This is a genomic window from Salmonella sp. 741265050_HSA, assembly GCF_046569445.1.
In the GTDB taxonomy this organism is placed as follows: Bacteria; Pseudomonadota; Gammaproteobacteria; order Enterobacterales; family Enterobacteriaceae; genus Salmonella; species Salmonella enterica.
Genome location: NZ_JBKFSV010000006.1, coordinates 1 through 57,671 on the forward strand (window position 1 = coordinate 1; position 57,671 = coordinate 57,671).

General features: G+C 50.2%; 50 protein-coding genes (1 of these 50 running past the window's edge). 16 read left to right on the forward strand and 34 right to left on the reverse strand.

What is annotated here, in order from left to right; genetic code table 11:
• The 4 genes from ACLD4F_RS12860 to ACLD4F_RS12875 all read left to right on the forward strand — a co-directional run.
• Window positions 1–1,131, forward strand: a 1,131-nt coding sequence (locus ACLD4F_RS12860; protein WP_411010872.1) for a biotin/lipoyl-containing protein, incomplete at its 5' end; no start/stop codon positions are given.
• A gap of 15 nt (window positions 1,132–1,146) precedes the next feature.
• The gene (locus tag ACLD4F_RS12865; protein ID WP_000444885.1) at window positions 1,147–2,448 is read left to right on the forward strand and encodes an oxalacetate decarboxylase subunit beta; all 1,302 of its coding nucleotides are present in this window, start codon (window positions 1,147–1,149) and stop codon (window positions 2,446–2,448) included.
• 134 nt (window positions 2,449–2,582) lie between these two features.
• Window positions 2,583–4,202: a sensor histidine kinase gene (locus tag ACLD4F_RS12870; protein WP_080108443.1), complete on the forward strand. Its 1,620-nt coding sequence runs from the start codon at window positions 2,583–2,585 to the stop codon at window positions 4,200–4,202.
• 1 nt (window position 4,203) lies between these two features.
• The gene (locus ACLD4F_RS12875) at window positions 4,204–4,890 is read left to right on the forward strand and encodes a response regulator (protein ID WP_134945045.1); all 687 of its coding nucleotides are present in this window, start codon (window positions 4,204–4,206) and stop codon (window positions 4,888–4,890) included.
• A 21-nt stretch (window positions 4,891–4,911) separates the two neighbouring features.
• On the opposite strand, the gene rihC is transcribed toward ACLD4F_RS12875, so the two are convergent.
• From rihC to ACLD4F_RS12915, 8 genes are all read right to left on the reverse strand, one after another.
• Window positions 4,912–5,832, reverse strand: a complete 921-nt coding sequence (rihC, locus tag ACLD4F_RS12880; protein ID WP_411010873.1) for a ribonucleoside hydrolase RihC — start codon at window positions 5,830–5,832, stop codon at window positions 4,912–4,914.
• 15 nt (window positions 5,833–5,847) lie between these two features.
• Window positions 5,848–7,050, reverse strand: a complete 1,203-nt coding sequence (locus ACLD4F_RS12885; RefSeq protein ID WP_000516315.1) for an XAC2610-related protein — start codon at window positions 7,048–7,050, stop codon at window positions 5,848–5,850.
• 199 nt (window positions 7,051–7,249) lie between these two features.
• Window positions 7,250–8,200, reverse strand: a complete 951-nt coding sequence (gene ispH, locus ACLD4F_RS12890; RefSeq protein WP_001166428.1) for a 4-hydroxy-3-methylbut-2-enyl diphosphate reductase — start codon at window positions 8,198–8,200, stop codon at window positions 7,250–7,252.
• Window positions 8,201–8,202: 2 nt separating this feature from the next.
• A complete protein-coding gene (gene fkpB, locus ACLD4F_RS12895) occupies window positions 8,203–8,652 on the reverse strand; it encodes an FKBP-type peptidyl-prolyl cis-trans isomerase (RefSeq protein ID WP_000047269.1) in 450 nt (149 codons plus the stop codon).
• 154 nt (window positions 8,653–8,806) lie between these two features.
• Window positions 8,807–9,307 (reverse strand): signal peptidase II, encoded by a 501-nt coding sequence (gene lspA, locus ACLD4F_RS12900; RefSeq protein ID WP_000042736.1) that lies wholly within the window; start codon window positions 9,305–9,307, stop codon window positions 8,807–8,809.
• The gene (gene ileS / locus ACLD4F_RS12905) at window positions 9,307–12,141 is read right to left on the reverse strand and encodes an isoleucine--tRNA ligase (RefSeq protein ID WP_001674865.1); all 2,835 of its coding nucleotides are present in this window, start codon (window positions 12,139–12,141) and stop codon (window positions 9,307–9,309) included. The genes lspA and ileS overlap by 1 nt, the downstream gene beginning before the upstream one ends.
• Before the next feature lie 44 nt (window positions 12,142–12,185).
• The gene (gene ribF, locus ACLD4F_RS12910; RefSeq protein ID WP_000767311.1) at window positions 12,186–13,124 is read right to left on the reverse strand and encodes a bifunctional riboflavin kinase/FAD synthetase; all 939 of its coding nucleotides are present in this window, start codon (window positions 13,122–13,124) and stop codon (window positions 12,186–12,188) included.
• 7 nt (window positions 13,125–13,131) lie between these two features.
• Complete coding sequence (locus ACLD4F_RS12915) at window positions 13,132–13,347, reverse strand: DUF2575 family protein (protein WP_001726890.1); 216 nt, start codon at window positions 13,345–13,347, stop codon at window positions 13,132–13,134.
• A gap of 105 nt (window positions 13,348–13,452) precedes the next feature.
• Here ACLD4F_RS12915 and rpsT point away from each other — a divergent pair, with 105 nt between their 5' ends.
• From rpsT to ACLD4F_RS12930, 3 genes are all read left to right on the forward strand, one after another.
• A complete protein-coding gene (gene rpsT, locus ACLD4F_RS12920) occupies window positions 13,453–13,716 on the forward strand; it encodes a 30S ribosomal protein S20 (protein ID WP_001518655.1) in 264 nt (87 codons plus the stop codon).
• 455 nt (window positions 13,717–14,171) lie between these two features.
• Window positions 14,172–15,545 (forward strand): MFS transporter, encoded by a 1,374-nt coding sequence (locus ACLD4F_RS12925; RefSeq protein WP_079944437.1) that lies wholly within the window; start codon window positions 14,172–14,174, stop codon window positions 15,543–15,545.
• Between the two features lie 39 nt (window positions 15,546–15,584).
• Entirely contained in the window at window positions 15,585–17,624 is a 2,040-nt protein-coding gene (locus ACLD4F_RS12930) for a TIM-barrel domain-containing protein (RefSeq protein ID WP_023202431.1), read from the forward strand.
• Between the two features lie 54 nt (window positions 17,625–17,678).
• On the opposite strand, the gene nhaR is transcribed toward ACLD4F_RS12930, so the two are convergent.
• The 6 genes from nhaR to ACLD4F_RS12960 form a co-directional block, all read right to left on the reverse strand.
• On the reverse strand, window positions 17,679–18,578 hold the full coding sequence (gene nhaR / locus ACLD4F_RS12935; protein ID WP_000062872.1) for a transcriptional activator NhaR: 900 nt from the start codon (window positions 18,576–18,578) through the stop codon (window positions 17,679–17,681).
• 62 nt (window positions 18,579–18,640) lie between these two features.
• On the reverse strand, window positions 18,641–19,807 hold the full coding sequence (nhaA, locus tag ACLD4F_RS12940; RefSeq protein WP_000681340.1) for a Na+/H+ antiporter NhaA: 1,167 nt from the start codon (window positions 19,805–19,807) through the stop codon (window positions 18,641–18,643).
• A 162-nt stretch (window positions 19,808–19,969) separates the two neighbouring features.
• Window positions 19,970–21,685 (reverse strand): aryl-sulfate sulfotransferase, encoded by a 1,716-nt coding sequence (locus ACLD4F_RS12945; protein ID WP_079944436.1) that lies wholly within the window; start codon window positions 21,683–21,685, stop codon window positions 19,970–19,972.
• 126 nt (window positions 21,686–21,811) lie between these two features.
• On the reverse strand, window positions 21,812–23,065 hold the full coding sequence (locus tag ACLD4F_RS12950) for a cytoplasmic protein (RefSeq protein WP_078057643.1): 1,254 nt from the start codon (window positions 23,063–23,065) through the stop codon (window positions 21,812–21,814).
• 18 nt (window positions 23,066–23,083) lie between these two features.
• A complete protein-coding gene (locus ACLD4F_RS12955) occupies window positions 23,084–24,274 on the reverse strand; it encodes an anaerobic sulfatase maturase (RefSeq protein WP_024797417.1) in 1,191 nt (396 codons plus the stop codon).
• Window positions 24,275–24,372: 98 nt separating this feature from the next.
• Window positions 24,373–25,866 carry a sulfatase gene (locus ACLD4F_RS12960; RefSeq protein ID WP_000831886.1) on the reverse strand — a complete coding sequence of 498 codons (1,494 nt, stop codon included), beginning with the start codon at window positions 25,864–25,866 and terminating at the stop codon, window positions 24,373–24,375.
• Between the two features lie 594 nt (window positions 25,867–26,460).
• Here ACLD4F_RS12960 and ACLD4F_RS12965 point away from each other — a divergent pair.
• Both ACLD4F_RS12965 and ACLD4F_RS12970 read left to right on the forward strand, forming a co-directional pair.
• Window positions 26,461–27,222, forward strand: coding sequence for an outer membrane protein OmpK (locus tag ACLD4F_RS12965; protein WP_024797415.1), 762 nt, complete (start codon window positions 26,461–26,463; stop codon window positions 27,220–27,222).
• 98 nt (window positions 27,223–27,320) lie between these two features.
• Window positions 27,321–28,892 (forward strand): bifunctional metallophosphatase/5'-nucleotidase, encoded by a 1,572-nt coding sequence (locus tag ACLD4F_RS12970; protein ID WP_000262866.1) that lies wholly within the window; start codon window positions 27,321–27,323, stop codon window positions 28,890–28,892.
• A 45-nt stretch (window positions 28,893–28,937) separates the two neighbouring features.
• Here the strand turns inward: ACLD4F_RS12970 and ACLD4F_RS12975 are convergent, their stop codons facing one another.
• Window positions 28,938–30,656, reverse strand: coding sequence for an aryl-sulfate sulfotransferase (locus tag ACLD4F_RS12975; RefSeq protein ID WP_001036509.1), 1,719 nt, complete (start codon window positions 30,654–30,656; stop codon window positions 28,938–28,940).
• A 522-nt stretch (window positions 30,657–31,178) separates the two neighbouring features.
• Here ACLD4F_RS12975 and ACLD4F_RS12980 point away from each other — a divergent pair.
• Window positions 31,179–31,616: a transcriptional regulator gene (locus ACLD4F_RS12980; protein ID WP_000158341.1), complete on the forward strand. Its 438-nt coding sequence runs from the start codon at window positions 31,179–31,181 to the stop codon at window positions 31,614–31,616.
• Window positions 31,617–31,623: 7 nt separating this feature from the next.
• On the opposite strand, the gene ACLD4F_RS12985 is transcribed toward ACLD4F_RS12980, so the two are convergent.
• Window positions 31,624–32,628 (reverse strand): LysR family transcriptional regulator, encoded by a 1,005-nt coding sequence (locus ACLD4F_RS12985; RefSeq protein ID WP_079944435.1) that lies wholly within the window; start codon window positions 32,626–32,628, stop codon window positions 31,624–31,626.
• 369 nt (window positions 32,629–32,997) lie between these two features.
• On the opposite strand from ACLD4F_RS12985, the gene ACLD4F_RS12990 reads away from it, so the two are divergent.
• Window positions 32,998–33,447 carry a transcriptional regulator gene (locus tag ACLD4F_RS12990; protein ID WP_001250363.1) on the forward strand — a complete coding sequence of 150 codons (450 nt, stop codon included), beginning with the start codon at window positions 32,998–33,000 and terminating at the stop codon, window positions 33,445–33,447.
• Window positions 33,448–33,546: 99 nt separating this feature from the next.
• Here the strand turns inward: ACLD4F_RS12990 and ACLD4F_RS12995 are convergent, their stop codons facing one another.
• From ACLD4F_RS12995 to ACLD4F_RS13050, 12 genes are all read right to left on the reverse strand, one after another.
• Window positions 33,547–33,834, reverse strand: a complete 288-nt coding sequence (locus ACLD4F_RS12995; protein ID WP_079944434.1) for a hypothetical protein — start codon at window positions 33,832–33,834, stop codon at window positions 33,547–33,549.
• Window positions 33,835–33,872: 38 nt separating this feature from the next.
• Window positions 33,873–34,718: a DsbA family protein gene (locus ACLD4F_RS13000; protein ID WP_000291393.1), complete on the reverse strand. Its 846-nt coding sequence runs from the start codon at window positions 34,716–34,718 to the stop codon at window positions 33,873–33,875.
• A 64-nt stretch (window positions 34,719–34,782) separates the two neighbouring features.
• Entirely contained in the window at window positions 34,783–35,514 is a 732-nt protein-coding gene (gene bcfG, locus ACLD4F_RS13005) for a fimbrial chaperone BcfG (protein WP_001135045.1), read from the reverse strand.
• Complete coding sequence (locus ACLD4F_RS13010; protein ID WP_001243232.1) at window positions 35,480–35,998, reverse strand: fimbrial protein BcfF; 519 nt, start codon at window positions 35,996–35,998, stop codon at window positions 35,480–35,482. Before ACLD4F_RS13010 ends, bcfG begins: the two co-directional genes overlap by 35 nt.
• Before the next feature lie 15 nt (window positions 35,999–36,013).
• A complete protein-coding gene (locus tag ACLD4F_RS13015; protein WP_001082038.1) occupies window positions 36,014–36,559 on the reverse strand; it encodes a fimbrial protein BcfE in 546 nt (181 codons plus the stop codon).
• Entirely contained in the window at window positions 36,560–37,567 is a 1,008-nt protein-coding gene (locus tag ACLD4F_RS13020) for a fimbrial protein BcfD (RefSeq protein WP_000701247.1), read from the reverse strand.
• On the reverse strand, window positions 37,568–40,189 hold the full coding sequence (bcfC, locus tag ACLD4F_RS13025) for a fimbrial usher BcfC (RefSeq protein WP_108638908.1): 2,622 nt from the start codon (window positions 40,187–40,189) through the stop codon (window positions 37,568–37,570).
• Window positions 40,190–40,193: 4 nt separating this feature from the next.
• Window positions 40,194–40,880, reverse strand: coding sequence for a fimbrial biogenesis chaperone BcfB (gene bcfB, locus ACLD4F_RS13030; protein ID WP_000742551.1), 687 nt, complete (start codon window positions 40,878–40,880; stop codon window positions 40,194–40,196).
• Between the two features lie 100 nt (window positions 40,881–40,980).
• Entirely contained in the window at window positions 40,981–41,523 is a 543-nt protein-coding gene (locus tag ACLD4F_RS13035; protein WP_000743357.1) for a fimbrial protein BcfA, read from the reverse strand.
• Between the two features lie 429 nt (window positions 41,524–41,952).
• Window positions 41,953–42,657 (reverse strand): winged helix-turn-helix transcriptional regulator, encoded by a 705-nt coding sequence (locus tag ACLD4F_RS13040; RefSeq protein WP_076725957.1) that lies wholly within the window; start codon window positions 42,655–42,657, stop codon window positions 41,953–41,955.
• 280 nt (window positions 42,658–42,937) lie between these two features.
• A complete protein-coding gene (locus ACLD4F_RS13045) occupies window positions 42,938–45,934 on the reverse strand; it encodes a chitinase (RefSeq protein WP_411010874.1) in 2,997 nt (998 codons plus the stop codon).
• A 92-nt stretch (window positions 45,935–46,026) separates the two neighbouring features.
• Window positions 46,027–48,126 carry a glycosyl hydrolase family 18 protein gene (locus ACLD4F_RS13050; RefSeq protein ID WP_079981608.1) on the reverse strand — a complete coding sequence of 700 codons (2,100 nt, stop codon included), beginning with the start codon at window positions 48,124–48,126 and terminating at the stop codon, window positions 46,027–46,029.
• A 380-nt stretch (window positions 48,127–48,506) separates the two neighbouring features.
• Between ACLD4F_RS13050 and ACLD4F_RS13055 the strand changes: the two genes are divergently transcribed.
• Window positions 48,507–48,950, forward strand: a complete 444-nt coding sequence (locus ACLD4F_RS13055; protein ID WP_000860681.1) for a transcriptional regulator — start codon at window positions 48,507–48,509, stop codon at window positions 48,948–48,950.
• 16 nt (window positions 48,951–48,966) lie between these two features.
• On the forward strand, window positions 48,967–49,500 hold the full coding sequence (locus tag ACLD4F_RS13060; RefSeq protein ID WP_001068132.1) for a glycoside hydrolase family 108 protein: 534 nt from the start codon (window positions 48,967–48,969) through the stop codon (window positions 49,498–49,500).
• Between the two features lie 60 nt (window positions 49,501–49,560).
• Here the strand turns inward: ACLD4F_RS13060 and ACLD4F_RS13065 are convergent, their stop codons facing one another.
• From ACLD4F_RS13065 to dnaK, 4 genes are all read right to left on the reverse strand, one after another.
• A complete protein-coding gene (locus tag ACLD4F_RS13065) occupies window positions 49,561–49,905 on the reverse strand; it encodes a phage holin family protein (protein WP_000026889.1) in 345 nt (114 codons plus the stop codon).
• A gap of 126 nt (window positions 49,906–50,031) precedes the next feature.
• Window positions 50,032–50,979: a LysR family transcriptional regulator gene (locus ACLD4F_RS13070; RefSeq protein ID WP_000534911.1), complete on the reverse strand. Its 948-nt coding sequence runs from the start codon at window positions 50,977–50,979 to the stop codon at window positions 50,032–50,034.
• 280 nt (window positions 50,980–51,259) lie between these two features.
• Entirely contained in the window at window positions 51,260–52,399 is a 1,140-nt protein-coding gene (dnaJ, locus tag ACLD4F_RS13075) for a molecular chaperone DnaJ (protein ID WP_001119009.1), read from the reverse strand.
• Between the two features lie 85 nt (window positions 52,400–52,484).
• The gene (dnaK, locus tag ACLD4F_RS13080) at window positions 52,485–54,401 is read right to left on the reverse strand and encodes a molecular chaperone DnaK (RefSeq protein ID WP_079802848.1); all 1,917 of its coding nucleotides are present in this window, start codon (window positions 54,399–54,401) and stop codon (window positions 52,485–52,487) included.
• Between the two features lie 348 nt (window positions 54,402–54,749).
• Here dnaK and ACLD4F_RS13085 point away from each other — a divergent pair, with 348 nt between their 5' ends.
• The 3 genes from ACLD4F_RS13085 to satP all read left to right on the forward strand — a co-directional run bounded on the left by ACLD4F_RS13085 (window position 54,750) and on the right by satP (window position 56,619).
• Window positions 54,750–55,154: a DUF2541 family protein gene (locus ACLD4F_RS13085; protein ID WP_001258086.1), complete on the forward strand. Its 405-nt coding sequence runs from the start codon at window positions 54,750–54,752 to the stop codon at window positions 55,152–55,154.
• Between the two features lie 35 nt (window positions 55,155–55,189).
• Window positions 55,190–55,903, forward strand: coding sequence for an acidic protein MsyB (msyB, locus tag ACLD4F_RS13090; RefSeq protein WP_001103477.1), 714 nt, complete (start codon window positions 55,190–55,192; stop codon window positions 55,901–55,903).
• 149 nt (window positions 55,904–56,052) lie between these two features.
• On the forward strand, window positions 56,053–56,619 hold the full coding sequence (satP, locus tag ACLD4F_RS13095; protein ID WP_000528525.1) for an acetate uptake transporter: 567 nt from the start codon (window positions 56,053–56,055) through the stop codon (window positions 56,617–56,619).
• A gap of 56 nt (window positions 56,620–56,675) precedes the next feature.
• Here the strand turns inward: satP and mog are convergent, their stop codons facing one another.
• A complete protein-coding gene (mog, locus tag ACLD4F_RS13100) occupies window positions 56,676–57,266 on the reverse strand; it encodes a molybdopterin adenylyltransferase (protein WP_000380373.1) in 591 nt (196 codons plus the stop codon).
• A 110-nt stretch (window positions 57,267–57,376) separates the two neighbouring features.
• Window positions 57,377–57,671: the final stretch of a transaldolase gene (gene tal, locus ACLD4F_RS13105; protein ID WP_000130175.1), read on the reverse strand. 659 nt of this gene lie beyond the right edge of the window; only the last 295 of its 954 coding nucleotides appear in the window; its start codon lies off the right edge, out of view; its stop codon occupies window positions 57,377–57,379.

Sequence of the window (57,671 nt, forward strand, 5' to 3'; positions counted from 1 at the left end):
CTGCTGAAGGCTATCGAGGCGGGTGTTGACGGCGTGGACACGGCGATTTCCTCCATGAGCGCCACCTACGGCCACCCGGCCACCGAAGCGCTGGTGGCGACGTTGGCAGGTACTGAGCATGACACCGGTCTGGATATCCTGAAGCTGGAGAGCATCGCCGCGTACTTCCGCGAGGTGCGCAAAAAGTACCACGCCTTTGAAGGCCAACTGAAGGGCTACGACAGCCGCATCCTCGTGGCCCAGGTGCCGGGCGGAATGCTCACCAACCTGGAAGGCCAGCTGAAGCAGCAGAACGCGGCGGACAAACTCGACCAGGTGCTGGCGGAAATCCCCCGCGTGCGCGAGGACCTCGGCTTTATCCCGCTGGTGACCCCGACCTCGCAGATTGTCGGCACCCAGGCGGTGCTCAACGTCCTGACCGGCGAACGCTACAAAACCATCGCCAAAGAGACCGCCGGCATTCTGAAAGGCGAATACGGCCACACGCCGGTGCCGGTCAACGCCGCGCTACAGATCCGCGTGCTGGAAGGGGGCGCTCCGGTGACCTGCCGTCCGGCGGATTTACTCAAACCGGAACTGGCTGAACTGGAAGCGGACGTCAGGCGCCAGGCGCAGGAGAAGGGGATTACTCTGGCGGGAAACGCCATCGACGACGTGCTCACCGTGGCGCTGTTCCCGCAGATTGGCCTCAAATTCCTCGAAAACCGCCACAACCCGGCGGCGTTTGAGCCGGTACCGCAGGCGGAAGCCGCGCAGCCGGTGGCAAAAGCAGAGAAGCCTGCAGCTTCCGGTATCTACACCGTGGAAGTGGAAGGCAAAGCCTTTGTGGTGAAGGTCAGCGACGGCGGCGATATCAGCCAGCTCACTGCTGCCACCCCGTCTTCCGCACCGGTTCAGGCTGCCGCCCCGGCAGGCGCCGGCACCCCGGTCACCGCCCCGCTGGCGGGCAATATCTGGAAGGTGATTGCCACCGAGGGCCAGAGCGTGGCCGAAGGCGATGTGCTGCTGATTCTGGAAGCCATGAAGATGGAAACCGAAATCCGCGCCGCGCAGGCCGGGACGGTACACGGTATCGCGGTGAAGTCCGGGGACGCGGTTTCCGTCGGCGACACCCTGATGACGCTGGCGTAAGGACGAGGAGCGGAAATGGAAAGTCTGAACGCCCTGCTTCAGGGCATGGGGCTGATGCACCTTGGCGCAGGCCAGGCCATCATGCTGCTGGTGAGCCTGCTGCTGCTGTGGCTGGCGATAGCGAAGAAGTTCGAGCCGTTACTGCTGCTGCCAATTGGCTTCGGCGGCCTGCTCTCCAATATCCCGGAAGCGGGCATGGCGCTGACCGCGCTGGAGAGCCTGCTGGCCCATCACGACGCCGGGCAGCTGGCGGTGATTGCCGCGAAGCTGAACTGCGCGCCGGACGTGCACGCGATTAAAGAGGCATTAGCGCTGGCGCTGCCCTCCGTCCAGAGCCAGATGGAGAACCTGGCGGTGGACATGGGCTACACGCCGGGGGTGCTGGCGCTGTTCTATAAAGTGGCGATTGGCTCCGGTGTCGCACCGCTGGTCATCTTCATGGGCGTCGGCGCGATGACCGACTTCGGCCCGCTGCTGGCCAACCCGCGCACCCTGCTGCTGGGGGCGGCGGCGCAGTTCGGCATCTTCGCCACCGTGCTGGGGGCGCTGACGCTGAACTACTTCGGCCTGATTTCCTTCACCCTGCCGCAGGCGGCGGCGATAGGCATCATCGGCGGCGCGGACGGTCCGACGGCCATTTACCTGTCGGGCAAGCTGGCGCCGGAGCTGCTGGGGGCCATTGCGGTGGCGGCGTACTCGTATATGGCGCTGGTGCCGTTAATCCAGCCGCCGATTATGCGCGCGCTGACCAGCGAGAAAGAGCGCAAAATCCGCATGGTGCAGCTGCGTACGGTGAGTAAGCGGGAAAAAATCCTCTTTCCGGTGGTGCTGTTACTGCTGGTGGCGCTGCTGCTGCCGGACGCCGCGCCGCTGCTGGGGATGTTCTGCTTTGGCAATCTGATGCGTGAAAGCGGCGTGGTGGAGCGTCTGAGCGACACGGTACAGAACGGGCTGATTAATATCGTCACCATCTTCCTGGGGCTTTCCGTTGGCGCGAAGCTGGTGGCGGACAAGTTCCTGCAGCCGCAGACGCTGGGCATTCTGCTGCTGGGTGTGATTGCGTTCGGTATCGGGACGGCGGCCGGGGTGCTGATGGCGAAGCTGCTGAACCTGTGCAGTAAGAACAAAATCAACCCGCTTATCGGTTCGGCGGGGGTGTCGGCGGTGCCGATGGCGGCCCGCGTATCGAACAAGGTGGGCCTGGAATCAGACGCGCAGAACTTCCTGCTGATGCACGCGATGGGCCCGAACGTGGCGGGGGTTATCGGTTCGGCCATTGCGGCGGGCGTGATGCTGAAGTACGTGCTGGCGATGTAATAGTGGATGGGATACGCATGTCGTATCCCATTTTCATCCAAATTTTTTCTGAAAGAAAAGTAAGTATGAACTGGTTCAGGTTCCGGTGATGCCGAATGCAAGAAAATACCGTAATTAAATATCTAAATACCAATATGTTTATACGGGAAATTACACACTGGTTTGCCAGACACTCGTTTCAAAACCGGATATTTCTACTGATCCTGTTTACATCCACCATCGTGATGCTGGCAATCACCTGGTATCTGACCGATATCACGAAAGAGCGCCTGCATTATCAGGTGGGTCAACGTGCGCTTATTCAGGCAATGCAAATATCCGCTATGCCAGAATTAGTTGAAGCCGTAGAGGCGCATGATTTGCCACGCATCAAAGCGCTGATTGACCCAATGCGCTCGTTTTCGGATGCGACTTACATTACCGTTGGCAACGAAAAAGGTCAGCGACTGTATCACGTTAACCCGGATGAGATCGGCAAATATATGGAGGGCGGCGATAGCGACGATGCGCTGTATAATGCTAAAAGCTACGTATCGGTGCGCAAAGGTTCATTAGGCTCTTCCTTGCGTGGTAAATCCCCGATTCAGGACAGTACCGGTAAAGTCATCGGTATTGTTTCCGTCGGCTATACTCTGGAACAGTTGGAGAGCTGGCTTAACTTACAAATCAGCTCGTTGCTGTTCCCGATGGCGTTACTGCTGCTGGTACTGTTGTACTGCGCCCGCCGCTTCTCGCTGCATATTAAAAAGCAGATGCTTAACATGGAGCCGCAGCAGCTTTCACAACTATTAATTCAGCAAAGCGTGTTGTTTGAGTCGGTATTTGAAGGGTTGATCGCCATTGACTCCCATCACCGTATTACCGCTATTAACCAAACGGCTCGCCGCTTACTGAATCTGAGCCAACCGGAGTCTGAACTCATTGGCTATGCAATCCACCATGTCGTGTTGCCGGAGGCCTTCTTTTACGATGCGCCGCAAAAAAACAAAAAAGATGAGATCGTCACCTTTAACCAAATGAAAGTCATCGCCAGTCGCATGGCGGTCATTATTGACAACCAGCCTCAGGGCTGGGTTATTAGCTTTCGCAACAAAGACGATATCAATACACTCAGCCTGCAGTTAAGTCAGGTGCGGCAATACGCCGATAACCTGCGCGCCGTGCAGCATGAGCATCGCAACCTTATTTCCACCATTGCCGGACTGCTGTTCCTGAAGCGCTACGATAATGCGCTGGCGCTGATTCAGCAGCAGTCGGAAAGCCACCAGAAAGTACTCGATTTTATTTCCCATAATTTCCGCGACCACCACCTTGCGGGGCTATTAATCGGTAAATATTATCGGGCAAAAGAGCTGGGGCTGGAGCTGATTTTCGATCCTTCAAGCTTTGTTGAACACCTGCCGTCATCGCTCTCGCATAATGAATGGATTTCGATTGTTGGCAATTTATTGGACAACGCCTATAACGCCACCCTGCTCAATAGCGAAGGCTCGCGACAGATTGAGTGCCTGATCAATAGCGAAGGTAATGAAGTCATTATTGAAGTTGCCGATCAGGGATGTGGTATTGACGAAAATATCCGCCAGCATATTTTCGAGCGTGGAGTGACCACCCACAACAACGGCGATCACGGAATTGGATTATGGTTGGTGCACAGCTACGTCAAGCAGGCCAATGGTGACATTATCGTCGATAACAATAATCCTTTTGGCACCATTTTTACCCTCTATATCCCTTTTACCAGAGAAGAATAACATGGATAGCATTACGACACTCATCGTTGAAGACGAACCGATGCTAGCGGAAATCCTGGTGGACACCATCAAGCTTTTTCCCCAGTTTTCAATCGTCGGCATCGCAGACAAACTGGAAAGTGCAAAGAAGCAAATACGCCTCTATCAACCACAGTTAATTCTATTGGATAATTTTTTACCCGATGGCAAAGGGATCGATTTAATTCGTCATACCATCAGCACCAACTACACGGGGCGAATTATTTTCATTACCGCCGACAATCATATGGATACCATCAGCGATGCCTTACGCATGGGCGTATTCGATTATCTGATTAAGCCGGTACATTATCAGCGCCTGCAACATACCCTAGAGCGGTTTACCCGTTACCGCAGTTCATTACGTTCCAGTGAGCAGGCAAACCAGACGCACGTTGATGCCTTATTTAATATCCAGGCCAAAGAACAAACCGCAGAACCGAATAGCGGACTGCGGGGAATTGATGAAAACACCTTCAACCGGGTACGACAAATATTCGCCGACCCGCAGGCAGTACATACAACAGACACTCTGGCGCAAATTCTGGGCAGCAGTAAAACCACTGCCCGACGCTATCTGGAACAAGGCGTGAAAAATAACTTTCTCGAAGCGGAGATCAGCTACGGGAAAGTGGGCAGGCCGGAGAGACTCTATCGCGGCAAAGTATGAGATTATGGTGCCAACATGTAATTACGGCGCATAGGCAAACACCTCAGTCACCCACTGACGAAAACCGTCCACATCCAGCGCCAGCGCCACCTGCGCGTTGGCGGGCTGCCCCAGACGCCCTTCAATATCCACCACCGTGGTACCGGCGGTATATTGCCCCTGCGTTTCTACGGCCACAAAACAGGATTGCAGGGTAAAAAGCTCCGGACGCACCAGCCAGGCGATCGCGCAGAGATCGTGCATCCGGACGCCAGTGCGCATACTACCGCTGCGATAATGGTTGAACAGGCTGTGCAACATCTTACCGGTGCGATTCAGCGCGGGCAGTTTACTTAGAAAATCTGGCGAGAGCATTGCCTGATTCGTGACGTCCAGCCCACACATCACAATCTCCAGACCGCTGCGGAACACCAGCGCCGCGGCCTCCGGATCGACAGCAATGTTAAATTCAGCATTAGGCGTAAAATTGCCGCGCCCTGCGGAACCGCCCATCAACACCAGACGGCGAATGTTACACGCACACTCCGGATAGTGCATTAGTAGCAACGCAATATTGGTCAATGGCCCAATCGCCACTAATGTCATGGGCTCCGGGGCGTTCATCAACACATCCCGGATAGCGATAAACGCAGGCTTCGCCAACGGTTGGCGCTGATGGTCGACAAAATCATAGCCTTCCATACCGGATTCGCCGTGGACGTATGCCGCATCGCGTAACGGACGCAGCAGCGGCGTCGCGGCCCCTTGTGCAAGTGGCACATCGGCGTCCCAGAAATGCAGAAGCTGCAACGCATTACGGGTGGTTTTTTCGACCGAAACGTTGCCGGCAACGGTGGTTATTAGTTGCAGATCCAGCTCAGGGGCGAACAGCGCAGCGGCAATCGCAGCCGCGTCATCAATGCCCGGATCGGTATCAAGAATAATGTGTAGGGATGCTGTCATTAACGCTCTCCTGACCTATTGTTTTATATCTTCATACTCAGCGCGACTGATGCAGGTATCAGGCACATCGTCATCCGTCACCAGACGCGGACTTAGCTTATTACCTTCGACAAACGGAACTAATGGGCAAAAACGCCCTGGCGATGCTTTGTTTTCCTGCCACTGAATCTCAAGCGATTCGGGCTCAGCGCCGGGTTTTTCTGCCTGAATCACGGTACGAACATTACCGGTTAGCCAAAAAGGTTGACACGTCTCATCAAGGCTAAAAGGCGGCGTCAAATGACCATTTTTACGTACTAGCGGATAAATAATACGCCCATCAGCGTAGGAAGGTATCATGTAGCAGTTATACATTTTGCCTTTACTGATCACAGGCTGAAAGTAGCTTTCACCGCGATCGATCAGTTCAATCGTTTTTCCTTTCCAGCGATACACATTGACGCCATGGCTGCAGCAACCGCCGCGCCAATAGCTGACAATCTGTTTATGTTCAGCATCGATCTCTGGTGAAGTGATTTCCTGATAAGACGCTGGCGCATCAACATAACGCTGTTTGGCGGGGTCATAGAGCCATGTTTGTACTGGAGCATCCGGCCCTGCAAGTAGCTCTGTTACAATCGACAGATCCGGGTAGCCATCAAAATTGACATCCCCCCATTGAGGCATAAACGGGCTACAAGTGCCCACCGAGGCGGTATCTAAGGTCTGTATGAGTTTACCATCACGGTATAATTTTATCGCCGAAATGGCAGGCGTATTGCCGCAATCAATCTCTTTGGAAGGGTCGTAACCCCCTGCATCATTCGTGTTCGTGACCAGCACAATATCAGGGGAGTTTTTAGGTTTGAGGTAGATAAGGGCAACAGGAAAATGTCGTTTTTTATCTGCGGACGTCCATTCGCCTTTAATCTCACTACTGGAGATTTCCGCATTCCAGTAACCCGAAAGCGCCTTCACGCGTTCTTCAAGATGCACCTCTTTATCCTGGAGTGAGCCGCGTAGAACAATCACTGCCTTGTGCTGATTGCAAGGTTCATAGCAGTAATATCCATTAAGAGAGTTACCAAATCGCGTGATATTAACGTTTACCGGTTTCCCCGCGATAGTCCCGGTATAGTTTCGCTCCCAGGCGGGTAGCTCCAGCACCGTGGCGCTTGCCGCGTCCATCCAAAAGCCGATGGCGAGTAACGTTGGCAATCCATATTTTATTTTGCCCATTTCCCTTATCCCTGTAGGTATTACAACCCAAAAACCAGCAACGATTGTGCTGGTTTTTCAGATGAATAGCAAAAAGGTGGGGCATTAGCACCGGATGACGACTACGCCTTATTTTTCCTGTCGCACATTGAATATCAAAAGAAATCCTTAAGATCTGGTCAGCGTAGCGTCATCGGGCAGATTTCTGAATTGTGAAATCTTATTCGACTTCACGAACATCCACACGCAGCTCTTTCGGCACTTCGAAAACAATATTTTCTTCGCGCCCCTCAAGCGTGACGGCTTCGCCGCCGCCAAACTCGCGCAGACGCGCAATAACATTCTGCACCAGAATATCCGGCGCGGAAGCGCCAGCGGTGACGCCGACGCAGGCGGCTTCTTTCACCCACGCCTCCTGGATATCCGCCGCATCGTCGATAAGAAACGCGGTTCTTCCCATCCGTTGGGCCAGTTCCGCCAGCCGGTTAGAGTTAGAAGAGTTTTTCGAGCCGACCACCAGCACCACGTCAGCCTGCTCGGCCAGCGCCCGCACCGCTTCCTGACGATTAGTAGTGGCATAGCAAATATCGTCTTTGCGCGGGCCGACGATTTTCGGAAAGCGTTTACGCAGCGCATCAATCACATCGGACGTATCGTCCACGGAAAGCGTGGTTTGCGTCATGAAGGAGAGCTTGCCTTCATTTTTGACATTCAGCGTCCAGACGTCCTCTGGCGACTCAACCAGGTACATCCCCCCTTCCGGGTTGCTGTACTGACCCATGGTGCCTTCCACTTCCGGGTGCCCGGCGTGGCCGATGAGAATAGATTCCTCACCGCGACGGCTGGCGCGCGCCACTTCCATATGGACTTTCGTCACCAGCGGGCAGGTGGCGTCAAAAACGGTAAGATCGCGGCTTTTCGCCTCGTTACGCACCGCCTGGGAAACCCCATGAGCGGAGAAAATCAGAATGGCGCCATCCGGCACTTCGCTAATTTGCTCTATAAAGATCGCCCCGCGCTGGCGCAGGCTGTCCACTACATAGCGGTTATGCACGACTTCGTGCCGAACGTAAATTGGCGCGCCGTAAATAGCGAGCGCATTTTCAACAATGCTGATAGCGCGGTCTACCCCGGCGCAAAAACCGCGTGGGTTGGCCAACAGGATCTGCATGTTTATGCCTCCAGCGCCGGATCGATTTCCAGCACTTCAATATCAAAGTGAACGGTATGCCCGGCCAGCGGATGGTTAAAATCAACGGTAATCGAGTCGCCGTTGATTTCGCGAATCACGCCAGGCATTTCGCTGCCATCCATTGCGGTAAAAAGCATAATCGCCCCGACTTCCGGTTCGCCCGCCGCCATAAACTCACGGCGCGAGAAATACTGGATTAAGTCCGGACTGGGGACGCCAAACGCGGCGTCAGGCTCCAGCGAAAACGCTTTCTTTTCCCCTTCTTTCAACCCCAGAAGCTGCTGCTCCAGACCTTCGGAAAGCGAGGTATCGCCAAGACGGAACAGGGCTGGCTTGCCGTTATTGCGGGTAGATTCCGCCGTTGAGCCATCATCCAGTTTCAGGGTGAAGTGAACGAGGATCGCGCTGTTGCTCTGTACGGATTTAGACATGCAAATTGCTCACGTGTTTTGCCCGGAGGCACAAAGAACGATAAAACCGTAGGCCGGATAAGGCGTTTTCACCGCCATCCGGCACCACGTTTGCCTGATGGCGCTGCGCTTATCAGGCCGACAAAACCGGATAAGCGCCACCCGGTATTTACGCTTATGCCTGTTCTTTCGCTGTCGGCTTCGGCAAAAAGCCTTCCAGTACTATCAGCGCCGCGCCGATACAGATCGCGCTATCGGCAAGGTTGAACGTCGCGAAATGCCAGTCGCCGACGTAAAAATCGATCATATCGACAACGAAGCCGTGCCACAGACGATCGAACAAATTCCCCAGCGCGCCACCGATGATTAACGCATAAGCGATGTTATTCAGCTTCTGCGTCGCTTTCGAGCGATACATCATCACCAAAAGAATTACGCAGATCCCTATCGCAATCCCGGCAAAGAACCAGCGCTGCCAGCCGCCGCTATCCGCCAGGAAGCTAAAAGCCGCGCCGTAGTTACGTGCATAATGCAGATTAAGCGACGGGAACAGCCCTACCGTATCCCCCAGAGCGAAATTCTGGAGGATCAGGTATTTGCTGCCCAAATCGATAATCAGCACGACTACTACCAGCCATAACCAGCGTAGTCCTGTTGAACAGAGTGGTTTACTCATCAGGCAAATTTACGTTGTTCGCCATTACCGGCGATGTTGCTGACACAGCGTCCGCAGATATCTGCATGTTCCGCCACCTTGCCGACATCAGTAGTGTAGTGCCAGCAGCGCGGACACTTATCACCCTCGGCACGCGTTACCACTGCCTGAACTGTCGTATTACCAGCATTGTACTGAATATTTTCATCATCAATACCCCCCGCTTGCTCAGAAATCACGAACTGGGAAGTAATGAAGATAAATCTGACCTCTTCACCCAACAGTTTCAGCTTCTTGATCGTACCGTTAGCATCGTCAGCATATTTCAGCGTCACTTTTGCTTCCAGGTTCGATTTGATGCCATTGGCTTTCTGATTTTCCAGCTCTTTGTTGACCTGGTCCTTGATATAGCGGACATCGTCCCAGAATGCGTCATTAAATTCTTCATTCTCTTCCAGGCCAAACAACCCGTCGTACCATTCGCCGGTGAAGACATATTTTTCACGCTCGCCCGGCAGGTAGCCCCAGATTTCATCAGCCGTGAAGGACATGATCGGCGCCATCCAGCGAACCAGCGCCTCTGCGATATGATACAGCGCAGTCTGGCAGCTACGACGCGCGACGCTATCGGCCTTCGCGGTGTACTGGCGGTCTTTGATGATGTCGAGGTAGAACGAGCCCATTTCAACGGAGCAGAAGCGCATCAGGCGCTGTACCACCTCATGGAAGTCGTAAGCTTCGTATGCCTTCAGAATCTCTTGCTGCGCCGTTTTCGCGCAGCCCACCGCCCACCTGTCCAGCACCACCATCTCTTCCGGTTTGACCATATCGGTGGCCGGATTGAAGCCATTGAGGTTCGCCAGCAGGAAGCGCGCGGTATTACGGATACGACGATAGCTGTCTGCGGCGCGTTTGAGGATCTCGTCAGAGACCGCCATTTCGCCGGTATAGTCAGTAGACGCCACCCACAGACGCAGGATATCCGCGCCCAGTTTATTCATCACATCCTGCGGCGACACGGTGTTACCGATGGACTTGGACATTTTGCGCCCCTGACCATCGACGGTGAAGCCGTGAGTCAGTACCTGGCGGTATGGCGCTTTGCCTTTCATCGCCACGCTAATCATCAGGGAGGACATAAACCAGCCGCGATGCTGGTCAGACCCTTCCAGATACATATCGGCAGCGTGACCGGCGAATTCCGGACGTGCGTCAACCACGGAGTAACTGGTGGAACCGGAATCAAACCAAACGTCCAACGTATCCGGAACTTTCTCGTATTGATCAGCATCTTCGCCGAGGATCTCTTTCGGATCGAGATCCCACCACGCCTGGATACCGTCAACTTCGACGCGTTTCGCCACCTCTTCCATCGCTGCCAGAGTACGCTCAATCGGCAGTAGCTCCTGCGTTTCTTTATGCACGAACAGCGACATCGGTACGCCCCAGGTACGCTGACGTGAGATACACCAGTCAGGACGGTTAGCGACCATTGATTCAATACGCGCCTGACCCCAGTCCGGGATCCACTGAACGCCTTTGATCTCTTTCAGCGACTGTTGACGAAGCCCTTCTTTATCCATGCTGACGAACCACTGCGGGGTCGCGCGGAAAATGATCGGCGTTTTGTGACGCCAACAGCACGGATAGCTGTGCTGCATTTTTTCGACATGCAGTAGCGCGCCTTTTTCTTTCAGCAGTTCAATAACGATATCGTTCGCCTTGAAGACGTTAACACCGTCAAGCGTTGGATATGTGCCTGGCAGGTAAGCGCCGTCCGGGCCAACCGGGTTAGCGGTTTCCAGGCCATACTTTTGACCGATCACGTAGTCATCCGGGCCGTGACCAGGGGCGGTATGTACCGCGCCGGTACCTGCGTCCAGGGTGACGTGATCGCCGAGGATCGCCGGCACGTCAAAGCCCATAAACGGATGGGTAAAGCGCAGCAGTTCCAGCTCCGCGCCTTTTACGGTACCGAGAATGGTGTATTCAGCCGCGCCAATACGCTGCATAACGCTTTCAACCAGATCTTTCGCCAGAATCACCGCCTGGCCGTCAATCTGCACCAGCGCATAATCAAAGTCCGGCGCCAGGGAGATGGCGCGGTTAGCCGGCAGAGTCCACGGCGTGGTGGTCCAGATAACCAGCGACACAGGGCCGCTCACGCCCGGCAGACCAAACTTCGCTTTCACCGCATCCTGATCGACGGCGCGGAACGCCACGTCGATAGACGGTGACGTTTTGTCGTAATATTCAACTTCCGCTTCCGCCAGCGCGGAACGGCAGTCAACGCACCAGTGCACCGGCTTAGCGCCTTTGTGCAGATGACCGTTTTTGATAATTCTGCCCAGCGCGCGGATGATGTTGGCTTCGGTTTTGAAGTCCATGGTCAGGTACGGATGCGACCAGTCGCCCAACACGCCCAGACGAATGAAGTCTTTACGCTGGCCGTCAACCTGCGTAGCGGCATATTCGCGGCACTTAGCGCGGAATTCAGCGGCGGTGAATTTCTCGCCCGGCTTACCGAACTCCTGCTCGACTTTCAGCTCGATAGGCAGACCGTGACAGTCCCAGCCCGGCACGTAAGGCGAGTCAAATCCCGACAGTCCTTTGGACTTCACGATAATGTCTTTCAGAATCTTGTTAACTGAGTGACCAATATGAATGCTGCCATTCGCATATGGAGGGCCATCATGCAGAATGAAGGTTTTTTTGCCTTTTTTGGCCGCACGAATGATGCCGTACAGATCATCATCGGTCCAACGCGCCAGCATTCCCGGTTCACGCTTGGCGAGGTCGCCGCGCATCGGGAACCCTGTTTCCGGCAAATTCAGGGTCGATTTATAGTCACTCATCAGATTCTCGGTTCCGTATTTCGGTTTGATAAACACTGTCAGGGTTACACCTGCCCGGCTAGCCCAAAAAACTTGCGGGCCGTTAACTCATCGCGTGCGATTTGCGCTTTTAGCTCATCAAGCGACGCAAATCGCTGCTCATTACGTATCTTTTTACGCAGTATTACATCTATATGGCGACCGTAGAGGTCCATTACAACGTCCAGCAGATGCACTTCCAGTTGTTGACGCACGCCAGCCACCGTTGGACGAGTGCCAATGTTCGCTACGCCGGGTAACGGCTTATCGCCAAGCCCGGTGACTTCCACCGCATAGACCCCTTTGACCGGGGAGACCTGACGGCGCAGCGGTAAGTTCGCCGTCGGGAAGCCAATGGTACGTCCCAGCTCGTCGCCATGAACGACACGCCCGGAAATAGTAAAGGGATGTCCCAGCAGGCTTTCGGCAAGCGCCAGGTTATCCTCCGCCAGCGCCTGTCTCACTGCGGTACTACTGATACGCACGCCGCCTTCACAAAAGGTTTGGGTGCTGGAAACCGCAAAACCATACTCCGCCCCCGCCTTCTGTAATAACAAGAAATCGCCCGCGCGGCTAGCACCAAAGCGGAAATCATCGCCGACGGCAAGAAATTGCACGCCAAGTCGCTCCACCAGCAGTTCGCTGATAAACGTTTGCGCCGTCAAAGCGGCAAAGCGGCGATCGAATTTCACGCACAGCACATAGTCCACGCCGCACTGCGCAAGGTAATGCAGTTTTTCACGCAGGCGCGTCAGGCGAGCGGGCGCTTTATCCGTCGCGAACAGCTCCAGCGGCTGCGGTTCGAAAATCATGACCACCACCGGCAGACCGCGTCTGCGTCCTTCTTCCTGCAAACCCTGCAGTAGAGCGCGATGCCCCCGATGTACGCCGTCGAAATTACCAATGGTCAGCACACACCCATGCGGGGCCTGACTGAGATTATGTATGCCGCGTATCAGCTTCATGTCTGACTCAAAACAGTGAAAATCGCAAGAGTATACCTTGTACAGCGGTCAAGGTTAACCGACTATTGCCCTGATGAAACATAAAGAAGATGCTTTTCATCGCCATGCGGCAAACTCCGCCCCAAAACCCGCCGCTTAATGCAATTTTTCTCATGGAAAGGCTGTATTCACAGCACGCAAGCTGGTAGAATCCTGCGCCATCACTACGCAACGAGTGCTGCAATTTAAACGGCGCTTATTTGCACAAATCCATTGACAAAAGAAGGCTAAAAGGGCATATTCCTCGGCCTTTGAATTGTCCATATAGAACACATTTGGGAGTTGGACCTTGGCTAATATCAAATCAGCTAAGAAGCGCGCCGTTCAGTCTGAAAAGGCTCGTAAGCACAACGCAAGCCGTCGCTCTATGATGCGTACTTTCATCAAGAAAGTATACGCAGCTATCGAAGCTGGCGACAAAGCTGCTGCACTGAAAGCATTTAACGAAATGCAACCGATCGTGGACCGTCAGGCTGCTAAAGGTCTGATCCACAAAAACAAAGCTGCACGTCATAAAGCTAACCTGACTGCACAGATCAACAAACTGGCTTAATCGCCTGCTTGTTATCAGCTTTGTAGAAAAACCCGCGTAAAGCGGGTTTTTTTATGCCTGCTATCTGCCGTTTTGCTCGTCAACCGCTGGCGCTGACCTCACTCGTTCACGCTCTTACTAATCAGCCTATTTTTTCAGCTATCCCTCCCTTAGTCACATAATACTTGAAAGTTATTTTCTTTCACTGTTTTCCTTTTTTTATTTCATTACTGAAAAAATTGTGACCATCTTAGCAAATAAAAACATCGCTCATTCAAAAACTAATAAACGCAATCCTGATGTAAGATTTGATAATTGATTGATGCCGTCGGGTTAACTACTTTTCATGTACACCTTACTCACTCATTTTAATCTGAGGTTAAATTCAGAAACGACATAAAAATAATATTTAAAACTTGCTTAGAAAGTAGAGGTTGTTTTTCTGGGCGTATCGTACCAATATCGGAGTTATCATTATGAGTTCTGTCATTGAGGATACCCAGCCTTCCGGGTCAGCATCATTGTCTTTACTACAGCGTATTAGCTACGGCTCTTTGGATGTGGCGGGTAATCTGCTGTACTGCTTCGGTTCAACGTACATTTTATATTTCTACACAGACGTTGCGGGCATTAGCCTTGCCGTAGCAGGCGTTATCCTGCTGCTGGCGCGTATTATCGATGGCATAGATGCCCCCATATGGGGGATCATCATCGATAAAACGCGTTCACGCTACGGTAAATGTCGTCCCTGGTTTTTATGGTTACCGCTGCCTTTTGCGGTATTCAGTGCGCTGTCATTTTGGTCTCCTGATATCAGTATGACAGGAAAAGCCATCTATGCAGCAATATCTTATATGATTGCCAGCATTCTATTTACCGGACTTAATACACCACTCAGTGCAATATTACCCCTGATGACCTTATCTCCCAAGGAAAGACTGGTTTTAAATTCCTGGCGAATGACCGGTGGGCAAATTGGGGTTTTATTAATGAACGCGACCGCCTTGCCGTTAGTCGCTTTTTTAGGTAACGGTGATGATCACGCTGGTTTTATTTATACGGCAATTACGTTTGCCATTATATCCTGCGCGCTAACGCTCTTTGCGTTTAAAAACATTCGTGAAATGGATACGGATAAAATACAGCATGAACCTAAGTTGCCGATGAAAAAAAGTTTCGCGGCGATGAAAGGTAACTGGCCGTGGATCCTGATGGTGCTGGCTAATCTGATCTTCTGGATTGCCCTACAGCAGCGCAACACGACCATTGTCTATTATCTGACCTACAACCTCGACCGTAAAGATCTGGTACCGCTGATTAACAGCCTGGCGACGATTCAGATCCTGTTTATCATCGCTATCCCCTTCTTTAGCAAATACCTGGCTAAAACCTGGATATGGATAGGCGGTCTGCTGGTCGCCACGTTTGGCGGCGTCATGATGTGGCTGGCAGCGGACAACATTACTTTCCTCATCGCCGCCTGGATACTCGGCAATATCGGCAGCGGTATCGCCTGCTCAATGCCGTTTGCCATGCTGGGCTTCGCCGTTGATTTCGGCGCCTGGAAGACCGGTATTAAGGCTACCGGCATTCTTATCGCCTTCGGCAGTACCTTCTGCATCAAGATGGGTAGTGGCCTCGGCACCGCTTTCGCCGCCTGGATCATGAACAGTTTTGGCTATGTCCCCAACCATGCTCAGAGTGCTGCGGGTCTGGAGGGAATTATCTGGGCCTTTATCTGGGCACCCGCCCTGCTCTTCGCGCTCGCAGCGATCCCACTACTTTTCTTTCGCAAATACGAAGCGATGGAAGAGAAGATTCGCCACGATCTGGAAACCGTCAACTCATAACGTTCTTTACCTTCACCCTCGAATATGGGAGGCACCACCATGCCATTTATGCAACAAGACCCGCGTCGTCTGGTCTGGCAGCAAAACGATCGCTATTTATGGATTGAACCCTGGGGCGAGAACAGCCTGCGCGTACGCAGCGGCCGTCATCTGCCGGTAATGAGAAATGAAGACTGGGCATTGACTGAGCCAGTCGCAAAAAGCCAGTGCCACATTGATTATGAGCACCACCAGGCAACGCTGACCAACGGCAAAATTATCGCTATCGTCAATCAAAAAGGACAGGTTACCTTTTACCGCCATCCACACAAACCCCTGTTGCAGGAGTTCTGGCGCCTGCGGGGCGAAATTGGCGAGGATGAATCATCTCACGGCCAGTACGTCAGCGCACTCAACCTTGAGGGACGCGAGTTCCGCCCTATTCAGGGTGGGAAATATTCACTGAAAGCCCGCTTCGAAGCCACCGAAGGGGAAAAAATTTATGGTATGGGGCAGTATCAACAGGCCAACCTGGATCTCAAAGGATGCGTGCTTGAGCTGGCGCAACGTAACTCCCAGGCCTCAGTACCGTTTATGCTCTCCAGTCTGGGCTACGGATTTTTATGGAACAACCCGGCAGTCGGACGCGTAACCTTTGCCCAAAACGTTACCGAATGGGAAGCGCAGGTCAGCGAACAGTTAGACTACTGGATCACGGCTGGCGATACCCCGGCAGAAATTAGCCGGGCTTACGCGCTGGCTACCGGCACGCCGCCGATGATGCCGGACTACGCCATGGGCTTCTGGCAGTGCAAACTCCGTTATCGTACGCAGGAAGAGCTGCTGGAGGTCGCCCGCGAATATAAGCGCCGCAATCTGCCTATCTCAGTGATCGTAATCGACTTCTTTCACTGGCCGAATCAGGGTGACTGGATGTTCGATGCGCGCGACTGGCCCGATCCTGATGCCATGATTGCCGAGCTGAAATCGCTGGGAATTGAGCTGATGGTCTCCGTCTGGCCGACGGTGGATAACCGTACCGAAAGCTATCGGGAGATGCGCGAAAACGGCTGGCTGGTACAAACGGAACGTGGCTTGCCGATCAATATGGATTTCCTCGGCAATACCACTTACTTTGATGCGACTCATCCGGGCGCGCGCGACTACGTCTGGGGCAAAGCCAAACGCAACTATTACGATAAAGGCGTGAAGTTATTCTGGTTAGATGAAGCCGAACCTGAGTTCAGCGTTTACGACTACGACAACTATCGCTACCATGCCGGGCCGGTACTGGAAGTGGGCAATATCTACCCACGTATGTACGCTAAAACCTTTTTTGACGGCATGAAAGCCGATGGCGAAGACCAGGTTATCAACCTGCTACGCTGCGCCTGGGCCGGCAGTCAGAAGTTCGGCGCACTGGTCTGGTCAGGTGATATTCACTCCTCGTTTAGATCGCTACGCAACCAGTTTGCCGCCGGACTCAATATGGGAATCGCGGGGATACCGTGGTGGACGACGGATATCGGCGGTTTCCATGGCGGTAATATTCACGACCCGAAATTCCATGAATTGCTGATTCGCTGGTTCCAGTGGGGCGTCTTTAGCCCGGTGATGCGTCTGCACGGCAACCGCGATCCGCAGATTTTACCCGCACAACCATACCGGGATGGTATCGCCCAGTGCCCTACAGGTGCGCCGAACGAGGTCTGGAGCTACGGTGAGGAAGTATGCGAGGTACTGACAGGTTGCCTGGCGTTGCGAGAAAAACTCAAGCCCTATATCAAAGCGCTGATGGAGGAAACCCATAAGCACAATACGCCAGTGATGCGCCCCCTGTTCTTTGAATTCCCCGAACAGGAAACAAGTTGGGCAATCACCGACCAGTATTGTTTTGGTCCTGACCTGCTGATCGCCCCCGTCATGCATGAAGGTATGCGCGAACGTGATATCTGGCTACCAGAAGGGGAAACATGGACGGATCTTGCGACCGGTGAAAGCTATTCAGGAGGGCAGACGCTGCATTACGCTACGCCACTGAACAGAATTCCGGTGTTTATCCGCGAAGGTGGGCAGTACCGTAGCCTGCTGAACTTGTAGAATGATTCCGGCTGCGGGCTAGTTCCGCAGCCGGAAGTATTACGGTAGGTACGTCTACTGTAGCTTAAACAATGCCGAGTAGTCCGCATTGCAAATACGCTGCACCGCCGGATGCTGGATCATTCTCTCGGCAAAAATCGCATGATATTCTTCCATGACATTCTCCACGCGCCCAATCTCTATTACCGACTCATCGGCATAAAAATCCAGCGAATAAAGGCTCGGCGCCACAAAAATCGCATCGTGCGTCGCGCCAAACGCCTTCATTAAGGCCGCGTCATCAAATTCACCGAGGATCTCAACCTGCAACCCCTGCGAATTAAACCAGTTCAACAATTTACGCCCCAGCATCGAGCGCCGTCCCGGCACCAGCAAACGTCGCTCTTCCAGGCAGGCAGGGAACGCTTTTTCAGGAAGCGGATTCGTACACCAGAAACTGACGCTGCATTCGCCGATTTTGACTGAGAATAGCCCCTCCTGCTGCGTGGAATCTATCGGGCAGTCGGAGATAATCATATCCAGCTTGTGCTGGCTGAGCTGTTCGAGCAACATTTCGTGCGTGGACTCGAAGCAACGCAGATGTATGGGTTCGTCCACCACCACCGCCGCATCCAGAACGCTGCTGACCAGACGCTTGGATAAAGCATCGGCGACGCCGACGTCAAACAACAGGTTTGATTCTTTGCGGTAATTGACGATATCCAGCATCTCCTGGCTTAGCGTAAACATTTTATCCGCATAGCGAAAAACCAGCTCGCCCAGTTCGCTGGGCTCAAGACCGCGTCCCTTACGTTTAAATAGCTTCCCCTGTAAACGCTCTTCCAGGGCTTTAATTTGACCAGTAATGGTTTGCGGCGTCAGAAAAAGCGCCTCTGCGGCACCCACGACAGAACCTTCTTTATAGACATGCCAGAAGTAATAAAGATGGTTGTAGTTAATATGAGACATGCTCATTCCTCTCCCTGTTCAATGTCGCAAGGGAGCGATACATCGCTCCCCCCTTTCCTTCGTACTGGTTATGCCGGCGCGTTCAAACGCGCGCGCAACCAGCTATACCCGACCACTGCGGAGAGCAATGAACCAATCAAAATGCCCAATTTCGCCCAGTTAATAAGTTCCGGATCGACATTGCCAAATGCCAGGCTGGCGATAAAGATGGACATCGTAAAGCCAATGCCACACAAAATGCCGACCGCCATGATTTGCTGATAAGTGGTCCCCTGCGGCAGATGCGCCAGCTTGAAACGCAGCGCCAGCCAGCAAAACAGGCTAATCCCCAGCGGCTTACCAATCAGCAGACCGGCAATAATTCCCAGCGGCAGCATGGAGGTCAGACCGTCAATCGTGACGCCCTGAAGAGAAACGCCGGCATTCGCAAAAGCGAAGAGCGGCAGGATCAGGTACGCAACCCACGGGTGCAGAACATGCTCCAGACGCTTCGCCGGCGAGCGACCGTGTTTTTCTTTCAGCGGAATAAAGAAGCCGACAATGACGCCTGCCAGCGTCGCGTGAACGCCGGACTTCAGTACCGCCGTCCACAGCACTGCCCCGACCAGAATATATACCCCCGTCCGTCTGACGCCGCACAGGTTCAGCAGCGCCAGCACGGCAATCGCGAACGCCGCCACGCCCAGCGAGACGATAGAAAGATCGCTGGTATAAAACAGTGCGATAATAACGATGGCGCCGAGATCATCGATGATCGCCAGCGCCATCAGGAAAATTTTCAGCGCCAGCGGAACCCGGCTGCCCAACAGCGCCAACACGCCCAGCGCAAAGGCGATATCCGTCGCGGCAGGAATAGCCCAGCCCTCGCGAGTGACCGGATCGGAGTAGTTAAAGGCCAGATAGAGCAATGCCGGTACAATCATCCCGCCGATGGCGGCAATCACCGGAAAAGCAGCCTGGCGCAGACTGGCTAACGAGCCTTGCATCAGTTCGCGCTTAACTTCCAGGCCAATCAACAGGAAAAACACGGCCATCAGCGCATCGTTGATCCACAGCAGCATGTTTTTGTTGATTTCAAGCGCCCCAACCCGTAGCTGAACCGGCGTCTCCAGAAAATCATGATACCATCCACTGGTCGCGCCCATATTGGCCATCAGCATAGCCAGCGCAGCGGCGATGATGAGAATGATGCCCCCAGAGGCATCGCTGCTAAAAAATCGGTGCAGATGTTTCACTTTTTATTCTCTCAATCAGGTGAATTCTTCGAATCTACTATCTTACCTCGCCTGACTCATCGTTAAAATTAGATTATATATGATGAATAGCTCGTTTTTTACGAAATGAAGTCCGACTTACGCCGGACTTTTTTAGTGCAGTCAGTCATTGATGATAGACCGCTACGCGTACAGATCCATTTTATACACCCGGAAACTGGTAATATCGTAGCGATAGCCTTCCCCGTTCGTTTCCGCGTTTTTGTAGTAACCTGACGTCATGGTCGCTTCAAAAAGCACGGTTTTCTCCGTAGGCGCAATCTCCTGTAAAATTAGCAGCCCCATCGCCTCACTGCCCGCCTGCGGATCGATAATATCGCTCTCGCCAGGCTGGCAAGAGATGGCGCGGCCATTTTCATCAAACGTGCAGTCGGCAAAATGCACCACAATATTGCCATTCTGTTGGATCGCTTTCGCGCTAACGCAGCTACTGTAGCCACGCGCGCCCAGCTCCTTGCCGTATTCAAATGGCCGCATAACGGTCATCTCATTCATATTCACCACGAAATGGACAATGCGACTGTAGTTATCCGGCGGTAACAGGCTTTTGCTGTCATCACGTGAACGGTAATTACCGTTATCAAATACCATAAACTCCACTATACCCGGCGTATTATTGGCGATTTCAACGACGTTATGCTGGCCCCACGTCCAAAAGTCACGGTCAGCCGCGTCGATATCCTCCTGTTTGCTAAAGTCGTAAAGCGCCACACCTTCACTGTCGACCGGGGTTAAAAGATAAGGCTGATAAGCGTCGTCCCAGTCTTCATGCGTTGACAAAATAAAGCGTAGCGCTTGCGTTTGTAGATCGACGCCAAACACCGCGCTCTGATGACGCCCGGACGCAATTAACAACTGATTCGTCTCATTCACGTAGCTCTGGTTTATGTGCAGCCAGTCTTTAACCGTCGGGTCTTCTCCCGGCGCCGTACCTGAAGGACGGGAAACCCGCGTCGTATCCAGCACTTTCGCCATATCGTAGTAAGCGGTCTCCAGCCCGGTAGTCAGATCGACAACCGATACGCCGTCTTCATTGGTTTTCAAATCGTCGGGCCGACCCGAGGTATATTCAGAGGGCGCAACAATGGTATTGCTATCCCACGGCCAGATAGAATGGTGAAATTGATTATCGAGATTATAGAATGTGTGAAGACGCCCCATCATGTCGAACTCATACATATCCAGATAGGTATTTTTCGCTTCTGAAGTGGTGAGGAAATGGCCATTATCAATTCGAACAAAATTATAAGACGGATAATCCTGAGTAACGTACCAGCGCACCAGACCATTCTGATCTAATGCGTAATTATAGCGATCGAAATGCGTAATAAAATAAAACCCTGGCGCCATCTTGTCCGCATCGGTAGCAGGTTGCGTCACGTTGATAATCGGAAAACCTAATACGACTTCCGCGGAATCTACCGGCGGTAACGGCTGTGTGGTGAGCGTATAGACGGCAAGCGGCGTATCTGCCTGAGAAAAGACAATATGGTTTTCAGTCTCCGCTACCAGCCCCAGAACCGGCAACAGATTTGCGCCTGGCGTAAGGGTGTAAAGATGTTCTACCGGCATCGCCGTTTTTGCCGCATCCTGGACCGTGACTATGATCTCAGCCGGTTCCAGACTCCAGACGCCAGCATAAGCGCTTAAAGGCGCCGTGCCGTAAGGGTCTAACAACATCAGCGCATTTTCTACCGTATTCTCTTGCGTGACCTGCGCAAGGCAATTTTCATAAATAGCAGTATGGTTAAGCACCATTTCATTATTGATATCGATACCCTGATTAATCGCCGGACGCGGCGCAGGAAGGACAACAGACGTTGCAGTTAACGTATTCATGATAAATCTCCAGTGTATTAATCTCATCGCCCCTCATGGGGACCACGAAAATTAATACTCTGGATTTTTAAGCCGTCCGAATAAAAAACCGCAACAACACCTCATCACACTTTTTATTTTAGCAATTCAGTTACGTGAAGCGTTATATTCAAATTTTAGGTAATCCAGTACGGCAACAACATTGCCAGGAGACATCCGGTTAAGATGCGGCAGGAAGGGATGGTTGTGAACATAGCGAATAAACGCCGTCGCGCTATTTAACGTCGCATGACGTAACAAACTCACCTTTTTATTTCCTGTGAGATTGCATACTGCCATCGCATAATCCCGTGTGGAAAATGTACGCCAGACGTTGTTGCGAATTCCGCCGCTCAAAAACAACCGCGGAGGGAGATCGCGCTTGGGCGGCGTAACGCCTCTTTCACGCACAAACGAAATATGGCAGCGACCCTGACGAAGATAGCTAAAATTCGCCATCATACAGCCGCCCAGAATGAAGCATTCGTGATCGAGATAATGCTGGACATTCAGGGAGCGCTCATCCGTCAACGCCTGAACCAACTCAAAATGTCGATAAGCAGGTAATACGGGTTTTACTAACATCCCCGGATCGTTTTTATATAAAATGGCGGGGCCGTAATCTACATCAAATAATACATTGCGGCGCATGGTCAGCGCCTCTTTTCGCTGCACCAGATGCGCCAGCGTGCCGGATGGGAGCCGTTCTTCGTAATCAGAATGATACTGATAATCCGCCTCCACCGGTTGTGCGGAGTAATTCGTTGAGATCGCGACGACCTTACCGCTCTCTTCTTCCGCCGTCACCAACACGTATAAGCTGCTGTCGCCGCCGTTAAATTTCACGCGAAACGCCCGCGTGCTCATAGCGATGTCAAACGCGGGAAACACAAAATCGCGTTCCGCTTGATTAGCACGACGGGACAGTTTTTGTAATTCGCGGCTAAAACCCGTGCTGTCTATCGCCAGCGCCGCCCGTATTTCAACTAGCGACGCTCCTTCGCCAATCAACGTGGCAAGGTTCTCTTGTCTGGCGTCGCCCCTGATAGCGGTATAGGAGATGAACGTTTTATTACACTGGCGGCAATACATACGCCGTTCACCTTTAGTGGAAAAACCATATTTTTTCAGCGACGTCCCGCCACAATGCGGACAGGACTTCACCAGACCTTTCCAGGATTGATTCGCCGCCTGGCGAAAAAGATTAAGCGATCTGGCTGAGATAATGGGGAACAAAAAACCGCACGCTCGACAGAGAACATTTTTCCCTTGCGGTAGATAGTCTGGACTCTCCAGAATCCCCAGATTTTTGCAGCCGGGCGTTTTGCAAGCATCGACATTAATGTGAGAAAACATATTCACTCCCTGCGAATACTACCTTCAAACAAATATTGACTTTATTTCTGCAGGTGAGATGCCTTTTTCATACAGGGTTCGCATGGCACTCATCGCCGTCGCGGTATGCGAGAAAAAAGCCTGATAACCTGCACACAGATAGTTATGATTGGTTGCGCCTGACACAGAGGGTAAAAAACGATGTTTCGGACAGCCGCCATAGCAGGCGAACTTCCATTGACAGCGATGGCACTCCTGCGCCATTGAACGCTGTTTATCGCTGCCGAACTGGCGATTTTGTTCGCCCTGATTCATTTGACGCAGCGTCTTCTGGTGGATATTCCCCAGTTTAAATTGCGGATATACGAAGTGATCGCAATTATAAACATCGCCGTTCATTTCCATCGCAAACGCGCTGCCGCAGGTGGGAGCAAAAACGCAAACCTGCGGCGGCAGGCCGCACCAGGCCGCCAGCGTCTGTTCAAATAGCTGGATGCCGATATCGCCGATATCCTCACGGATCCAGATATCAAATACCGCATTCAGAAACTGACCAAATTGCAGGCTATCGACCGACCACGGCGTCATCGCGATGTGTTTATCCTGCGGCTGCGCCAGCCCATTTTCCCCGCATCGTTCAACTAAAGGGATAAATTGCATATAGCGGCTACCAATGCTTTTCAGGTAGCGATAGACCTGAACAGGATGGTGCATATTGGTACGGTTAACCACCGTGAGGGTATTAAATTCCACGTCGTGCTGCGCCAGACAACGCACCGCATTTTCTACTTTTTCATGCGTCGGCTTTCCGGAGCGCGTCACTCGCCATTCATCGTGTAACGCGGCATCGCCATCAATAGAGACGCCAACCAGAAAATCATGCTCCCGGAAGAAGGTCGCCCAGTCGTCGTTGATCAGGATGCCGTTAGTCTGGAAGGTATTGACGATGGTTTTGCCGCCACAATAGCGCTGCTGAAATTCAACGGCTTTACGATAAAACGGGATGCCCATTAATGTGGGTTCCCCACCCTGCCACGCAAAAATGACCTCATCAATATCCTGTGCGGCAATCTGCTGCCTGATGAAGAGTTCGAGGGTCTCTTCCGACATTTTGTAATGGTTTTTTCGATCCGGATAGAGCTTTTCTTTCTCCAGATAAAAACAGTACTTACAGTCAAGGTTACACACCGATCCGGTTGGTTTAACCATGACCTGACAACTTTTCCCAAACATCATTACCTTCCCTGAAATAAAAGAACCTGATCCGGCACAGAGTGACCGGATCAGGTGGGCATCGCCCTAAGTGGCATACTTAATTTTTTATAATTATTCCATTAGCCCCAGGTGACAGGCGTCGGCTTATCGCCACGGGCTTTCATCAGCGAATCGTTATCAATATCCTTTTTATACTTCAGGAACTTACCGTAAAGCTGTTTCTCAATCTGCGGCTGTTTACCAATTTGATTGAGCGTCTCGAAACGATCGGTTTTCAGGTTATAGAGATATTTAGGTTTATTCTGGCGATCGATGATCATCTTCCAGTCGCCGTCGCGGATCGCCCACTCATCCGTCGGATCATCCTGGAACGGCATATCGATACCGAAGATCAGCGGTTTCTGGCGTTTTAACGTCTTGTCCTTCAGGAGCGGAACTAAAGACTGACCGTCGTAGGTACGATCGGTCGGAAGTTTAAAGTCCATCATGTTGGCCAGCGTCGGCAACCAGTCAAGACCATATACCGGCGTGTCCGTTACCATCCCCTGTGGAATGTGCTTGCCGTATTTGATGATTGCCGGTACGCGAATGCCGCCTTCCCACAGGTTGTCTTTACGCCCGCGCAGACCGTCGGTTTCCCCGGCCAGGTTCAGCTCGTATACCTTACGCGCTTCACGCGTGACAGGGCCGTTGTCGCTGGTAAAGATGACGATGGTGTTATCTTCCTCGCCCATCGCCTTAATTTTATCCAGCACTTTACCGACCTGCTCATCCATGTAGCTGATATTGGCGTAATATTCGCCAGTGCCGCGCCACGGTTTGTCTGCCCAGTCGCCGTAGAACAGATCCGGATGCTGCTTCTGGTAGTCGGTCATGTACTGCGAATACATATCAAGGTATTTTTTCGGCGACGCCAGCGGGCTATGGACTTCGGTAAAGGCGACATATAAGAAGAACGGATTATCGTCTTTTTTATTATCCAGCCAGTTCACCACTTCAGAGCTCACAAACTCGCCGCTCATCTTATCTGCGCGGCCAATATGTTGGCCATTACGAATCCACCCCGTAGGATGCACCACGCCATAGCGCGGGCGCTCCTTGGCGTTGTCCAGCGTAGCATCGGTGACAAATCCCGCCGGATTAACCAACGTATAGTCAAAGCCCATGTCTTTCGCCTGCGGCTGATCGGTGCGATCGCCGCCCGCATTCAGGTGTAATTTCCCCATCATCGCCGTATCGTAGCCCTGCTGTTTTAACAGGTTGGCGATAGTCAGTTCATTACGCCCCAGCGCAACATCTTTGCCTTCCGGTATCCAGGAACGGATTCCGGTACGGAACGGCATACGACCGGTTAACAGGCCCGCGCGGGAAGGAGAACACAGAGGCGCTGGCGCATAATAGTCGGTAAACTTCACCCCCTCCTGCGCCAGTTTGTCTATGTTAGGTGTTTTAACGATGCGGTGCCCGTAGGTGGCGAGATCGCCATACCCTAAATCATCTGCCAGAATAATGACTAAGTTAGGACGCTTTGCGGTTGCCGCTTGCGCGGTTGATAATACGCTTCCAGCGCATAGCGCCAACCCTATCATACTGGCAACGACTGTTCTTTTCATTTCAACTCCTTTGAGTTATCGCACGGTCTGATTACGATATATTTGCCGATAGACCCGGCTGCGGAATACAGCCTGAATTAATTGCACTATATATATTCGATTTGTCTTATATTTCTTCCATTAACATCGTTTTATCGTAGAAAATTATTCACACTCATTATAATATTAATACCATAAATATATTTCGTGCTAAAGAAAACACGCCTGAAGCAGTCTATAAAAAAAGAAATCGAGAACGAGTGATGCAGATCTCAAATATGGCCCATATGTCAGAACCGCTATTGTGATGTCAATATATGTTGCTGTTTCAACGGTAACACCCTCATTTACTGGCAGTAAGTTGTCTTTGCGAGAGATTATTCCCATTCGAAGTTTCATTAATTTCATGCTATCCGGTGTGACTTTTACAACAGAGACATAAACTATAAATCAAATAGTTATTGCGTAATAAACAACATTATCTGACACGAATATTTGACGATTATATGTCGCTGATATTTTTGAGACATCTATCACCTACGTATAAAAATACACTCCTTAGAATTCGCTTCTTTACACAACATTTCACTGTGTTTTTACCTCATGGAGTTGAGCATGAAAAATAAGAAATATATTAATAGTCTACTCGCCGCATGTGTTCTTTTCTCTTGCTTTAATGGCCAGGCAGCGGAATTGAAACGCGTATACGGTAAACTTAGCTTCGGATATGGCGACTGGAATAAAGGCTTTGTCAATGTCGATCGCGGCGAAGTGTGGAAAGCGGTAGCCGATTTCGGCGCCGTGTTTGACAGGGGCGAATTTGCATCATTTTATGAAATGAACGTGCTCAACCATCCGGTAGAAGGCCGTAACCATGTTACCCAATTTCTGGGACATTATAGGGTGGTAGAAGGCTCTAACTTTACCGCAATGATGAAACTCTATATGTCGATGGAGAATAAATTCGGTGATGAATTAAACATGATGTACGGGGTAGGTTATCTGGGTTTAACCAGCCCATCAGGCTTTATTAAGCCCTATTTCGCTGTTCATAACTTATCGAACGATTATACCTCTAAAAAGTATGGACAGGCGACAGGCTTTAACGGTTATGTTCTCGGTTGGGTCGCGGCTTATAACTTCGATATGTTTAATGAAAAGTTCGTCATTTCAAACTGGAACGAAGTTGAAATGGATCGTAATGATGCCTACGCCGAACAGCAGGGTGGGAAGACCGGCCTGAACGGCGCGGTAACGTTTACATGGAAATTTATGCCGCGATGGACCGCCTCCGTCTCTTACCGTTACTTCAATAATAAATTGGGGTATGACGGCTACGGCGACCGTATGAATTACCTGATCGGCTTCGAGTTTTAATAATTAATAAACTTGATGAATATTACTTAATTTCCCCCGTTTGTAGTCGTGGATGACACGACTACAGGCATTGTTTTTCTTTAATGTAGCGTAAATGGATGGTTTATATGAACAAAAAGTTTTCGATATCCCTACTGTCGCTGTGCATTGGTTTGTCTTCAGCCATTTCCTTTTCAGCCGATGCGCGTGACATCACAATTTATTATACAAACGATTTACATGCCCATGTGACCCCGGAAATTATCCCCTATGTATCCAAGACACGTCCGGTAGGGGGCTTTGCGCCCATCTCGAAAATTGTCAAAGATGCAAAAGCGAAAGAGAAAGATGTCTTTTTCTTTGATGCTGGCGACTATTTCACCGGACCTTTTATCAGTACGCTGACCAAAGGTGAGGCTATTATTGATATTTTAAATACCATGCCTTACGACGCCGTCTCTGTCGGTAACCATGAATTTGACCATGGCCATGAGAATCTGGTTAAACAACTCAGCAAATTGCAATTCCCGGTATTGTTGGATAATGTTTTTTACAGCGGCACAGATACGCCATTAATTAAAGAACCGTATACTATCGTGGAAAAAGATGGATTCAAGATCGGCGTCATCGGTATGCACGGCGTTTCCGCATTCTATGAAGCGATTGCCGCAGGCGTGCGTGAAGGCGTTGACTGCCGCGATCCGATTCCTTATGTGAAAAAACAGCTGGAAGAGTTAAAAGGGAAAGTTGACCTGACCGTGCTGCTCGCCCACGAAGGCGTGCCGGGTATGCAATCCAGCGCGGGCGAGGCTGATGTCGCACGCGCGCTGAAAACCGACGTTGATATGGCGAAATCGCTGGAAGGCTATGGACTTAACGTCCTGATTACCGGCCATGCGCATAAAGGTACGCCAGAACCGATTAAAGTGGGCGATACTCTTGTCGTTTCCACGGATGCGTACACCATCGAATTAGGTAAACTGGTGCTTGACTGGAACCCGGAAACCAAAAAAGTGGACAGCTACAATGGTAAGTTGATCACCATGTATGCGGATACTTATAAGCCAGATCCGGTCACGCAGGCCAAAATTGACGAATGGGATAACAAGGTTAAGAAAATTACCGATGAGGTGGTCGCGCACTCTCCGGAAGTGCTGACCCGTTCTTACGGTGAATCCGCGCCAACCGGCAACTTAATCACCGATGCCCTGATGGCTACCGTTCCTGGCGCCGACGCATCCTTCTATAATGCTGGCGGCATCCGTACCGAATTGCCTAAAGGTAATATCACCTATGGTGATGTGCTGAGTATGTATCCGTTCACCAACGATGTCATGAGCATGGAAATCAGCGGTAAGGACCTGAAATCCATCATGTCACACGCTGCCGATCTGAAAAACGGTATGCTGCACGTATCGAAAACCGTCCAGTTTAAATATGACAGCACCAAACCGCTGGGCCAGCGTATTGTTGAATTTGATATCAAAGGCAAACCGGTAGAAGACAATAAACTCTATACCGTCGCGCTGGATTCCTTTATCGGTAAAGGTGGTGGCGGATTTACCTTCACTAAAGGTAAAAATATCAAATATATAGGGATACAAACCGCACCAGCGTTGGTTAACTATATGAAGCAGGTTAACAATATTCAACCTGACCACACCATGCGCGTGGATGATATTAGCAAATAAGCCATAATGTTATGCGGTCGATAACCGGCCGCATAACATACTTAGTTATGCAAACAGCGGCATTTTGTATACCCGAAATGCAGAAATATCATAACGATAATTCGTGCCATTCGTCTCTTCGTTCTTGAAATAGCCCGACGTCACCATCGCTTCGAATAAAACCTCTTTCGTCTCTTTATTGATTTCTTGTAATACCAGTCGGCCTAACGCCTGTTGCCCTTCATCCGGATCGACAAGATCGCTGGAACCTGGTTGCGCGGTAATGGTATGTTCAAACTCATCAACCGTCGTCGCGCCGAAGTGAATAACCAGGTGACCATTAGTCAATAAATGCTTAGCGCTCACAAAACTGCTATAGCCCCGGTTCCCGACTTCCGTTTTACCATATTCATACGGACGCGTTACGGTCATCGTGTTTAGGTTTATTTTAAACTGCACCACCCGGCTGAAGTTATCGAGCGGCAACAGACTTTTCGCATCTTCGCGTGAACGATAGTTACCATTATCAAAGACCATAAACTCCAGGATACCAGGCTCATCGTTTGGAATTTCAACAATGTTATGCTGCCCCCAGGTCCAGAAATTCTTATCTGCCGCATCAATCCCTCCCGGCGAGGTAAGATCGTACAGCGGGACACCATCATCATCGACAGGGGTTAATAAGTATTGCCTGAATTCGTCAGACCAATCCTCATGGTTCGCCATAATAAAGCGCAGTTCGCCGGAATCCACATTTACGCCAAAAATCGCGCTCTGATGTCGACCGGAACAGATCAGCAAATTGTTGGGTTCATTAATATAGCTTTGGTTGATATGCAGCCAGTCATCCATTGATACATCCTGACCTGGCGCGCTTCCGGAAGGACGCGGCGATCTGGAATAATCCATCACATACAGCATATCGTAATAGGCGACTTCAAGTCCGGTAGATAAGTTAATAATAGAAACGCCATCTTTCCCGGTTGAGTAACCGTCTGGCCGTCCATTGCTATATTCTGAAGGCGCAATCGCCAGATTGTTCTCAATGGGAAGAATGGAGTGATGGAACTCATTGTCGAGAAGATAAACAGTATAAACCCGTCCCATAATGTCAAATTCATACATATTCAGGCAATGGTTTATTCCCTGTGACGTCGCCAGGAAATGGCCGTTATCCATTCTGACAAAATTATAAGAAGGGATTTCCTGACTTACATACCACCGGACAATCCCGTTATGATCAAAAGCCAGATTATACCGATCAAAATAAGTGGAGAAATAAAGTCCTTCCTCCATCAGCGAGGCCTGCTGCGCAGGACAGGAGACGCTAATAATAGGGAAACCGAGGCTCACGTTAGCCGAATCCGTGGGCGGTAATGCGTCTGTCATTACTGTATATTGCCCGACAATTTGCGAGGCAAGGCGTAGGGTAATCTGATTATTCACCGCGGATACCATCCCACACACAGGAATAAGGTTAGCGCCCGGATGTACATCATATTGATAACGCACTGCCTCTGTCGTCGCTTCGCTATCAACAACATTGATCTCAAGCGCGGCAGCTTCATCGATCCAAACCCCCAGATAGAGACTCAACGGGGCGGTCCCGTAGGGATTTACGGTGACAATGGCCTTGTCACAGGTATTAGATTGCGTGATCTCCGCTAATCGTTGTTCATATATGGCGTTATGATTTAACACCAATGCGTTATTGGTATCGATTTTCTGGTTAATCGGCTCACGCGGTGCGGGCATGTTAACCATTGACGAACTTTTCTTATTCATACGTTTCTCCTTATTAATTCAGATATAGACAACGAGCGGCCGCAACAAGCCAGCCCGTTGCTTAGCAAATAACCCTACGTCAACAAGAGAAATCGGTTTAATAATTTAAAATAAAACATCCATAAAATAACGCCCAGACTAAAACTATTCTTTATCATCCGAAGATTTTATTTCCCTGGCGCTAATATAAAAGCATAACAATTATGTAGCATTAATGCATTGTGACTAATAGCCTATACCTTTTTTATGGTTGGCATAGGCCTTGCGCCATAATTCAAATTATTTTATATCAACAATAAATCAATCAAAGCATATCAATCTACTGATAAAAATTAACACTACTATCATTTTATTTTTAGAGCGACTAAAAATAAAATTTTAGTTTTTCTAAAAAACCATCATTTTTGTGACACGATACGATTTTCTCTGGAAAAAAGACGCTATTACAATCACGCCAGTTGATCCATAAATTTAATATGCATATTATTATCGCCACCCCAATTAAACCCATTAAATAACATCATGACTATTTATTTAATTAACAGCACGCACACTTACAATGATAAGACCAATGAGCTAAAAAACATAAAAACGGGAAAGATGATAAAAATTGCCGCAATGCGCATAAAGTGTCTGGAATATATGCTGAATCATGCACAACAAGAGATCATTTATAAAAAACAACTCACTAATGAACTTTGGGGGGAAAGAAGTCAATTTATCAGCGACGCCAACCTGACCCAGATTTTATATCTACTGCGGCGCGATCTTAAAGGCTTTGGCCTGAGCCAGTTTTTTTCCACGGTGCCTCGAACGGGTATTAAAGTAGATGCTAACATTATTATCAGCAATGAAAAGAAAAACCTCCCCTCTTCTTTAAAAAAAGAAGAGTATAAATATATAGCATTATTTTTTGCTTTACTGACCATGGTCATAACGGTTATTTATTTAATACAATAATTTGATATTAAACCGACAAATCGCATAAGGATGTGCTTCCTTCAACCAAAGCGTCAGGCTGCTTTTCCTGGCTAAAAAGAAAGGTCGACTGAAATGTTGATATCAGTTTTTTGGCATTTTTATAATGGGTGCTGTTTGTAGCCAGATAAGCATAAACGGGTAACGTACGAAAAATCATTTCATCAGGCATACGTAGTATTTTTATATTATAACGCCGCACATCTCTAAAATAAGTAGCAATCTTTCCTGGCAAAATCGCAACCATATCGCTTTTTTCAACAACACCGATAACGCCAAATAGTGAATCACTATAATAACCTATTTCCCTGCGCCCCGCATAAGGCGTACTGCTCTTGAATAAATCAATGCTATCAGTGGTGAAGGAAGAGAACATATCTGAATGATAAACAGCATGTCTGGCAGCATAAAAATTATATAAAGACATTTTTTCAAGCCCAACCAATGGACTTTTTTCACCACAAACACAAACAAAATCAGATAAATTATCAATAAGATAACTTTCGATCATCTCATTCTTAATTTCCAGAATTCCCATGATGACATCCGCATAGCCATGCGTCAGCATGGAGGCTGGCGAGTATTCCCCTGTTTTTTTAATCGCATAGTGTTTAATAATATATCGATTCATCAACACAGTATCCAGCAATGCCGGAAAATAGTAATTTTCAGTGATATCACTTCCCAGAACAATGAGTTCATTACTCTCCTGAGCATCTGTTTTATCGCACAGTGTGCTTTCTATAGATTCAATTGCCTGGCGAAATACCTGGTGGAGCGATTTACCTTTGCTGGACGGGACTAATCCTTTGCGGGTTCTGATGAATAAGTCTTCGCCATAAAGATTTTGTAAACGAAGAAGAGCCTGAGAGATCGCCGCAGGCGTGACATCCAGTTTCCTCGCCGCCCTGGTTGCATTTCCTTCAGTAATAACCGTATCGAACACTTTGATCAGATTGTAGTCAATTTTTTTAGCATTTTTTATTGGCCGCATATAGGTTATCCTGGCTGGTATAATCTGGCACCATCATTTAAGGCGCAGATTAACCTTGCACCACACTTATTTCAATAAGTAAATCATTTCCTCTACATGGTTGTAATTAAATTATAATTTTATTGATATCATTTCAGCCTGTGTGAAATAAAAACATATGATACTATTTTATAAAAAACATCAAAAACATCTGGCACACTTTATAAAAAAGTAAAAAAGCATAATATTATCCTGTTTAATCACAAATGATTCTCTTATTTCTTTGCGGTTCTCTACGCTTATCCGTACTGATGTAAGGAGTACTTTACCGCCAGTGAACACACTGACAGTGTGAAACTTACCTTATGAATATCAAAACGGAGTGAATTCATGAGACAATATACTATTAATAACGAATTTATTTATAATGAGTCGTTAAGAGAAATAATATCATTACATGATAAAAAAGTGCTAAAGGTGACGCTAATGCGTGCGCGTTGTTTAAGCTATCTTTTTGAAAATGCCTACAAGAAGCTGATTACGCGGGAGATGATTTCACACGCAGTTTGGGGGGAGCGAAGTCAATTTGTTAGCGATGCTAATTTGACACAACTTCTTTATCTGCTGCGACGAGATTTACAACAAATCGGGCTTTTCGAACTGTTCGTTACGCTCCCCAGGCAGGGGATAAAAATCGATGAAAGATTTATCATTGACGCTGCTGACATACCGCCACAAGCTATTCAATATCATACTCACCGATGTAATAAAATTATATCCATTGGTATTCCCACTCTTTTTTTATTGATCGTACTTTTCTTTTTAGCGCCATTTATCTGAAGATAAAGTCTATAGACCGTGTCCCGGGAAGGTGAGAACATTTTTCATAATATCCTCACACGACACTGACGGGACACCATCTGCGGTCTGCTACGCGGTTCAGTCATAGACAATGCGTAGCACTGTTAATTGCTTATCTTCATCCAAATAATCTCGTTTTACCGTTGCATGAGGAGACGATATCGGCGTGATAATATTCTCGACAATAATATAACGTTCAATTCCCTGTTTATTATGGCATTGAATTTCTAAGGTTCCCACGTCATTCCAGCAGCCTGCCTCAACAACCGATCCCATAAAATGAATCTGAGCGGTCGGTTTCGCTGTCCCTTCATGAACGATAAAGGAAAGTAAAATCACCGGTATGACGCAACGCATAGACTTCATTTTACTTTCACTCCTGTGCGTTCTCCTCTGAGCGAATATCACCCCTTCGCTTTCTGAATCGCCATTTGCAACATATCCTGAGTCGTGCTTCCCGGGATCACGGTCACCCGTTTTACATCACCGTTTTGCGTCTGAGGCATAACGACAAAAGCAGGCGTGCCGCTAAAGTCCATATGCTGCGCCAGTGCCTGGTTAGTGAGGAGCGCATCATGTACTGCACCGCTGCTTTGCGCTTCTTTTACGGCGGCCAACTGCGTCGGCGTTAGATAATGTTGCGCCAGGGTGTAGACATCGTGTTCCGTTAACGCGCCTTCCACCTTCCCTGTGGCATAAAGCGCATTATGCCAGTCGAGATATTTCGCCCCGCCCTGGGTAAGCCATACCTGTTCGCCGACTCTGGCCGCCAGTCCGGATACCGGCCAGCGGGAGGAAAAAATAGGAAACTCTTTGAAAATAAACCGGGTATCCGGGTTCGCCTTAATCAGGTTTTCGACCACAGGCGCCATTTTGCTGCACCACGAGCACTGGTAATCAAAGAACATCACCACCGCCGCTTTTGCCTCGTTGGGCCCAACGGAAGGACTGCTGCTACTGAGCAACTCAGCACGATACTGTAATGCCAGTTGAACATACGCCTGTTGTTGCGCAATCTGCTGACGCTGATGCAACGTCTCGCTGGCGGCGACCAAAAATTCCGGATGTTCGGCCAAATACGTTGCCACCACCTCTCCCACTTTATCCGGATGACTGACGATGTAGGCTTCCGCCGTCGGACCAATTTGCGACGTCGGGGCAGAATCGGCGGCGATTGCCGAGGCGGATACGGCAACGCCTGCCAACGTCAACATCGCCAGTCGGGAAAGTTTTAACGCGTGATAATACATAATAAAAGTCTCGTTCGATAAGATCGGAAAGCCTCCCGCTATCGGGAGACGCCTGAAAAATAGGTTAATGAATACGCGTCAGATCCACGGTTTGCGCTGGCATTACCCGCCCATAGTCATTAATACTTTGCCAGCGCACAGTGCAGCGAACCGTGTGCCGGCACCAGTCCGTTTGACGCGTTGCAAAGGGAGCCACGACCCCGGCGTTGTCCTGGGCGCGCTCATTAGCGCGTAATAAAAAGAGCGTAACGTAATAGGGTGTCGGATTGCGTACCGTCGCGCCATCGGGGGTAAGCGACCAGATCAGATGCCGGTAGGCCTGCTGCGGATTGCCGGCGAGTCCCTCAGGGCGATAGAGCAATTTTAAAGCCGAACGAAACGCCATTTGTACACGGTTCGCTTCCGGTTTACCGGAGGGAATAGCGGCGATACTCAAGGTAAACAGACTTTCCCTGTCGGCGGGTAGCGGTCCGCCGGTATAAACCACCCGCATTGAGTTTTCCTGGCGCGCTGAAAGCATAAATAATGGCGGCGTGACCACGAAGGGCGTGATATTCCCTTCGTTTTTGGTTCCAGGCCAGCGGCCACCAGGTAAAATATGCGTATCAATTAACCAGGACGCTTCTGAATGGTTACTTACCGGTACGCTTAATGCCGGGGCGCCCGCATGATAGATAAAGCGAGTACCGCCAATTACCACGCCAGCCTGCGCCCATGATATGGGAAGCAAGCACCAATATATCGCGCAGCGTAAAAAGAGCTTATTCATAGGCAAGAATGAAGGTTGCGGAGGCATTGGCGTCCCCGGGCGTTACCGCGCCGCCATCGGCAAGATAACGCGCATAAAATTGCAGATGTGCCGACGCCTGGCCCGGACTGAGCGTCACCACATCACTCTCCTGCCCCAGTGGGATTAAGGTTTTATTTTGATCATAAAGCGCAATCCCAATGCCTGAAGCGTCGCTTTCCCCTGCGGTAAGCGCCAATAAATCCGTATTACGACTGTCCGCCGCACCGCTAAAACTGACCGTTACGCCGCTGGCAGTGCTGCCGCAGTTCTGTAAATCGATAGCAAAAGGTTGCCATGCGGAACCGTCGCCTGCGCGATAAAACTGCCGTTGAGAAACCGCGCCCATCGCCACGTTAATATTTTCCGAGCCTGGAGAGAGCGAACACGTATTGTCCGTGATGGTTCCGGAAACATAGACCCGGCCATCGTGCGCCTGGACGCCGGATGCCGCCAGCAGCATCCCGATGCCGTACAGGATATCGTTACGCATAATTACGATGGCTCCTCATTCATACTGCATATCGAAATACATGACCGCCGTCGCGTTCCCGGACGTGACCGTCGGCCGGGTCGATTTATAGCGAATATAAAAAGACAGCGTGTTGCGTCCGGCTTTCAACGGATAGACCACCGAGTCGGCATTATTGATACTGATGGTATCCTGATCATCATTCAGAATTTCCACCCCAACCCCGCTTGCTAACATGTTTCCGCTTCCCATTCCGGTATCGGTTATCGCCAGTAGCGCGGGATTGTCCGGATCGGGTTCGCCGGTAAACCAGATCTTCGCCCCGGCAATTCCTCGGGAACAATTCTTGAGGTTGATATTAAAGGGCTTAAATTTTGTCGTTGTTCCCGTCGAAGGAAAATCGCCGACCGCAAACTGCCCTAAATCAATACTTTGACTGAGACTGGAAATATCTATGTCGCAGGTTTGCGCCACAATAGTGCCGGTAAATTCGAGGTTATAAGCGAGGTCGTCAGCGCTGGCATTGATTTGTGGACACAGCATCAGTCCCATGGCAAAAAGAGCGCAGTGTGATCTGTTCATTTAGTCAAAGTCCACTCGCAGGCTGGCCAGTGCGGTAAACGCCCCTTCCGCTGGCGTTTCGCCTGTTGTACTCACCGGGTAGGCTTGCAATGTGATGTTAGCGCGTCCGGCGCTATCGGTGATAAAAGGCGCGACGCTCTGTACATCATTGGGGATAAGCGCGTTTCCTTCATCGGTTTCGACCACTACGCCGACATCCGCATTATCCGAAGCGATAGCCTGGGGAACGTGGCTATCCGGCGTAGCGATAAGGCGCATCGTTAAATTGACCTGCGAATCCAGGCCGCTGCACTTTACCGGTACGCTAAATTTTTTCGCTCGTACCCCCTCCGGCTTTTGGCCTGCATGGTTGAAATTGCCACTGTACAATGCGCCGAAATTCACCAGAATCGTTTGTCCGGCGTTGATTTCGCAGCTTTGCGGTACGGTCACCGTTCCACTATAAAGAATGCTGTATACGACATCTGTCAGCGGATCGCCTGCGGCGGTCATGACATAAACATTGAACATAGTCTTAGGACTAATATTCACCGTGCCGACGAACGGTTTAACAATTTTGAGCTGAAACTCCAGATTTGAGTCACGAACGTAAAACGGTTGACCCGCTTTCACATTTTCATCATATCCCATCAGAACGTTGTTCATTGGCGGATAGATATCGCCCGCCGAAGAATCCTCAATTCGCATTCCGCCTTCCAGGTAGTCCGGGTCCAGCTTTAAATATTTCCAGTTACCGCTCGTTTCTACGACCGGATATGGCGACACATAGGAGCGATAAGTCTGGCTATAGGTCGACGCGCCGGCGGGACACACCGCCTGTACATTAACTTCCTGGCTTTTTTCCAGTTGAACAGTCTTTCCCACCTGGTTTTGTTCTGCCGTCAGAGTGGTCGTTAAATCGTAATTAATACTGGAAGGCACGCCGTTAACGTTTTTACACACGTCTGCGAAGGCGTACTGCGATACGACACTTCCCGCCAGCAGAGCAAATAAAAGAGGTATTTTCATTTAATGACACTCCGCATGTTGTCGACTCAGAATCTGACGGGAGGAAGAGAGATGATAGGATGCGACGCACTGTTGATCCGGCAGGTTCCCCCAGCGAACGTGCAGAACGCCTTGCGCTGACAACCCGGAAAGATAGACTTCCCCGGCCTCGTCAACAATCGCCTCCGCATGGCGATCATTCACCGTCACCGTTGCGCCAAAGGGTACAGGCTTACCGTTATGATTCAGCGTTACCAGGGCACGCGCGCCAACCCGCGCTTTAAAGCGGGCCAGAACCAGCGCGCCTTCGGTCGGCACAACGCGAGTCACCGCGTCATCAATATCGACATCATCAGCCATGGAGTTAACGTCCAGCGCCATACGGTTTTGGCGATATGTCGTCGCATACGGCACCACCGCATAGCCACGCGCGTCCGTATGAATACCCGGCTGGTCGACAACGCCGACGTTGGCTGCGCCCGGCGCGGCAATCAAAATATTGGTATTGCCTAACGGCTGGCTTAGCGTCACTCCATGCGCGTGCGCCACCAGGCCGCCGCTCAGGCCATAATTCACCTGCTGGTAATCGCCGTTATCGCTAACGTTATAGCCAATGTTGGCGTTACCTTTCGCCCCATCGTATTCCAGGCTGGCGGCACCGCTTTCGCCAATACCGTGATTCTGATAACCTTGCTGTATGTTGTAACTAAGATTGTTTTCGTCCAACAGTGTGCCGCTAAGGCCCGCATTCTGCGTAACGTTATGCTGTTTGTCCGTACTGGTGCTAAAGGTAGCGTAAACATTGTGATGGCGCGTGACCTCATCATCGTGTTGCAGCCATTGACTTAGCGGCACCGAGATATTCAGCGCGAAAATTTGATCGCGCTCCGCATCGCCTGCGGATTTGTTATTGTTGTAAGAAACGCTCCATGCAATACCCGCCAGCGTATCGCTGTATCCCACCTGCAACAAAGAATCCTTTTCATCAGTGTGCCAGTAACTTTGCTGACTGCCGGTAATAAAAAGCGATCCCAACCCGCCTAGCTGTTGATTGATATCGAGTTGTACTTTCCCCCTCCTGGTATAATAAAGATTGTAATAATCCGCCCATTCCGGCCTGCTTTTATCGCTGTCAGTCCGATCGTCCTCGTCATAGCCGCTCATCCGTTTCCACGTGGTATCATCCAGCGTATAAAAGCCCGAGGTTGAATAGCGATAGCCCATAAGCTGTAAATTGGTTCCTGACTGTGCAAGCGATTTGGCATACAGGAAACGCAGCGATTGCCCCTGGTAGGTGTTATTATCCGCCAGCGTACTGGTAGCCTGGGTGACATCCAGCGACACCGCGCCCCAGTCGCCCAGATTTGCGCCGCTGCCGATCGCCAGCGCATGATAATGACTGGAAAGTTGTGTTCCGCCATACAGCGTAAAACCATGCGGTAACCCCCATATCAAGGTCGCCTGACTGAATTTCACCTTCTCTTTTTGACTACTATCGCTGCGATACTCCGCCACCGTCGCCGCATACTTCAGCCGCCCTTCTCGTTGTAGAATCGGCACGGCGGAATAGGGCACGTTATAGCGATTAATAGAACCGTCGGATTCTTTGACTTCCACAGTCAAATCGCCGCTGGCGGCGGTAGGATAGAGATCATTAATAGTAAATGCCCCGGGCGGCACATAGCGCTGATTGATGATGTAGCCGTTTTGCCGAATGGTCACTTGCGCGTTGCTTCTGGCAATGCCGTGAATGGTCGGCGCGAAGCCCTTCATGCTGTCTGGCAACATATTGTCGTCAGACGCCAGTTGTAGCCCGCGAAAAGGAAGGCTGTCGAATAATGCGGAGGGGGTATAACTATCGCCTGCCGTCAGTTCTCCCTGCAAAAAGACCACATCACGTTCCAGATAAGTACTGATGTGCTGCCAGTCGCTGTCGCTATTCTGATCGCCGCTATTCGCGTTCCATGTGGAGTAGTCGCGTAACCGCCAGGCCCCCAGATTAAGGCCGCTATTCAATCCAAGAAAATAGCTGTTCTCCGCACTGCCGCCTGGGCTCCGATCCTGACTATTCGCGCCGGTAAAGGTGTAATTCAATAACAACGCGTTAATACCTTCATCCCAGTATTGCGGTGGGATATAGCCTCTGGCGCTGGCAACCATCGCCGCCTGCGGGATGCTAATGTCGAGACGTTGCTGCGCAAAATCAAAGCGGGTCCGGGCGGCCGGTATCGCACTGGCGAGATCCGGGCAACTTCCCGCCGCCGCCTTCGCCAACAGTGGAAACGCCCCGGTGTTTACCCCCATATTTTTAAGCATTTCAGGCGTCAGGCAGGCGCGTAATCCGCTGTCATCGGTGGGCGCGCTTTTTCCCGTCGTTTTCACCGCCTGGAAGGCTATGTCTCTGGTCGCGAGAAACGTATTGTTCAGGTAAACGTCAACGCGATACATTCCCGCCGCCTGGGCATTACGGGAAAAGGTCGATAAGTCGGCCACCGCAGACGGGTCGTCAGACAGAAATGCCGGGTTGAAATAGTTTTCCGCCCACCCCGGCGCAGGTGCCAATGCGATAGCCAACGCCAGCGGGGTTAATACGGGTTTAGCTGCGCTGGAGTAATATCGCGTCATGAAAAGCTGATTACGCATAACATCATGAAGCTGGACAAACGCGTGCTGGCGTCGTTGCGCCAAAATCGTTTACCGTGCGCAAAGATACCTGGCCGGGCGTCGCCGGGAGAGTGATCGCGCCTTTCGGCGGTACCATAGTATTCGGCAGCTTTTTCCCCGCGCTGTACAGTTCAACCATCGAAACGTAGTACGGCGAAGGGTTAGTAATCGTTAGCTGGCCGCGTTCGTTACGGCAGCGAAGCGTCGACGGGGCATGAGCTGGCGCCTCCGCCAGATTTTTCGGGCGAATAAATAGCTTAATCACGCTTTGCGTCGCAATTTGCAGGGAGTTGCCGGTCAGTTTATTTTTATCGACAGAGGGTATCGCTTTACTGTTTAAATAAAATACGCTTTCGCGATCGGTCGGTAATGACGGCCCGACATACATAATACGTAATATATTTTCTTTTTTAGGCTGGATCACAAAGAGAGGCGGCGTGATGATAAAATCCGTCGAGCGTGAACCATCGGCATTGGCGACCCATGACTGAATTAAAAAAACATTGCTGGCAGAAGAATTAATAATCGGCAAGGAGGTTTGCTTACTTCCCTGCGGATAAATCACCCTGGTCGCGCCCAGCGCAATGCCTCCCGCCTGCGCGGCAAACGACAGGCCGGCCGCCGACAGCAGTAGCAATAATCGAAGGAAAATCGGTACGTTTTTTTTCATCTGCGTAATATCCTGATGCCGTCGGTTTGTTACGCGCAGTGACGCGCGTAACGCCCCTTTCTCGCCTCCCAACAGACGAGAAAAAAATCCCGATAAGGAATCAGGAATAAACCATGCTAAATGTCGCCGTCGCGGTAACATTACCGGCAGTCGCCGTACCGGTAGCGATATAATCCACGCTAAGCGGAATAACGTTTTCGCCATCGTTCAAAGTAACAGTACTGGACGATTCACCGATATTCAGCGCCTGGCCATCTGGTCCATAAAGTTGTAATGCCACATTCGTCGCCGAACCTGCCCCAGCGGTATTCGCCAGCGACCCCGGCTGATTTGCGTCCTGCTGGCCATTAAAAATCACCGCTGCATTCTGGCTGGTCTGAGTATCGCAGTCTTCCAGTTTAATGGTGAAATCTTCTTTTTGATTCGCCACCATACCGGCCTCGGTTAATTTACTGGCGCGAACCTGGCCTAATGTCACGGTCTGATCGACAGAGTCAGCGGAAACAGAACAGGCGGCGTCAACGACCTGTCCGACAAAATTTACCGTACCGCCAGTGACGGTTGTAGTATCCGCTTGCGCGGTGGACAACATTCCGCCAAAGGCAATCGCAGAGACCATTAATGCTAGTACAGGCTTTTTCATTCAAGCTCCTTTTAAATATAAAAATGAGGGTAATCAGATTTTTTAACGCAACGGCTGCTGATATTTCTTCACAGCAATATCACGACTTTTTCTTATGCGAAAAAAAGTGTCTTCTTGTTCTGATATAAATATCAGAAGCAATAAAACAGCCACTCAACGTCGTGAGTTAATCTTTACGTTATAATGAGATAACGATGTTATTAATTATTAGCAAGCCAACGGCAAGTTGCAATCATCGACATTTGGTTTTAAAGGACTAGGTGTAACATGTTGTTTTATATTGACTTTACACCAGCCGTTCGGCCTATCCCCTTTAGCCATATTGACTTTTTAAAAATAATCTTCTTAACAATTTTCAATAAAACATTTTATTAACGATAACAGGCAAATTCAGTCGAGATATGTAAATATATCGTTGCGGATAGTGTATTAATACGCCACTGGCAGTTTTCCGAGCGCCGTCAGCCGCCCATTATCAATATGGATATACCCGCCTTTTTTTAGTTCAGACAGAATCTTCATGGTCCGACTACGCGATATCCCGGTACGTCGTTGAATAAAATTCAACACGATAATGCTTTCCCGGTAGTCCTGTGGATAAGCCCAGATTTCAGTCAGCAGCGCCCGAACTTTCAGATAAGAATCGACGCCGACTAATTCACGATCGCGCGCGCTCATCACCATCAGACGGTAAGCCAGACAACGGGCCACGTCGTGCCACAAATCGCATTCATCGGCGATTTTTATAAAATCCGTCAGGCGAACAAATCTACCGGTACAAACCGTTTCTGCGAGCAAAAAGTGTTCCGGTCGCGCGGGGACGTTATAGGTAGCGCCATAGCTGTCAACCATACCCACGACCGATGGCGCAAACGATGAAGATATATGGAGTCGGTTGTCATCACGACAGAAAGAAACAACGCCTGACTCCAGTAATACAATGTAGTGTTCATCATTTGCCTGTAAATAAAACTCATCGCCGATACCCAGCGTAAACGGTTGACCAAATGGCAACAAGGCCGAAAATAAGGCATCAATCGCCGCGTGAGGTTTAGCCTGCTGAGAAAAAAGAAAAGAGTGTAATGAATTCTCATTATTATCTTTAGCAAAAGCGTCGTTCATCATTTTTTTCATTAACGGTTGTCTACTCAATGTAGCGTCACAGTATAACCTCTCAAAAAGTACTTAAATTAATAATAAATAACATCGCTATGCAGTATTTCTGTATTCACAAGGCACTAATACGCAATATTTTTAAGATTAAGACAATTCTTAATACAAAATGATTACAGAAAATTAATAACGAATTACGCATAAAGAATGAGAGGTCAGGGGGCGCAGGAAAAGAGATTCGAAAGAACGCACCTTCGAATCTCAAACTAATAGTCCAGATTAATGCAAATAAACAGTGATATTATCTGAAATAGCGTGGAGCAGCATAATACTCTACCATTTTATCCGCCAGCCAGCCGCCGTCTTCACCGTTAGAATGGATTGTCGTAATACTGATAGTAGAACCACCGCCCCATAAGATCGAAAAGACGTTAAAGTCCGGTAGGTTCAGCGCCTGCATCTGGCCCCAGTCATACCCCTTATCTTTACGTAAAAAGTCGCCGACGGTCGGGACGCCGTAAGTCGCGCTATTTAAGGCCGTATTGAGTAGCTGCAAAGAGAGCGTGTCAGGATCGCTGCCAATGCGGGCGTCACCCATAAAAAAGGTTCCGCCGGATGCAAAGTGCGCAGGGCTGATCTTACTGACGCCCTCTTCTACTGTAGGCATATGGCCGCCTGGGATTTGCCACAGCATGGCGGGCGTCAGCAGCGCTTTCGTCACCTGTTTGACCATCGCCAGGTAATTAAGCCAGCATGTCGCATTCCAGCCATAGTGGGCAAGCGCATCGGGACTGAAACAGTCACGCTCAAATTTATCAAACGCAATAAAGTCCGGCGCATATTCTCCGCTATAAGCGCCCAGTTCATGAATAAATTCGGCGATCGCCTGCCCTTCAGCTACCGGATCAGCGGTATCGCGCAGCACCCAGTCCGCCGTTCCTGTCGCCCAGACATTCGTCTGCCAGCCAAAAGCCACATCCGGGGCAAACTGACGAACAAGATAGTTCACCGCCTGAATATAGCCGTAGAGATCGTCGCTAAACGTCGGCAACGAAGGCACGATAAAGCCAGCCATCGCCGGTAATGCTTGTATCGCCGCCGCCAGTTGGGCATTCACCGGCACACTGTTTTTTTGCCGTACTACGGTATAGCCATACGGTCCTTGCTGTAGCGCCCCGAGAAAATCCGGGTTAAGCACAAAGGTGGCCGGGACAGGATGCGTCTCATCTTTGTATGACTGCGCCGCCAGACACTGGGTAATAAAGTTACCAAAATGGTTACGTAGCTTTTGCGCATCCTGTAAATCCGCCAGCGCGCTACCGCCGCTGGCATTCGCGGTATAAATGACCATTACCGGCATGACGCTACGCCCGGCTTCTTTTTCTATCTGGCGCACCAGCGCAACGGTTTTATGGATCGGTAACGTCGCGTAATCCAGGAAACCATCCCCGTTCACGTCAACCTCCGCGGCCGGAACCGGATCGCCGCCGCCGTCAAAACCATCGTATTTAAACAACGCGCTAAACGGTATATCGCGATAAAGAGAAACCGTCTCTGGCGCGTTAACCGTCACGCCGCCATGAGCAAGGTAATCAGGCCAACCTTTTACCTGTAGCGTCACGCCGGGCAGAAACTCCAGCGCCACATGGTTGACCTTTTGCAATAACCGTAGCGGCCCGGCCTGTTCACAACGCCACGGCACGCTGTCGATGAAAATATCGTCCGTCTGAACATCATACAGCCCGGGCGCAAAGCGTAATGCCAACGTCTGCCGATCGCTGCCGCTCTCCAGCATTAATGAGTACTGATATTTACCGCTGCTGAACAGATAACGCTGCGGCGCGACGCCATCGGGCAGGCCCAGTAGAGTGGCATCCACCGTCACGAAACTCGCCGTGTCGAGCGCTGACTGTTGGTAAGCGACAGCAACCTCGGCAACCTGCGCCGCAGCAGGGATAAACCCCGTAAGCTGTATGGGGGCCGATATAAAGCGGTTATTAATCATCGCAGGCTGCAGATTGACCGTATAATGATGCCCCGCCAGTAGCCGGGTGATTAACTGCGGTTGGTTGGCGATCAGCGTGACGGTACGCTCATCCGCTTGCGTAGTATCGGCGATATCAACGGTCAATTTCGCATTACCAAGCGCAGGGGCGTCAATCATCAGACGCGCGCTGGCATAACGGACAATCGGCAGACAGGATACCAGGACCTGCGCGGCGGCATCGCCGGATTGCAGCGTAACGGTAAAAGAGGACTCGACTGGCGCGATTTGCATCTCATCATTCGCCAGTGCCGGTACGGTAAGCCGATACGTTCCTGCGCTAAGATCGCCTATTGTCAGAACCTCTCCCCACTCACCGACAAAGCGCTGGGTTTCGCCGGCAGGAAACAGCAGCTCAATCGCCGGTTTGAGCGCCACGATCTGCGTCATGGCAGGAAAATGAACACAAATTTTTCCCTGACGGGCAGGGTCATGGGCCAACGTCGCGCTCAAATCGCTGATGGCAACTGGCATCTGCGTGGCGGCCAGATAGCACTGTAATTCGGCGGTATCCCCCGCCGCCAGCATCAGCGCGCCGTCATGATTAATGGTGATGGTATTCTTCTCGATGGGCCATCCCCCATCGCTGGCCAGCGTCACGGCCTGATTCCCCAGCATTGTTCCCTGAAACGGACTGTAGGGATCGGGGTGCGCGCTGGCCGTAAAATTCAGTTGAAGCTGATTGAGATCTACCGCCTGAGCGTAGAGGTTGGTCAGCGTAAAGGTGACGCGTTGATACCAACTCGCGGTATTCAACTCGCTAACGTTAAGCGTAAGGCCGCGTTCCTGAAGGTCATTGTCCTTTTCCTGCACATCGGGTTCGGCGGGTTGTTCGTCTGCGGCGGGTATCGCTGGCGTCTCCTGATCGGATGGGGTTTCAGACTCTGCGTCTTCGGATGACGATGACGCCAGCGTCAAGGTGATGGCGGACATTTTTACCGGCACCTGCGTCGCCGCGAGGCTGAAAGAGAGCGTCCCGCGTTCGCCCGGCTGAAGAAGTAATGCATCGCTGTTATTAATGATGATGTTGTTAGTTTCCAGCGTGCCATACGAACTCTCATTCAGCGTAAGCGGCAGGTTCCCTTTGAGCGTACCGCCGCTATTTCCCCATGGATCGATGTGCCCGGAAGCCGTGAATGATATTGCGGCATGGTTCATATCGACCGCATTACCGCTCTCATTGATGAAGGTTAAGGTGATTTTTTGATACCAGCTGTTGACGTCAAATGCGCTGGCATGGATGGAAATGGTCATGGTCTGCTCTTCCTCTGTCCCTGGTGGAGAAAAGCCCCGGTAAACCGGGGCTTGAATCATGAAGCCCAATACATCGTGCTTAATGCCGTGTATTAGTAAGCGCCAAGATCGGTCCATGCACCGCCGACACCGCAGTTCAGGTCAGGCTGGTCGCCCATAGACCACCATTTCACCTGATAGTTATGGCCTTTCCAGCTAACGATTTCGAAAGAACCCCAGTTTGCGCCATAAACGGTAGAAGCATCCCACTGCGCGTAAGGTGACGTTTTGTCATCTGCTGGCGTATCATCCTCAGCCGGCGTGGTATCTTCTTCCTCGTCCGGTACAGGAACGATAATCTCTTCTTCCTCTTCCGGTTCCGGTTGAACCTGAGATAGCGCAGGCACAGCCGTCAGAACAAAGCGCTGCTGAGAGGACGGTTCGTTGTAGCAGTCGCGTACAAACAGGGTGAACTGGAAGGCTGTTTTTTCGCTAACTTCCGGTACCACAACCTCAATGATTTCAGCCGTTTTGTCTGCCACAGTGATTTGAGAAGGCACGCCCCAGCTAAAGGACAGCTCATCGTTATCTTCATCAGAAGAGCCTGCGCCAGACAGCTGTACCGTAGATCCGCCTACGACCAGCAGTTCAATCGCCGCTTTCGGCGCGTGGTTGACCTTCTGCGCGTCGTCGCTGTCGCTCTGCTCTTCATCTTTTTCTACATTGATACCTTCAAAGTAGAACGGTTCCATATCGATAACTTCAGATTCGATTTCATAACCCAGACCTTCACGCACGGCGTTAACCAGCACGCCGTTGTCCTGATCGATAGTCCAGGTAAACACGCCGCCCAGGCCCAGTTTCGCTGCATATTCGCCTTTTGCTTTGACGGTACGCGGCGTATCCAGGGATAAAAACAGTTTGGATTCCGGGCTATACAGGTAGTCAGCATCAGCGACCTGGTCGGTGTAAACGTTGAAACCGTTACGACCTTTCTGGTTTTCCAGATCCAGGTAGCTATAAATGACGTCATACCATTCGCTGGTGCCGGATTCGAAAGAACCTGTAGTGTCACCTGTTCCCGGGTTATAAGAACCTTTCAGCGGCGACAGGGATTCAATTTCTGCCTGACGAGCGTTACGGGTATAGCCGGCATAACCGATGTTGATACGGTCAGCGGAGAAACCTTCCGCCAGCAGGTGATCAACGATAGTTTCGACAGCCCAGCCGCCCTCTTCCAGCGCTTTGCGGTTAGTGTGGTGGCCCAGCGTTTCCGCCCACGGCGTACCGAAGAAGTCATAGGTCATCAGGTTGATGCCATACAGGCCGGCAGCCATCAGATCTTTTACTTTCGCATAGTCAAAAATAGTAGTGACAGCGGAAGCGGCAATAGAGATCTTCACATTGCTCAGACCAGCGGAATCCAGCTGTTTACGCAGTTCGGCAATCAGCAGCGCGTAGTTAGCGCCATCTTCCGGACCAAACGGGTTGCCCGCCCCTTCATCGTTCGGGTATTCCCAGTCAATATCCACTTCGCTGAACATCGGGAACTGTTTGAACAGTTTCACCACGCCTTTGGCGAAGGTTTTACGAGAAGAGTCAGAAGCGGCGGTTTCGTGGAACCCGTTACTCATGCTCCAGCCGCCGATACTCATGGAGAGCGCCAGCGTGTGACCTGCGGCTTTCGCTTTTGCCTGCATATCACGCAGCGCGCCCAGCATACCTTTGGCGTTAGCCTGGGTCACGGTTTTCGGATCAACATCCCAGCCGCTGGTTTCAAAACCCAGGTTGATATAAGACTGGAAATCGCCCCACGGATCGAGGAAGGTCGGCTCATATTTCACTTTGCCGCACTGTGCTGCCGCTTCTGCTACGACGTCGCGGTCTTCTTTATCAATTTTTCTGAAACCGGTGATGCCAACAAAGCCGAAAATCAGTTTGTCATAAGCCGTCGGTGAAACGTTGGTTAAATCATAACCACGGCCTGGTTGGGACATATTGCCTTGCAGACGGCTGTCATACTGTGACCAGTCGGTGTAATAACCGAATACCTTCGGTTTAGTCGTGGAATTTTTATATTTATTGTATACCGGTTTCGCAACACGAGCGGAAGTATAGCTTATTTTATCATCGCTTGTTGCAGGGTCAAAACCATTCGCTGCATGAGTAGTTTCAGTAATTGTATCGCCTTGAATCAGTTTGCTTGTAGCCATTTTCAAATTTCCTTTTACGTTTCAAAATTGTCGCAGCTCGTTCTGCGGGGTCCATAATCGTTACAGGCATAAAAAATAGCTAATCACAAAACATCATCTTTTTAGATGATATAAAAATCATAAAAATGAGGTTAACAACACCGTCTATCGAAGAGAAAACAACACCTCTCAGCGCCCGCTTACTCCGTTCTGGTGAGAGCATAGTAAATATCATTTATCATGTAATTAAATATCATTTAATTTCAATGAAATAATGTGATTACACTCGCTATAGACAATGACAATACAATAAAACCAGTGACATTTATTGGATTAAGACATTTCTCATACAATATAGTCACCACAGACAACCAGGATGTACATTTCTAAAGGAAGACGTTATGAAAACTTATATCATTAATAGCAACTGCATTTACAATGAAGGTAAATATGAACTGAGGACGGTCTCAAATTCACAGGTTATTAAAATGACTGCGATGAGAGCCAAATGCCTCAGTTTCATCATCGAGAATGCTCATCTGGAGATTATCGAGCGACAAAAAATAACCACTGCGTTATGGGGAAGTCGAAGCCACTATGTTAATGATGCAAATCTAACGCAGATTCTCTATTTAATCAGACGTGACCTTAAAGCGCTTGGTATTAACGATCTTTTTATTACCATTCCAAGACAAGGTCTCAAAGTGAATAGTGATATCGCCATTATCGCGACGGATAGCGAAACAAAGGGAAGAAAAAAACAGATTGTACGGCAAACCATCGCCGCCCTGACGACCGTATTTTCAGTAACGTTAGGTTCTCTCATGTATCTGCATATTCACTAAGCGAAGGAAAGGGAAGATGAATCCAATTATAGATGGAATTATTGCGCTTGAAGGCGGTTACGTATTTAACCCTAAAGATAAAGGCGGCGCCACCCATTGGGGCATTACCGAAGCCACGGCGCGAGCGCATGGCTATGCTGGCGATATGCGGGATCTGACCCACGCTGAAGCCTACGCGATTCTCGAAGAGGATTACTGGATAAAACCAGGCTTTGACGTCATCTCGACGCTATCGTGGCCAGTCTCCTTCGAGCTGTGCGATGCGGCAGTCAACATAGGCGCTTACCACCCCAGCGCGTGGCTGCAACGCTGGTTGAACGTCTTTAATCACGAAGGTAAACGCTACCCGGATATTCATGTGGATGGCAATATTGGCCCGCGGACGCTTGCCGCTCTCGAACATTATTTGGCCTGGCGGGGCCAGGAAGGGGAAGCCGTTTTGGTGAAAGCCCTCAATTGCAGTCAGGGCACGTACTACTTAAACGTTGCTGAGAAAAACCACAATAACGAACAATTTATTTATGGCTGGATCAAGAATAGAGTGACCTAGACCCGGCTGAAAAAAGACGCGTAAAAGGCTCACGGATGAGCCTGATACTGCGAATGATAATTAATCTGAATTATTTCCTTCGATAATTTTTTTAATCCGCCGCCCAAGAATTTTTAAGATCGGACTCGCGAAAACACCGCCTAAGCCTGCCGCCAACAGAACAATGTTGAAACTGCATTCTTTTTCGATCGCAATCGCGCTTAACAAGAAACTGGTGAAGCAGGAAATCACGATCTGCGTTAAGCAATATTTAATACTTTCATGAGAACTATTATATTCTGTCTTATCTTTGCGTAAAAGATAGCTGACAAAGCCTCCCCACGCGCCAATCGAAATAATAGTGAGTAAGATCTCTAGCTCCAATAGCACAACTTCCGTTGTCGACACATGGTTGGGAATAGACATTTTAACACTCCGAAATCATTATAAATGAATAATTAACACAAGGAGTGTAAGCGCCCTGTCAGAAGGGTAAAAATCAAAGCACATCATTTAAAACCATATTAAATCAAAGCGTAAAAATGAGGTGTATTAGCGACGGAAGGAGGAAAGCGTTTGTAACATACTTACCATCTCATTAATCGTCGATATATTTCTACTATTTTTATTCCAGGATGCATAGACCTGAACTGACTTCAAAGCCAGTTCGGGCGGAGGCTGAATAAATTTAATGTCATATTTACGATGGTTTTTATAAAAAAGCGCTAATTTCAAAGGCATCAATGCAATCAATGAGGTTCGTTCGATCATGCTCATCAAACCGTTAAGCGAATCACTGCGATAGCCGACAATACGCCTGCCAGTATAGTAAAGCTCATCCTTAAATAACTCGCTATCATGATATATCACTGAAGCCCCCATCCCCGGCTGATATAACGCATGACGCGAAGAATAAAAATGATGTAGCGACAGTTGTGAGAGGGTACTCAGCATGTGTTTACTGCTACAGATACAAACAAATGATTTAAAACTATCAATAATTTGATTCTCTATGCCGGACTCCAGCAAAGGTTCGGCACTAATCAACAGATCGCCTTGCGCAGTAAACAGAAGTTCGCTGATATGCTCCCGACTCATATTTCTGACAGTGAAATGATTTATCAAAATACGGTCAAATATATCGCTGTTATAGAGCTGAGAAAGATAATAGCTTTCAACAATATCACTGCCTAATAACGTTATCTGGAACGCTTCATCTTTTTTGCTATTACAGAGAAATGTGTCATCCACCAGTTTCATCACCTGACTGAAATTTTGGTGAATGTCGACAGCCTTAGCTGTGGGGATGAGCCCGCCTTTCCCTCTGCTAAACAGTTCTTCCGGGTAATAACTCTGCAGGCGCTTTAACGCCAGAGAAACGGCAGCCGGTGTAATGCCTAACTTTTTTGCCGCCATAGCCGCATTTCCTGACAAAATAACAGCGTCAAGAATTTTGATTAAATTATAATCAAAGCTCTTGTTGGCACCTTTCGATCCCATTCGCTGTCTGCCTCCGGAAACTAAAAAAAGCAATATAGATAATACTCAAGATAAATCAATTCACAGCATCTAAAAAAGCAATCGTTAATGTCATCACATCACGTTTTTTTAAAGAATAAGCGTATACAAAACTGCTGATTAACATCAATTTGTTTATCAGTAAAAACAAAATATCAACAAATGAGAGAATACGATGCGTTTAACAGAAGCCTGGGCGCGTACAGGCAGAAAAAAGCCCGGATAAACACCCGGGCTGAAGAAAAATACAACGGGAAAAAGATTAGCGAGTCAAATCGTCAAAGAATTTTTTCACGCCGTCAAAGAAGCTTTTTGAACGCGGGCTGTTTTTCTCTCCCGTCGGGCCGCCAAAACTTTCCTGAAGATCTTTTAGCAATTGCTTCTGTTTTTCGCTCAGACCGACCGGCGTTTCAACCACCACACGGCACAGCAAATCGCCCTGCGCGCCACCGCGTACGGACTTCACGCCTTTGCCGCGCATACGGAACAGCTTGCCCGTTTGTGTTTCGCTCGGTACTTTCAGCATCACGCGACCATCTAACGTCGGCACTTCAATTTCACCGCCCAGCGCCGCCATCGCAAAGTTGATCGGCACTTCGCAATAAAGATTATTGCCTTCACGCTCGAAAATAGGGTGTTGTTTCACCTGGACCTGAACGTACAAGTCGCCTGCCGGTGCGCCATGCTCGCCCGCTTCGCCCTCGCCTGCCAGACGAATACGATCGCCGGTATCCACGCCCGCCGGGATTTTAACGGACAGAGTTTTACTCTTTTCAACACGCCCATGACCGTGGCATTTATGGCACGGATCTTTGATCAGCGTACCGCGTCCCTGACAGTGTGGGCAGGTCTGCTGTACAGCAAAGAATCCCTGGCGCATCTGTACCTGACCAGAACCATGACAGGTCGGACAGGTTTGCGGTTGCGTGCCCGCTTTCGCGCCGCTGCCGTGGCAAACGTCGCACTCCTCCAGCGTCGGAATACGGATCTCTTTGGTCACGCCACGCACCGCTTCTTCCAGGGTGAGATCCATGTTATAACGCAAATCAGCCCCACGCGCCGCACGTTGGCGACCACGCCCGCCGCCAAAGATATCGCCAAAAACGTCACCAAAGATATCACTGAAATCAGCGCCGCCATTAAAGCCGCCGCCAAATCCGCCGCCCATACCGCCTTGTTCAAACGCGGCGTGACCATACTGATCGTAGGCTGCGCGTTTTTGCGCATCGGTCAGCACTTCATAGGCTTCTTTAATCTCTTTAAATTTAGCTTCGGCCTCTTTATCACCCTGATTGCGGTCCGGATGATATTTCATGGCCAGGCGCTTATACGCCTTTTTGATTTCACGCTCTTCCGCTGTTTTGGAAACGCCTAAAATCTCGTAGTAATCTCTTTTCGCCATCTCTTTTTATCTGCCCTTAACATGCATACACGGGCGGAGAGGAAACCTCTTCGCCCGTGCCAGTAATTACCCGTTCAAAGGGCGATTATTTTTTATCTTTTACTTCTTCAAACTCAGCGTCGACAACGTCGTCATCTTTCGCGTTGTTTGCAGAAGCGTCAGCGGAGCCAGCCTGCTGCTGCGCATGTTGCTGCTGAGCGATTTCCATCAGTTTCTGGGAAACCTGCGCCAGTTCCTGCATTTTCGCTTCGATAGCGGCTTTATCTTCGCCTTTCAGGGCAGCTTCCAGCGCGCTCAGGGCAGACTCGATAGCGGTTTTGTCATCAGCCGGCAGTTTATCGCCTGCTTCTTCAACCTGCTTACGGGTGCTGTGCAGCAGATGGTCGCCCTGGTTACGGGTCTGAACCAGCTCTTCAAACTTACGGTCGGATTCAGCGTTCGCTTCTGCATCGCGAACCATTTTCTGAATTTCTTCCTCGTTCAGACCAGAAGATGCCTTGATGGTGATCTTCTGCTCTTTACCGCTATTTTTGTCTTTCGCGGAAACGTGCAGGATACCGTCAGCATCGATATCGAAGGTAACTTCGATCTGCGGCATACCGCGCGGCGCCGGGTTGATACCATCCAGGTTGAACTGACCCAGAGATTTGTTATCAGACGCACGTTTACGCTCACCCTGCAGCACATGGATGGTTACCGCAGACTGGTTGTCTTCCGCAGTAGAGAACACCTGGCTGTGCTTGGTCGGGATGGTGGTGTTTTTGGTGATAAGCGGAGTCATCACGCCACCCATCGTTTCGATACCCAGAGACAGCGGGGTAACGTCCAGCAGCAGTACGTCTTTCACGTCGCCGGTCAGAACGCCGCCCTGAACCGCTGCGCCGATAGCCACAGCTTCGTCCGGGTTAACGTCTTTACGCGGCTCTTTACCAAAGAACTCAGCCACTTTTTTCTGCACCATTGGCATACGAGTCTGGCCGCCAACGAGGATCACGTCGTTGATATCAGACACGGACAGGCCAGCGTCCTGCAGTGCGACTTTCAGCGGCTCGATAGAACGGTTCACCAGATCTTCAACCAGGCTTTCCAGTTTCGCACGAGTCACTTTGATGTTCATGTGTTTCGGACCGGTGGCATCTGCGGTAATGTACGGCAGGTTCACGTCGGTCTGCTGCGCAGAAGACAGCTCGATTTTGGCTTTTTCTGCGGCTTCTTTCAGGCGCTGCATTGCCAGCGGATCGTTACGCAGGTCAATGCCCTGATCTTTCTTAAACTCGTCAACGAGGTAGTTGATCAGGCGGGTATCGAAGTCTTCACCACCCAGGTGGGTATCACCGTTGGTTGCCAGAACTTCAAAGGTTTTTTCGCCATCAACTTCGTCGATTTCGATAATAGAGATATCGAAAGTACCACCACCGAGGTCGTAAACCGCGATAGTACGGTTGCCGACTTCTTTATCCAGACCGTAAGCCAGCGCTGCGGCAGTCGGTTCGTTGATGATACGTTTAACTTCCAGCCCCGCGATACGACCAGCATCTTTGGTAGCCTGACGCTGCGCATCGTTAAAGTAAGCCGGTACGGTGATAACCGCTTCAGTTACCGGTTCGCCCAGATAATCTTCAGCCGTTTTCTTCATTTTCTTCAGCACTTCGGCAGAAATCTGCGGCGGCGCCATTTTCTGACCTTTCACATCAAGCCATGCGTCGCCGTTGTCGGCGCCGATGATTTTGTACGGCATGATAGAAACGTCACGTTGAACTTCTTCGTCCTGGAAGCGGCGGCCAATCAGGCGTTTAATCGCAAACAGGGTGTTTTGCGGGTTTGTCACTGCCTGACGTTTAGCCGGCTGACCAACCAGAGTTTCACCATCCTGGGTATAAGCAATGATAGAAGGCGTAGTGCGATCGCCCTCGGCGTTCTCCAGCACGCGTGCCTGCGTTCCATCCATAATCGCTACACAAGAGTTGGTAGTACCCAGGTCGATACCAATAATTTTACCCATCTAAACGTCTCCACTAAAAATTCGGTCATCATGTGGTTGTGAATCTGTAATAAGGGCGAAACGTGCGGTTTCAACTACCCTGAATCGTTTTTTTTCAGACTCACCACTGCGGTTGACTACAAGATGGGGTCGTAACCCACGTCATCAAGGGGGAGATGAAAAAATTTTTTAGTGACGAGAGGGCGCGATGGAAAACCAGACAGATAAACATTCATGAAATAAATTAAACAACGAATACCATTCACATAAAAATTGTAATAAAAAGAAAAGATTACAAAACTGAATCGTTGTCATGAGCAGAGTATGATAGACGGTAATTGCTTATTGAACCCGTCAAAGAGAAATTCCATGCGATCTGTGTTAACGATTTCCGCCGGCCTGCTTTTCGGCCTGGCGTTAAGTAGCGTCGCGCACGCGAACGACCATAAAATACTGGGTGTTATTGCCATGCCCAGAAATGAAACGAACGATCTCACGCTGAAAATTCCCGTCTGCCGCATCGTGAAGCGCATTCAACTCACGGCGGATCACGGCGACATCGAACTTAGCGGCGCATCCGTCTATTTTAAAACTGCGCGTAGCGCCAGCCAAAGCCTGAACGTCCCTTCCTCAATCAAAGAGGGCCAGACAACAGGCTGGATCAATATTAATAGCGATAACGACAACAAACGCTGCGTATCAAAGATTACCTTCTCAGGCCATACGGTAAATTCTTCCGATATGGCGAGACTTAAAGTCATTGGCGACGATTAATCGCTGTTATTTCTATTCCAAAAGCCAGACTGAAAATGAACGTCACCTATTTACACGACGAGGATTTAGACTTTCTTCAGCATTGTAGCGAAGAACAACTCGCCGATTTCGCCCGTTTGCTGACGCATAACGAAAAGGGCAAAGCTCGCTTGTCGAGCGTCCTTAGTCATAACGAGCTGTTCAAAGCGATGGAAGGTCACCCGGAGCAACACCGCCGTAACTGGCAGCTCATTGCCGGCGAGTTTCAGCATTACGGCGGCGACAGTATCGCCAACAAATTGCGCGGACACGGAAAACAGTACCGCGCGATTCTGCTGGATGTCGCAAAACGGCTAAAACTCAAAGCAGATAAAAGCATGTCGACGTTTGAAATAGAACAGCAACTGCTGGAGCATTTTTTACGTCATACCTGGCAGAAGATGGACGCGGCGCATAAGCAGGAATTTCTGCAAGCCGTAGACGCCAAAGTTTCTGAACTGGAAGAACTGCTGCCGCTGCTCATGAAAGATCGCAGTCTGGCAAAAGGGGTCTCCCACCTGCTTTCCACCCAGCTTACCCGCATTTTGCGTACCCATGCCGCGATGAGCATCCTGGGTCACGGATTGCTGCGCGGCGCAGGTCTTGGCGGCCCGGTCGGCGCGGCGTTAAACGGCGTCAAAGCGATGAGCGGCAGCGCGTATCGCGTGACTATTCCGGCGGTGTTGCAAATAGCCTGCCTGCGACGAATGATGGCAGCGGTTCAGGCGTGAATGCCCTCACAGGGGGAAATATTTTCTTTTCCCCCTTATTAGATCATAGACAGTCCTCTTCCCCCTGATTATTATGCCGCGCCCCGAATACGGAACTCGTTATTCTGGGAAACTATTTCACCATTCAATTATGATGATTTTGAGGAATTATGGGCAACACTAAGTTGGCTAATCCGGCACCGCTGGGCCTGATGGGCTTCGGCATGACCACCATTCTGCTTAACCTGCACAATGCCGGTTTTTTCGCCCTGGACGGTATTATTCTGGCGATGGGGATTTTCTACGGCGGTATCGCGCAAATTTTTGCCGGTCTGCTGGAGTACAAAAAAGGCAATACCTTTGGTTTAACGGCCTTTACCTCTTACGGTTCGTTCTGGCTGACGCTGGTCGCTATCCTGCTGATGCCGAAAATGGGCCTGACGGATGCGCCTGACGCTCAGCTACTCGGCGCTTATTTAGGTCTGTGGGGCGTGTTCACGCTGTTTATGTTCTTTGGTACGCTGAAAGCCGCCCGCGCGCTGCAATTTGTTTTCCTGAGCCTGACCGTGCTGTTCGCTCTGCTGGCGGTCGGCAATATCACCGGTAACGAAGCCATTATCCATATCGCAGGCTGGGTTGGTCTGGTTTGCGGCGCCAGCGCTATTTATCTGGCGATGGGTGAAGTGCTAAACGAGCAATTTGGCCGCACTATTCTGCCAATCGGCGAGGCGCACTAAATCTCTTTTATTCCTCCCGCACCGGGAGGAATAACCCTACTATCAGTATTTTCCGGTCAGGACGACATATTCTCACGTCTGGCGCTCTTCGGACGGAAAGCGGCAACCACTTCCGGCGCGGTTTCGACATACGGCCCGTCAAGCAGCTGTATACAATACGGCACGCTCGCAAAAATGCCCGGCACGCTAACGCTGCCATCGTCCGCTTTTACGCCTTCCAGCGTTTCTTTGATCGATTTTGGCTGTCCAGGCAGATTAAGAATTAACGCCTGTTTACGGATAACACCCACCTGGCGGGAAAGAATGGCGGTCGGCACAAAGCGCAGGCTGATCTGGCGCATCTGCTCGCCAAAACCAGGCATTTCACGGTCGGCGATGGCAAGGGTCGCGTCCGGCGTGACGTCGCGACGCGCCGGACCGGTACCGCCAGTGGTCAGCACCAGATGACAGCTCATCTCATCAACCAGTTCACACAACGTTTGCTCGATAATTTCCTGTTCATCAGGAATTAAGCGCCGTTGGACCTCGAAAGGCGTGGTCAGCGCAGAAGCGAGCCACTCCTCAAGCGCAGGAATGCCTTTATCCTGGTAAACGCCGCTTGAAGCGCGGTCGGAGATAGAAACTAAGCCAATACGTAAGGTATCCATAATTATTCCGTTAAAACAGTCTCGTTAAACAGAATGATACACTGCGAAGGGAAGGACAGACAGGTTTCAGAAGAGGTAGCGTGACCCATATCAGGGCCACGCGTTAATGATTACAGCAGATCGCCGATCATTTTTTCCAGTTTTTCCTGGTCTACCGCAAACTTACGGATACCATCCGCCAGTTTGTCAACCGCCATCGGATCCTGGTGATGCTGCCACAGGAACTCGGCTTCGGTAATGCGTTCCGGACGCGCTTTGACTTCGCCGGAGAATGAGAGCTTGCGCTCAATCGCCCCTTCGCTTTCCGCCAGTTCTTTCAGCAATGCCGGCGCGATAGTCAGACGGTCGCAGCCCGCCAGCTCCAGAATTTCGCCTACGTTACGGAAGCTTGCGCCCATAACGACG

Bases quoted from the DNA above. Each gene is read 5' to 3' on its own strand.
- ACLD4F_RS12865 (WP_000444885.1), top strand. From the start codon at position 1,147: ATGGAAAGTCTGAACGCCCTGCTTCAGGGCATGGGGCTGATGCACCTT.
- ACLD4F_RS12870 (WP_080108443.1), top strand. From the start codon at position 2,583: ATGTTTATACGGGAAATTACACACTGGTTTGCCAGACACTCGTTTCAA.
- ACLD4F_RS12875 (WP_134945045.1), top strand. From the start codon at position 4,204: ATGGATAGCATTACGACACTCATCGTTGAAGACGAACCGATGCTAGCG.
- rihC (WP_411010873.1), bottom strand. From the start codon at position 5,832: ATGACAGCATCCCTACACATTATTCTTGATACCGATCCGGGCATTGAT.
- ACLD4F_RS12885 (WP_000516315.1), bottom strand. From the start codon at position 7,050: ATGGGCAAAATAAAATATGGATTGCCAACGTTACTCGCCATCGGCTTT.
- ispH (WP_001166428.1), bottom strand. From the start codon at position 8,200: ATGCAGATCCTGTTGGCCAACCCACGCGGTTTTTGCGCCGGGGTAGAC.
- fkpB (WP_000047269.1), bottom strand. From the start codon at position 8,652: ATGTCTAAATCCGTACAGAGCAACAGCGCGATCCTCGTTCACTTCACC.
- lspA (WP_000042736.1), bottom strand. From the start codon at position 9,307: ATGAGTAAACCACTCTGTTCAACAGGACTACGCTGGTTATGGCTGGTA.
- ileS (WP_001674865.1), bottom strand. From the start codon at position 12,141: ATGAGTGACTATAAATCGACCCTGAATTTGCCGGAAACAGGGTTCCCG.
- ribF (WP_000767311.1), bottom strand. From the start codon at position 13,124: ATGAAGCTGATACGCGGCATACATAATCTCAGTCAGGCCCCGCATGGG.
- ACLD4F_RS12925 (WP_079944437.1), top strand. From the start codon at position 14,172: ATGAGTTCTGTCATTGAGGATACCCAGCCTTCCGGGTCAGCATCATTG.
- ACLD4F_RS12930 (WP_023202431.1), top strand. From the start codon at position 15,585: ATGCCATTTATGCAACAAGACCCGCGTCGTCTGGTCTGGCAGCAAAAC.
- nhaR (WP_000062872.1), bottom strand. From the start codon at position 18,578: ATGAGCATGTCTCATATTAACTACAACCATCTTTATTACTTCTGGCAT.
- ACLD4F_RS12945 (WP_079944436.1), bottom strand. From the start codon at position 21,685: ATGAATACGTTAACTGCAACGTCTGTTGTCCTTCCTGCGCCGCGTCCG.
- ACLD4F_RS12955 (WP_024797417.1), bottom strand. From the start codon at position 24,274: ATGATGTTTGGGAAAAGTTGTCAGGTCATGGTTAAACCAACCGGATCG.
- ACLD4F_RS12960 (WP_000831886.1), bottom strand. From the start codon at position 25,866: ATGAAAAGAACAGTCGTTGCCAGTATGATAGGGTTGGCGCTATGCGCT.
- ACLD4F_RS12965 (WP_024797415.1), top strand. From the start codon at position 26,461: ATGAAAAATAAGAAATATATTAATAGTCTACTCGCCGCATGTGTTCTT.
- ACLD4F_RS12970 (WP_000262866.1), top strand. From the start codon at position 27,321: ATGGTTTATATGAACAAAAAGTTTTCGATATCCCTACTGTCGCTGTGC.
- ACLD4F_RS12975 (WP_001036509.1), bottom strand. From the start codon at position 30,656: ATGAATAAGAAAAGTTCGTCAATGGTTAACATGCCCGCACCGCGTGAG.
- ACLD4F_RS12980 (WP_000158341.1), top strand. From the start codon at position 31,179: ATGACTATTTATTTAATTAACAGCACGCACACTTACAATGATAAGACC.
- ACLD4F_RS12985 (WP_079944435.1), bottom strand. From the start codon at position 32,628: ATGCGGCCAATAAAAAATGCTAAAAAAATTGACTACAATCTGATCAAA.
- ACLD4F_RS12990 (WP_001250363.1), top strand. From the start codon at position 32,998: ATGAGACAATATACTATTAATAACGAATTTATTTATAATGAGTCGTTA.
- ACLD4F_RS12995 (WP_079944434.1), bottom strand. From the start codon at position 33,834: ATGAAGTCTATGCGTTGCGTCATACCGGTGATTTTACTTTCCTTTATC.
- ACLD4F_RS13000 (WP_000291393.1), bottom strand. From the start codon at position 34,718: ATGTATTATCACGCGTTAAAACTTTCCCGACTGGCGATGTTGACGTTG.
- bcfG (WP_001135045.1), bottom strand. From the start codon at position 35,514: ATGCCTCCGCAACCTTCATTCTTGCCTATGAATAAGCTCTTTTTACGC.
- ACLD4F_RS13010 (WP_001243232.1), bottom strand. From the start codon at position 35,998: ATGCGTAACGATATCCTGTACGGCATCGGGATGCTGCTGGCGGCATCC.
- ACLD4F_RS13015 (WP_001082038.1), bottom strand. From the start codon at position 36,559: ATGAACAGATCACACTGCGCTCTTTTTGCCATGGGACTGATGCTGTGT.
- ACLD4F_RS13020 (WP_000701247.1), bottom strand. From the start codon at position 37,567: ATGAAAATACCTCTTTTATTTGCTCTGCTGGCGGGAAGTGTCGTATCG.
- bcfC (WP_108638908.1), bottom strand. From the start codon at position 40,189: ATGCGTAATCAGCTTTTCATGACGCGATATTACTCCAGCGCAGCTAAA.
- bcfB (WP_000742551.1), bottom strand. From the start codon at position 40,880: ATGAAAAAAAACGTACCGATTTTCCTTCGATTATTGCTACTGCTGTCG.
- ACLD4F_RS13035 (WP_000743357.1), bottom strand. From the start codon at position 41,523: ATGAAAAAGCCTGTACTAGCATTAATGGTCTCTGCGATTGCCTTTGGC.
- ACLD4F_RS13040 (WP_076725957.1), bottom strand. From the start codon at position 42,657: ATGAAAAAAATGATGAACGACGCTTTTGCTAAAGATAATAATGAGAAT.
- ACLD4F_RS13045 (WP_411010874.1), bottom strand. From the start codon at position 45,934: ATGACCATTTCCATCCATGCCAGCGCATTTGACGTCAACAGCTGGTAT.
- ACLD4F_RS13050 (WP_079981608.1), bottom strand. From the start codon at position 48,126: ATGGCTACAAGCAAACTGATTCAAGGCGATACAATTACTGAAACTACT.
- ACLD4F_RS13055 (WP_000860681.1), top strand. From the start codon at position 48,507: ATGAAAACTTATATCATTAATAGCAACTGCATTTACAATGAAGGTAAA.
- ACLD4F_RS13060 (WP_001068132.1), top strand. From the start codon at position 48,967: ATGAATCCAATTATAGATGGAATTATTGCGCTTGAAGGCGGTTACGTA.
- ACLD4F_RS13065 (WP_000026889.1), bottom strand. From the start codon at position 49,905: ATGTCTATTCCCAACCATGTGTCGACAACGGAAGTTGTGCTATTGGAG.
- ACLD4F_RS13070 (WP_000534911.1), bottom strand. From the start codon at position 50,979: ATGGGATCGAAAGGTGCCAACAAGAGCTTTGATTATAATTTAATCAAA.
- dnaJ (WP_001119009.1), bottom strand. From the start codon at position 52,399: ATGGCGAAAAGAGATTACTACGAGATTTTAGGCGTTTCCAAAACAGCG.
- dnaK (WP_079802848.1), bottom strand. From the start codon at position 54,401: ATGGGTAAAATTATTGGTATCGACCTGGGTACTACCAACTCTTGTGTA.
- ACLD4F_RS13085 (WP_001258086.1), top strand. From the start codon at position 54,750: ATGCGATCTGTGTTAACGATTTCCGCCGGCCTGCTTTTCGGCCTGGCG.
- msyB (WP_001103477.1), top strand. From the start codon at position 55,190: ATGAACGTCACCTATTTACACGACGAGGATTTAGACTTTCTTCAGCAT.
- satP (WP_000528525.1), top strand. From the start codon at position 56,053: ATGGGCAACACTAAGTTGGCTAATCCGGCACCGCTGGGCCTGATGGGC.
- mog (WP_000380373.1), bottom strand. From the start codon at position 57,266: ATGGATACCTTACGTATTGGCTTAGTTTCTATCTCCGACCGCGCTTCA.